The following is a 56,597-nucleotide window of genomic DNA, read 5'->3' on the forward strand; positions in this document are numbered from 1 at the left end:
GGCCGGCTGCGGGCCGGTGTCGGAGCGGCCGACCCGGCTCGGGATGGGGTTGTGCGGCGCCGGCGGCGCGGCGGGCGGCGGCACCGGGCGGGGCGGCGGGGCGGCGCGCTTGGTCTCCGGCTCGGGGGCCGGCTTGGCGGGACGCCCCTCGTCGAAGCCCGCGGCGATCACGGTGACCCGCACCTCGTCGCCGAGCGCGTCGTCGATGACCGCGCCGAAGATGATGTTGGCGTCCGGGGCGGCCGCGTTCGAGACGAGCTGCGCCGCCTCGTTGATCTCGAACAGGCCGAGGTCGGAGCCGCCGGAGATGGACAGCAGCACGCCGTGCGCGCCGTCGATGCTGGCCTCCAGCAGCGGGCTGGAGATCGCCATCTCGGCGGCGGCGACGCTGCGGTCGTCGCCGCGGGCCGAGCCGATGCCCATCAGCGCCGAGCCGGCGCCGGACATCACGGACTTGACGTCGGCGAAGTCCAGGTTGATCAGGCCCGGCGTGGTGATCAGGTCGGTGATGCCCTGGACACCGGACAGCAGCACCTGGTCGGCGGCCTTGAACGCGTCCAGCACGCTGACCTGCCGGTCGGAGATCGACAGCAGCCGGTCGTTCGGGATCACGATGAGGGTGTCGACCTCGTCGCGCAGCGTCTCGATGCCGGCCTCGGCCTGCATCGCGCGGCGCTTGCCCTCGAAGCTGAACGGGCGGGTGACCACGCCGATCGTCAGGGCGCCGAGGGAGCGGGCGATGTTGGCGACCACGGGCGCGCCGCCGGTGCCGGTGCCGCCGCCCTCTCCGGCGGTGACGAACACCATGTCGGCGCCCTTGAGGACCTCCTCGATCTCCTCCCGGTGGTCCTCGGCGGCCTTGCGGCCGACGTCGGGGTTCGCGCCGGCGCCGAGGCCCCGGGTGAGCTCGCGGCCCACGTCCAGCTTCACGTCGGCGTCACTCATCAGCAGCGCCTGGGCGTCCGTGTTGATAGCGATGAACTCGACGCCCTTGAGTCCCTCCTCGATCATCCGGTTGACGGCGTTGACGCCGCCGCCGCCGATACCGACGACCTTGATGACCGCGAGGTAGTTCTGCGGTGCTGCCACGACGAGGGGCCTTTCCGCTCGCTCTATCCGACCCGCCGGTCCGGTCTGCCGACCGTCCGCCGCGGAGTTTCCTGACCTGTGCGCTTTTCCGGCGCGGGCCGCGGGCGGAACCGACCGTCGATCCGCTCCACCTTCAACCCTCACCCTCAACTTGAGGCTTACACTTATGTCAACCTGAGGACTGATACGGACAGTAGGGCGGCCTTACCGCCAGGGTCAACTAACCTCCCCCGAACTCCACCGGCGTGTCGCACTGGGCACGGGTTTGCCCTGGTTGGCGACGGACGTGTCCGCCGCCTGCCGCTCAGTGCACCGCCGCCCGCCCTCCGGTCCGTCCCAGGCCGGCCGAACTCCGGCCGACCGTTCCAGCGTGCCCCATCGGACGCCCGGAATCGCCCCGACACACGCACCGGACCCGAACGGCTTGACATTCGGCCCCACCGCCCGGCCGGTCACCGCGTGATCAGGACCTCCGGCGAGCTGACGTCGATGCTGTGCAGGGACCGTCCGGACGCCGTGCGCGCCACCGAGTCCAGCAGCCGGATCTTCTCCGCCGCGCGCTCCGGCGGCCCCCACGTCACCGTCAGGCCGCCCTTCATGTGCAGCACCACCGACCCGGGATCGGCCGCCTCCACCTCCACGACCCGGCCGCGCAGCCGGTCCGGCAGGCCGGTCAGCACCGTGAGGGCCGCGAGCGTCGCCGGGTCGGACGGCCCGGGCGAGGAGACCGTCAGCGCCGGCAGCCCCGCCGGGCGCGACGCCCCCTCCGCCACGGTCACTCCGTGCCGGTCGAGCCGCTCGTAGCGGCCGCCGCGCTCCAGCACCGCCACCGGGACCCGCTCGTGCACGACGATCCGGACCGTCGCCGGCCAGTCCCGTCTGACCTCGGCGGACTCGACCTCGCGGAGCCGCTCCACCCGCGCCCTGACCGCGCCGGCGTCCAGCCGCGCCATCGGGACGCCGAGCCGGATCCCGGCGGCGGCGACGATCCGGTCGCGCGGCGCGAGCGCGGTGCCGCTCACCTCCACGTGCCGCACCACCAGCAGCTTCGAGCCGAGCAGCACCCAGCCGACCGCGCCCAGCGCGGCGGCGACGAGCAGCGCGACGAAGATCACTTTCCAGCGGCCCCGGCGGGCCCGCTCGGCGCCGCGCGGCCCGGCCGCCGGCTCCCCGGCCTCGCTCTCCGGTTGGTCCGTCCGCGCCTCGGTCATGACCCCAGCTTGGCAGTGATCGCCCCGCGCGCCGCCGAACGCGCGCGCGGCGGCGTGTCCCCCCGATCCCCTCGGGACGCTCAGCGGGACGCGAGCCGCTCCAGGATCAGCGGGCCGAGCGCGGTCACGTCGCCGGCGCCCAGCGTGATCACCACGTCGCCGGGACGGGCGAGCGAGGCGGCCAGGCCGGGGACCTCGGCGCGGACGGGCGCGTAGGCGGTCTCGGTCCCGGCGGGGACGGCGTCGGCGACGAGCGCGCCGGTCACGCCGGGTTCCGGGTCCTCGCGGGCGCCGTAGACGTCCAGCACGACCGCGACGTCGGCGAGGCCGAGCGCGGCGCCGAACTCGGCGGCGAAGAACCGGGTGCGGCTGTACAGGTGCGGCTGGAACACCGCGACGATCCGGCCCGGCTCCCGCTTCTCCCCCAGGTAGCCGCGGGTGGCCTCCAGGTCGGCGGTCAGCTCGGTCGGGTGGTGGGCGTAGCTGTCGAACACCTCGACGCCGCCCGCCTCGCCCTTGCGCTCCAGCCGCCGCATCGCGCCGCCGAACGCGGCGAGCCCCTCGCGCACCTGCGCGCCGCCGACGCCGAGCGCCTGCGCGACCGCGACGACCGCGGCGGCGTTGAGCGCGTTGTGCCGGCCCGGGACGGCGAGCGCCACCTCGCCGGCGCCCTCGATCGTGAACCGGGAGCCGAGGCCGCGCGGGGTGAACCCGGTGACCCGCAGGTCGGCGCCCTCCGCCTCGCCGTACGTCCGGACGGTCAGCCCCCGCGCCCGCGCGCGCTCGGCCAGCTCCATCGCGACGGGGTCGTCGGCGCCGGCGACGAGCGTCCCGCCCGGCTCGATCCGGTCGACGAACCGGGCGAAGTTCTCCTTCACCATCTCGAAGCCGCCGTAGTTGTCGAGGTGGTCGGCCTCGACGTTGGTGACGACCGCGATGTGCGGGGCGTACATGAGGAACGAGCCGTCGCTCTCGTCGGCCTCCGCGACGAACACGTCCCCGGTGCCCTCGTCGGCGCCGAGCCCCGTGGTGACCAGCTGCCCGCCGATGCAGTACGACGGGTCGGCGCCCGCGTGCTGCAGCGCGACCGTCAGCATCGACGTCGTGGTGGTCTTGCCGTGCGTGCCGGCGACGGCGACGGCGCGCCGGCCCGCCATCAGCGAGGCGAGCGCCGCCGAGCGGTGCAGTACCCGCAGCCCGCGCTCGCGGGCGGCGACCAGCTCGGGGTTGGACTCGCGGATCGCGGTGGACACCACGACGGTGTCGGCGTCGCCGAGGTGCGCGGCGTCGTGCCCGACGAACACCTTCGCGCCGAGGTCGCCGAGCTGGCCGAGCAGCTCGGAGTCGCGCGCGTCGCTGCCGGACACGGCGATCCCGCGGCGCAGCATGATCCGGGCGATGCCGGACATGCCGGCGCCGCCGATGGCGATGAAGTGGACCCGGCCGAGCTCCCCGGCCGGGACCACCTCGCTCGGATCGATCAGGCTCATCGGGCGGCGCCCGCCGCGCGGACGACGTCGTACACCATCCGGGCCAGCGCGACGTCGGCGTCCCGGCGGCCCATCCGCCCGGCCGCCTCGGACATGTGCGCGACGCGGCCCGGGTCGGCCAGCACCGGCAGCAGGTTGCGGGCGATCCAGTCGGGCGACAGCTCGGCGTTGTCGACCAGCATGCCGCCGCCCGCCGCGACGATCGGCTCGGCGTTCAGCCGCTGCTCGCCGTTGCCGATCGGGAGCGGCACGTACACCGCCGGCAGCGCGACCGCGGCGAGCTCCGCGCAGGTCATCGCGCCGGCGCGGCACATCGCCATGTCGGCGGCGGCGTAGGCGAGGTCCATCCGGTCGCAGTACGGGATGGTGACGTACTGCGGGCCGCCCTGCGCCGGCTCGGGCTCCTCGGTGTTCTTCGGCCCGACGATGTGCAGCACCTGGATGCCGGCCTGCCGGAAGTACGGCGCGGCGGCCACCGCGGCCTGGTTGAGGGAGCGGGCGCCCTGCGACCCGCCGAAGATCAGCAGCGTGGGCAGGTCGGGCAGCAGGCCGAAGTAGGAGCGGGCCTTGTCGCCCATCGCCAGCCGGTCCAGCGCGGCGATCTCGCGGCGCAGCGGGATGCCGACGAAGGTGGCGTTCGGGAGCGGCGAGTCCTGGTGGGACACCGCGACGTGGTCGGTGAAGCGGGCGCCGAGCTTGTTGGCCAGGCCCGGCTTCGGGTTGGCCTCGTGCACGATGATCGGCACCTTGCGCTTGCGCGCGGCGAGGTAGCCGGGGGTCGCGACGTAGCCGCCGAACCCGACCAGGATGTCGGCCTGCGCCTGGTCCAGCACGTTCGCCGCCGCGTTGATCGCGCCGCGCAGCCGTCCCGGGACCGACAGCAGCTGCGGGGTCAGCGTGCGCGGCAGCGGGACCGGCGGGATCAGCGCGAGCTCGTAGCCGCGCTGCGGGACCAGCCGGGTCTCCAGGCCGCGTTCGGTGCCGAGGCAGACGATCCCCGTGTTGGGGTCGTTGCGGCGCAGCGCGTCGGCGAGAGCCAGGGCGGGCTCGATGTGTCCGGCGGTGCCGCCGCCGGCCAGGACAACCCTCATGCTCGTTGACAACTCCTCAGCGTGTTCGACGTGTCGGGTGCCGTCCGCTCGCGTGCCGTCCGCCCCGCACTCGGCGCGTGCGGGCGGCGGACGCCGGGTCGCCGGCACCCCGGCGGGGGGATTTCAGCGCCGTGCCAGTCCCAGCCAGCTTAGAGCCCTCACGACCGGTCCGGGGCCGCGTGCGGACAGTGCCTGCCGCGCGCCGGGCTCGCGTTTGGCGAACGCCATCAGCATCCCGAGCGCGATCAGCGTCGGGATGAGCGCGGAGCCGCCGTAGGACACCAGCGGCAGCGGGATGCCGGTGATCGGCAGCACCCCGATCACCGCGCCGATGTTGACGATGGCCTGGACGACCAGCCAGGCGGTCGCGCCGGCGGCGGCCAGCCGGGTGAACGGGTCCTTCACCCGGCGGGCGATGCGCAGCCCCGCGTAGGCCAGCAGCCCGAACAGTCCGAGCACGACGAGGGTGCCGACCAGCCCGAACTCCTCGCCGACGATCGCGAAGATGAAGTCGGTCTCGGCGTGCGGCAGGTAGTCCCACTTGGCGCGCCCCTCCCCGAGGCCGGTGCCGAACAGCCCTCCGGAGGCGACCGCGAACAGTCCCTGGATGCCCTGGTAGTTGCTGGTCAACCGGTTCCCGGCGGGGTCGAGGAAGCCGGTGAGCCGCTGCATCCGGTACGGCTCGACGATGATCAGGATCGACACCAGCAGGCAGACGAGGCCGGCGATGCCGACGAACAGCCGGCCCGGCGCGCCGACCACCCACAGCAGCGCGAGGAAGATCGTCAGCAGCACGAGGGTGGTGCCGAGGTCGTTGCCGAGCATGACGAGCAGCACCAGCACGCCGGCGCCGGGCAGCAGCGGCACCAGCAGCGGCCGCCACTCGGTGAGCCGGCCGAGCCGCTCCTTGCGGGCGAGCAGGTCGGCGCCCCACAGCACCAGCGCGAGCTTGGCGGGCTCGGACGGCTGGATCTGGACGGGCCCGAGGTCGATCCAGCGGGTGGCGCCGCCCGCGCTGCGGCCGAGGCCGGGGACCAGCACCATCGCCAGCGCGACGATCGACAGCAGCAGCAGCGGGTAGGCCAGCGCGCGGAACGTCCGCACCGGCAGCCGGGACGCCAGCCACATCAGCGGCAGGCCGATCACCATCCACACGGCCTGCTTCTGGAACAGCGTGTAGGCGGACCCGGTCTCCTGGAGCTGCTTGACCGACGACGCCGACAGCACCATGGTCAGGCCGAGCGCCAGCAGCATCACCGAGCAGCTCAGCACCATGTAGTAAGAGGTGAGGGGGCGGTCGAGCAGCCCGACCGCGGCGACCACCTGCTCGCGCGGCCCCGCCCGGCGCCTGCGCTCCTCTTCGGCCGGTACGGCGGTGGTCATGACGCCCGCGGGTCTCCGGCGGCGAGGCGGCCGACCGCGGCGATGAAGGCGTCGCCGCGGGCCGGGTAGTTGGCGAACATGTCGAAGGAGGCCCCGACGGGGGCGAGCAGCACGGTGTCGCCGGGACGGGCGAGCCCGGCTGCTGCGGTGACGACGCGGTCCATGGCCCCAGTGTCGGTGTCGGCGACGTCGACGACCGGGACATCGGCGGCGTGTCGCGCGAGTGCCTCGGCGATCCGGTGCCGGTCGCGGCCCATGAGCACGGCGCCGCGCAGCCGCCCGGCGCAGGAGCGCACCAGGTCGTCGACGTCCAGGCCCTTGAGCAGCCCGCCGGCGATCCACACGATGGACTCGTAGGCGGCCAGGGACGCCGCTGCGGCGTGCGGCTGGGTCGCCTTGGAGTCGTTGACGTAGGCGACGCCGGCGACGTCGGCGACGTGCTGGATGCGATGCGGGTCGGGCACGAACGAGCGCAGCCCCTCCCGGACGGCCTCGGGCGGCACGCCGAAGGCCCGCGCCAGGCCCGCCGCCGCGAGCGCGTTGGCGACATTGTGCGGGGCGAACGGGCGGACGTCCGCCAGCGCGGCGAGTTCGGCGGCCTCGCTCGCCGGGTCGGCGGTGAAGGCCCGGTCGACCAGCAGCTCCTCGACGACGCCGAGCTCGCCGGGGCGCGGGACGCGCAGCGTGAACCCGGCCCGCCGCCGGGCGCCCCCGGCGCGTTCGGCCAGGGCCGTCGAGGTGTCGTCGTCGGCGTTGTAGACCGCGACGGTGCCCGGCGCGAAGATCTTCGCCTTGGCGGCGACGTAGGCGTCCATGGAGCCGTGCCAGTCGAGGTGGTCGGGCGCGATGTTCAGCACGGCCGCCGCCAGCGGGGCGAGCGAGCTCGACCAGTGCAGCTGGTAGCTCGAAAGCTCCACCGCCAGCACGTCGTACTCCTCGGCGACGGCTTCCACGATGGGCGTGCCGACGTTGCCGACGGCGAGCGCCTTGTGCCCGGCGGCCGTGAGCATGCACGCCAGCATCCGGACGACGGTCGTCTTGCCGTCGGTGCCGGTGACGGCCAGCCACGGTGCGGCGTCCTCCGGACGCAGCCGCCAGGCCAGCTCCACCTCGCCGATGATCTCGACCCCGGCCGCCGCGGCGGCGGCGAGCAGCGGCGCGTCCGGCCGCCAGCCCGGCGAGGTGACGACGAGGCCGGTGCCCTCCGGGAGGGTCTCGCCGTCGCCGAGCCGGACCGCGACGCCGCGCTCCTCCAGCTCGGCGGCCCGCGCGCGCTGCTCGTCGCCGTCGCGGGCGTCGACGGCCGTGACGCGGGCGCCGCGCGCGGCGAGCACGCGCGCGGCGGCCCGGCCGGACACGCCGAGCCCGGCGACGCAGACCGGCAGGCCGTCCCAGGGACTCGTCGTCACTTCTTCGGCATCCATTCCAGGTAGAAGATCCCGATCCCGATCCCGACGAACAGCGCCGACATCAGCCAGAACCGCACGACGATGGTGGTCTCCGCCCAGCCGGACAGCTCGAAGTGGTGCTGCAGCGGCGCCATCTTGAACACCCGTTTCTTGGTCATCTTGAACCCGCCGACCTGGATGATCACCGACAGGGTGATCATCACGATCAGGCCGCACAGGATGGCCAGCAGGAACTGGGTGCGGGTGAGGATCGCGAGGCCGACCAGCACACCGCCGAGGGCCAGCGAGCCGGTGTCGCCCATGAAGATCTTCGCGGGCGGGGCGTTCCACCACAGGAAGCCGAACACGCCGCCGAGCACGGCCGCGGCCACCACCGCGAGGTCCAGGGGGTCGCGGACGTTGTAGCAGTTGGGGGCGAGGGCGGCGGCGCAGGAGTTGCGCAGCTGCCAGTTGCCGATGACCACGTAGGCGGCCAGCACCATGCCGGCGGGGCCCGCCGCCAGGCCGTCCAGGCCGTCGGTGAGGTTCACGCCGTTGGACATCGCCGCGATCAGCAGCAGCGCCCAGACGACGAACAGGTAGGGGCCGATCGAGGGGCCGAAGTCGCGCAGGAAGGACAGGTGGGGGTCGGCGGGGGTGATGTCGTAGCCGTTGGGGAAGTTCAGCGAGGCGACCGCGAAGACCACCCCGACGAGGATGATGCCGATCATCTTGGCGCCGCTGCGCAGGCCGAGGCTGCGCTGCTTGAACACCTTGATGAAGTCGTCGACGAAGCCGACGAACCCGAGACCGGTCATCAGGAACAGCACCAGCACGCCGGAGATCGTGGGGGCCTCTCCGGTGACCAGGTGCGCGACCGCGTAGCCGAACAGCGACCCGACGATGAAGACGGTGCCGCCCATGGTGGGGGTGCCGCGCTTGGTGAGGTGGGCCTCGGGGCCCTCGTCCCGGATCATCTGGCCGTAGCCGAGCCGGTTGACGATCCGGATCCACACGGGGGTGCCGACCATGACGAACACCAGCGCGAACCCGGCCGCGATGAGGATGTTGGTCATCGACCGGCCTCCGCGCCGGGCCCGCCGGGCCCGTCCGGGCGGCCGTCCGGCGCCAGCAGCGCCTCGGCGACCCGTTCCAGCCCGGCGACCCGGGAGCCCTTCACCAGCACGACGTCCCGCGGCGCGAGCCGCTCGCTGAGCGCGGCCACCGCCGCGCCGACGTCATCCACCTGCACGCACTCTCCCGTCCATGACGCCACCTGCGCGGCACCTTCGGCCATCGCCGCCGCGTTCGCGCCGACGACGACGAGGCCGTCCAGCCCGCTGCGCGCGGCGTGCCGCCCGATCCTGGCATGTTCCGCGGCGGACGAACCTCCTAGTTCGGCCATTTCGCCCAGCACCGCGTACGCGCGCCGGCCGCGGGCCATGTGCGCGAGCACGTCGATCGCGGCCCGCGTCGAGTCCGGATTGGCGTTGTAGGCGTCGTTCACCACCGTCACCCCGTCGGCCCGCTCGGCGACCTCCATCCGCCACCGGCTGGCCGGCTCCGCCTCCGACAGCCCCGCGGCGATCTCCGCCACCGGCAGGCCCGCCGCGCGCGCCGCCGCCGCCGCGGCCAGCGCGTTCGCCACCGCGTGCGACCCGTACAGCCGCAGCGCCACCGGCGCCGAGCCCTCCGGCGTCACCAGCGTGAACCGGCCCCGGCCCCGCTCGTCGAGCGTCTCGTCCACCGCGCGGACCGCCGCGCCCTCCGACCGGCCGAACGTCACGACCTCGCCCGCCGTGCGCGACGCCATGGCGCTCACCAGCGGGTCGTCGGCGTTGAGCACGGCGGTGCCGCCGGGACGCAGCGCCTCCACCATCTCGCCCTTCGCCCGCGCGATCGCCTCCCGGCCGCCGAACTCGCCCATGTGCGCGGTGCCGACGTTCAGCACCACGCCCACGTCGGGAGGCGCGATCCGGGTCAGGTAGGCGATGTGGCCGATGCCGCGCGCGCCCATCTCCAGCACCAGGAACCGGGTCCCGGCGTCGGCGCGCAGCACCGTCAGCGGCAGCCCGATCTCGTTGTTGAACGAGCCCGGCGGCCACACCGCCGGCCCCGCCCGCCCGACGATCTGCGCGATCAGGTCCTTGGTGGAGGTCTTGCCCGCCGATCCGGTGACCGCGACGACGGTCGTGTCCGGCAGCCGGGCCAGCACCCCGCCGGCGAGCCGGCCGAGCGCCTCCCGCACGTCGTCGACCAGCACGGCCGGGCCGCCCACCGGACGCTGCGCCAGCACCGCCGCGGCCCCGGCCGCCAGCGCCGCGGCGGCGAAGTCGTGCCCGTCCGCGCGCTCGCCCTTGAACGCCGCGAACAGCGCCCCGGGCTCCACCGCGCGGGAGTCGATGACCACGGGACCGCCGGCCACGGCGTCCGGGGGCGCCCCGTCGAGGGTGCCCCCCGTGATCTCCGCGATCACCGACAGCGGAAGTGGGATCACGCCTTCGTCCCGTCCCCTCTACTTCGCTTCCCGAGGCGCGGCACGGCGCAGCGCCTCCCGGACGACCTCGCGGTCGTCGAACGGCTGCACCTCGCCGGCCGCGTACTGGCCCTGCTCGTGTCCCTTGCCCGCGACGACGAGGACATCGCCGCGGCGGGCCCGGCCGACGGCCAGCGCGATGGCGGCGGCGCGGTCGGGCTCCACGACGATGTGCGCCCGGTGCCGCTGCGGCACCTTGAGCCCGCCCTCGACCATAGCGGCGAGGATCGCGAGCGGATCTTCGGACCTCGGGTTGTCGTTGGTGAAATACGCCATGTCGGCCAGCCGCGCCGCCGCCTCGCCCATCAGCGGCCGCTTGCCGCGGTCGCGGTCGCCGCCGCAGCCGAGCACCACCGCGAGCGTCCCCTCGGTGACCGGGCGCAGCGCCGTCAGCACCGCCTCGACCGCGCCGGGCTTGTGCGAGTAGTCGACGAGCGCGACGAAGTCCTGGCCCTCGTCGACCCGCTCCAGCCTGCCGGGCACGCCCGCCAGCGACGCGACGCCGTGCACCGCCGCGTCCAGCCGCAGCCCCGCCTCGACCAGCGCGACGATCGCGGCGAGCGCGTTCGCGACGTTGAACGGCCCGGCCAGCCGCACCGAGGCGTCGGCCTCCACGCCGCCCGGCCCGACGACGCGGAACACGCTGCCGTCCGCGCCGACCCGCACGTCCTCGGCCCGCCAGTCCGCCGCCGGGTCGCCGGACGCCGAGAACGTCGTCATCGGGATCCGGGCGAGCCCCAGCAGCTCGCGGCCGTAGTGGTCGTCGAGGTTCACCACCCCGACCCGCGCGTACTCCGGCGTGAACAGCCGCGCCTTCGCCAGGAAGTAGTCCTGCATCGTCGGGTGGTAGTCCAGGTGGTCCTGCGACAGGTTCGTGAAGACGGCGACGTCGTAGTGCGCGCCCCCGACCCGGCCCTGCACCAGCGCGTGGCTGGACACCTCCATCGCCGCGGCGCCGACGCCGCGCTCGCGCATCATCGCCAGCAGCGCGTGCAGATCCGTCGCCTCCGGCGTGGTCAGCGCGCTCGGCACCCGCTCGTCGGCGACCCGGATCTCCACACCGCCGACCAGCCCGGTCGTGATGCCCGCGGCCCGCAGCCCCGCCTCGACCAGGAACGCCGTGGTGCTCTTGCCGCTGGTGCCGGTGATGCCGATGAGCGTGATGTCGCGCCCCGGCTCCCCGTACACCCAGGCGGCCGCCTCGCCGAGCCGCGCCCGCACGTCGGCGACCACCAGGACGGGCAGGCCCGTCGCCGCGGCGCGGCCCCGGCCCGCCGCGTCGGTGAGGATCGCGACCGCGCCCGCCGCGGCGGCCTGCGCGCAGAACTCGGCGCCGTGCGTGCGGGTGCCGGGCAGCGCCGCGTACACGTCGCCGGGCCGCACCGCGCGCGAGTCGTGCGTGATCCCGGTGACCTGCGCGCCGCCCCGGTCGTCCCGGTCGCCCCGTCCGATGCCGAGAGTCGCCGCGAGCCCGTCCAGCGGACGGGCCTGTGCAGTGGTCGGACGCATGGCGGTTCTTTCGGTGCCGTTGGGACGGGAACGCTGGTGAACGGATGGTGGACTCACGGCGAGTGAGGGTACTCGCTGCGGTCAGTCTCGGGCGTAGATCTTGATGATCGGCGATTCGCTCCCCGTCGGCGGGATCTTCTCGGACTGCAGCGCGAAGCTCATCACGTCGCGGAACACGGGCGCGGCGACGTCGCCACCATAGTGGCTGCCCCGCTTCGGGTCCTGCAGGACGACCTGCACGACCAGCCGCGGGTCGTCGGCGGGGGCGAACCCGGCGAACGAGGCGGTGTACCCCTTGTAGCAGCCGCAGCCCGCGTCGAAGCGCTGCGCCGTGCCGGTCTTGCCCGCCACCCGGTAGCCCTTGATCTGCGCCTTCGGCGCGGTGCCCGCGGCGGTGGTGACGCCCTCCAGCATGTCGCTGATCTGCTTGGCGGTGCCCTGGCTGATCACGCGGCGCTGCTGCGGGGCGGGCGCCGGGGTGAACTTGTCGTCGGCGCCGACCGTCCCCGCGACCAGGTTCGGCGCGACGCGCACGCCGCCGTTGGCGATGGTCGCGTAGACGCTCGCCATCTGCACCGCGTTGACCGACACCGTCTGCCCGAACGCGATCGGGTACCGGTCGGTGCCCGACCACTTCGACGGCGGGTTGAGCAGCCCCGCCGTCTCCCCCGGCAGCGGCAGGCCGGTCTTCTGGCCGAACCCGAAGTCGCGCAGCGTCTGGTAGAGCTGCTCCTCGCTGATGGTCTGGCTGGCCTCGATGGTGCCGACGTTGCTGGACTTCGCCAGCACCCCGGCGAAGGTCAGATGCTCCACGCCGTGCGGCTCGGAGTCGTGGAACACCACGTCGTACTTGCGGATCTTGTCCGGGACGGTGAAGGGGGTCTGCGGGGTGACCCCGCCGTGCTCCATGACGGCCGCGGCGGTGACGACCTTGCCGGTGCTGCCCGGCTCGTAGGCGTCCTGGACCAGCGGGCTGCCCCACACGTCGCGGTCGTCCTCGGTGACGTGGTTGGGGTCGTAGCCGGGCGCCGACGCCATCGCCAGCAGCCGCCCGGTCCGCGGATCCATGACGATGACGGTGCCGCTGCGCGCGCCGCTCGCCTTGACCTGCTTCTCGATCTCCTCCTGGGCCTTGAACTGCAGGTCCTGCTGGAGGGTGAGGCGGACGCCGCGGCCGGGGACCGGCGGCTGCTTCTGGTCCTCGCCCATGGGGATGTGCTGGCCCTCGAGGCTGATCTCCACGCGCTGCCAGCCGTCCTTCCCGGACAGCACGCCGTTCTGCGTGCTCTCGAGGCCGGCGGCCCCCTGTCCCGCACCGTTCACGAAACCTATGACGCTCGCGCCCAGCGAACCGTTGGGATACTCCCGGCGATATTCCGGCAAAGTCCCGATGCCCGGGAAGTCCCACGACGTGATGAGCCGGGCCTGGTCGGGGGTGACGCCGTGCGCCAGCGTGACGAACTGGGTGCCCTTCTTGCTGATCGCCTTCAGCACCGCCTCCGGACTCAGCCCGAGGGTCGGGGCGAGCGCGTTGACGATCGCCTGCCGCTTGTCCGGCTTGATGAGGTACGGGTCGGCGGTGATCGCGCGGGCCTCCACCGTCACGGCGAGCCAGTTGCCCTGCGCGTCGGTGATCGCGCCGCGGACGGCGGGCAGCCTCAGCTTCCGCAGCCGCTGGTCCATCGCCTGCTCGCTGTACTTGCCCGACTCGATGGTCTGGAGCTGGACCAGCCGGCCCGCGAACAGCGACAGCACGAACGCCACGACCAGCAGCCCGGCGTTCAGCCGCTTCATCGGGTCGCGGCGGTGGAAGGGGACGCGCGGGCGGCGCGGGGGCCGCGGCGGGCGGCCTCCGGAGCCGCCGCCGGGGCGCGGGCCTCGGGGGCCGTCGCGGCGCGGCCCGCCCGTGCGGGCCGGCCCGCCCGGCCGCGCGGTGGGCGCGGTCGTGCGGAACGCGGCCGTCCGGCTCTTCGCGGACGCCCCGCCCTTGCCGGAGGCGCTCCTGCCCGCCGTGCTCTTGGCCGCCGCGCTCTTGGCCGCCGTGCTCTTGGCCGCCGCGCTCTTGGCCGCCGCTTTCTTGGCGGCCGTGCTCTTGCCGGACGGCTTCTTCTCCGTGTCCTTCTTACCGGTGCCCTTGCGCGGCTGCGGGACGGTGCCGCCGCGGGCCGGGCGGCGGGCGGCGGGACCGCCCTTCTTGCCGGGCCGGCCCGCCGCGTCCGCGCGTCCCGCCTGCGGACGCGGCGGGTTGCCCGTCTGGCGCCCGGACGCGCGCGCCGCGCCCGGGCCGTTCGTGTCGTCCCGCCCCGCCGAGCCCCGAGCACCGCGTTTCCGGCCGGGCGGCGGCCCTCCGGACCCGCGTCCCGGTCCCTTCGTCACCGCGTCCCCCGCCCCTCGGCGCTCGTACCGTCATGGCCGCCCGGCATCACGGCCGGCCGCTCCCGGTCCCCCGCGCGGCCGTGTTCCCGTGCCCGGAGCCGTTGCCCCGCGCCGCCCCGTTGCCCTGCGTGGAGCCATTGCCCTGCGCGGAGCCGCCGGAGCCGTTCGCGCCGGACGGCGCCGGGACGCCGTCGCCGGGGACCACGGTGCCGGGCACGCCGACAACGGCCGCCGCGCCGGCGGACGCGGTGGCCGACTGCGGGACGGGCCGCAGTCCCCCCGCGTTCGTCTTGCCCGTGCCGGGGAAGTAGAACCGCGGGTACTTGTTCTGCACCATGCCCTGCGCCTCGGCCTTGCGCGCCAGGTTCTGCGGCGAGTTCTCCTCCTCGTTCTGCGCCTGCAGCTCCTGGCCCCGCTGGTCGAGCTCCTTGTTCTGCTGCTCGAGCTTGCTGAGCGTGAAGGCGTCCTTCGCCAGGACGGTGTTGAGCAGCAGCAGGCTCACCAGGGCGCCGCCGAGCAGCGCGATGACGAGCAGGACGAACGGCGCGCGCGGCGGGACGGCGGCCGAGCGCCGGGCCGGCCGGGACCCGCTCCGCGCCCGGACGGCGGCGGCCGGCGCGTCCCCGCCCGGCGCCTTCGCCGGCGGCGCCTTCGCCGGCGATGCCTTCTTCGCCGGGGCCCGCTTCGGCGCGGCGGGCTCGGGCGGGGCGCCCCTGCGCGGCCGGGCCTTGGCCGGAGCGGCCGCGCCCTTCGCACCCTTCGCCGGGCGGCGCGGCGGCGCGGCGCGGCCCGCGGCGGCGTCGGCGTCGGCCGGGCGGTCCGGGTCGGGCCTCTTCTTCTTCGCGGGCGCGGTGGCCGGCGGGCGTCGGCTCGTCGTCGTCATGTCGCCTCCCGGACCCGCTCGGCGGCGCGCATCCGCACCGATCCGGCCCGTGGGTTGGTCGTGGTCTCCTCGTCGGACGGCAGCTCTGCCCCGCGCGTCAGGAGCCGGAACCTCGGCTCGTGCTCGGGCAGCGGGACGGGCAGCTCCGGCGGGGTGGTGTCGGCCGCCTCGGCGGCGAGGACCCGCTTGGTGATGCGGTCCTCCAGCGAGTGGTAGCTGAGGACGGCGACCCGGCCGCCGACCGGGAGCGCGTCCAGGGCGGCGGGCAGCGCCCGCCGCCAGATGTCCAGCTCGCCGTTCACCTCGATGCGCAGCGCCTGGAACGTCCGTTTGGCCGGGTTGCCGCCGGTGCGGCGGGTCGCGGCCGGGATGGAGGTGCGGACCAGGTCGGCGAGCCGCCTGGTGGACTCGAGCGGGGCCCGCTCGCGCTCGCGGACGATCGCGGAGGCGATGCGCTGGGCGAACCGCTCCTCGCCGTACTCGCGCAGGATGCGGGCGAGCTCGGCGGGCGGGTAGCCGTTGACGACCTCCGCCGCGGTGAGCGTCTGGGTGCGGTCCATCCGCATGTCGAGGGGGGCGTCGTAGGAGTAGGCGAAGCCGCGGCCGGCCTCGTCGAGCTGCGGGGAGGAGACGCCGAGGTCGAACAGCACGGCGTCCACGGACGGGACGCCGAGCCGCGCGAGGACGCCGGGGATCTCGTCGTAGACGGCGTGCTCGAACGTCACGCGGTCGCCGAAGGGGGCCAGCCGGCGCGCGGAGCGCTCCAGCGCGGTGGTGTCGCGGTCGAGGGCGATGAGCCGCAGGTCCGGGTGGGCCCGGAGCATCGCCTCGGCGTGGCCGCCCATGCCGAGCGTGGCGTCGAGGTGGACGGGCGTGCGCCCGGCGGCGCGGGCGGCGTCCACGGCGGGGGCGAGGAGTTCCAGAACGCGACCGAGCATGACCGGTACGTGACCGGCCCCGGCCGCGTGGTCTCCCACGTCCATGCTCCACCCCCCTGGTACTGCCACCTCGCTCGCGGACTGTGTGGCATCGCCGGTCCGGACCTTGCCCGCCCCCGGCGGCGGCCTCGCCCGGCCAGGTCCCCATCCGCTGCCCTGAGGGAAGATCACCGCGTTACCGCGGGGGGTCGCCGTCTGGCACCGGGGAAGCTGCGCCAGCTGGCTCGGAGAGCGGCTGGAGACCTGGCCGAACGTGGGCCATTGCCGGTCAACGGACCGACGGGTCGTCTAGAGGATCCCTGGCAACACCTCCTCCGAGACGTCGGAGAACGCCTGTTCCTCCTGTTCGAGGTAGGACTCCCAGGCCCGGGTGTCCCAGATCTCCAGGCGTGTGTTGGCGCCGATGACCGTGCAGTCGCGGGTGAGGCCCGCGTACGTGCGCAGCGGCGGCGGGATCGTGACGCGTCCCTGCTTGTCGGGGACCTCGTCGGAGGCGCTGGCGAAGAAGACCCGGCTGTACGCGCGGACCGCCTTCTCGGTGACCGGTGCGGCGCGCAGAGCCTCGGTGATGCGCTGGAACTCCGCCATGGGGAAGACGTACAGGCAGCGTTCCTGGCCCTTCGTGATCACCAATCCCCCCGACAGCTCCTCGCGGTACTTCGCCGGCAGGAACAGTCGTCCCTTGTCGTCGAGGCGCGGTGAATGGGTGCCGAGGAACACCGGCCCCACCTCCCGCGCCGCATGAGGCGCTACTGCTCCCCACGGCGCCCCACTCTACTCCACTCTTCCCCACCGTCAACAAGGAAAACACCTTCCGCGCACGAAGATCGCCGAGAAAACCGCAGGTCAGACGGGGTGGCGCGGAGTGGGGGGCGGCGGGCGCCCCGCCGTGCGCAGCACTCGCGCGGTCCCCTCCGGAGCGGTCCGCCGGCCCGTCCCGCGGGGGCCCGCGAGGGGCTCGCGGGAGGGCCCCGAGCGGCCGGTGGGGCGAAGTGGTGGGCCCGGTGGGGCTGTGGTGGTGATCCCTGTGGAGCACAATGGGCTCGCGTTCCACATGAACATCGCGGCGGGCCCTCCGACGACGTACTGTCGGTTGGGCGGGCGCACAGAGCGCCGCACCGGTCGCGAGGAGACGGGCCCCCGGTCCCGGGGGGCGGGCTCCGTCAGGGGCCTTCGAGCACACCACGCGGCCGGACGGCTGAGGAGGGTTTGGTGGCAGTAGGCACGCACGGCGAGTCGTTCATGGAGACCGACCCCCCGGCATCGCGCCCCGCCCGCCCCGGCAGCGCGGGCGGCGGCCGAGCGGAGGGCCCGGCGGGACGCGAGGACTCCGGCCGCGACCTGGCGGGGCTCGCGCGGATCGCCGACCGGATCCGGGGCGCCGTCGAGTCGGTGATCGAGGGCAAGCCGAAAGCGGTGCGGCTCGCGCTGACCGTCCTGCTCGCCGAGGGGCATCTGCTGATCGAGGACGTGCCGGGCGTCGGCAAGACGATGCTGGCCAAGGCCCTCGCGCGGTCCGTCGACTGCTCGGTGCGGCGGGTGCAGTTCACGCCGGACCTGCTGCCGAGCGACATCACCGGGGTCAGCGCCTACAACCAGGAGCTGCGCGAGTTCGAGTTCAAGCCGGGCCCGGTGTTCGCCAACATCGTGGTCGGCGACGAGATCAACCGGGCGTCGCCGAAGACGCAGTCGGCGCTGCTGGAGTGCATGGAGGAGCGCCAGGTCACGGTCGACGGCACCACCTACGCGCTGGAGCCCCCGTTCATGGTGATCTCCACGCAGAACCCGGTCGAGATGGAGGGCACCTACCCGCTGCCGGAGGCGCAGCGCGACCGGTTCACCGCGCGGATCTCTATGGGGTACCCCAGCCCTGCGGCGGAGCTGGAGATGCTGGACGCGCACGGCGGGTCGTCGCCGCTGGACCGGCTCACCCCGGTCGCGCACGCCTCCGACGTCCGCGAGCTGATCGAGGTGGTGCGGCGCCAGCACGTCGCGGCGTCGGTGCGGCAGTACGCGATCGACCTGGTCACCGCGACCCGCAAGCACCCCGAGCTGCGGCTCGGCGCCTCCCCCCGCGCCACCCTGCACCTGGTCCGCGCGGCGCGGGCGTACGCGGCGCTGGACGAGCGCGACTACGTGCTCCCCGACGACGTGCAGGAGCTGGCCGTCCCGGTCCTGGCGCACCGGCTGCTGCCCACCGCGGAGGCGCAGGTGGAGCGGCGGCGTCCCGAGCAGGTGGTCGCCGAGCTGGTGCGCCGCCTGCCGGTGCCCGCACCCGGGAAGTGACCGGTTGAGGCGGGCGCTGGCCGGGCTGACCACGCGCGGGCGGTCCTTCGTGGCCGCCGGCGCGACGGCCATCGTGTGCGCGTTCGTGCTCGGCGAGCGGGACCTGCTGCGCGCCGGGATCCTGGTGCTGGTGCTGCCGCTGCTGTCCACGCTGGCGGTGTCGCGGACCCGCTACCGGCTGGCGTGCGCGCGGCGGCTGGATCCGGCGCGGCTGCCCGTCGGCCACGAGACGCGCGTCGACCTGCGGCTGGAGAACGTGTCGCGGCTGCCGAGCGGCCTGCTGCTGGTGGAGGACCGGGTGCCGTACGCGCTCGGCGGGCGGGCGCGGTTCGTGCTGGACCGGATCGAGTCGCAGGGCTCGCGGGAGCTCGGCTACCGGATCCGCTCCGACGTGCGCGGCCGGTTCCGGGTGGGGCCGCTGACGGTCCGGCTGGCCGACCCGTTCGGGATGGTGGAGCTGGTCCGCTCGTTCAGCATGTCCGACACCCTCACGGTGACCCCGGCGATCGTGCCGCTGCCGGCGACGCGGCTGAGCGGCGCGTGGGGAGGCGGCGGCGAGAGCCTGGCCCGGGCGGTGTCGGCGGCGGGCGAGGACGACGTCGCGCCGCGCGAGTACCGGCACGGCGACGACCTGCGGCGCGTGCACTGGCGGTCGACGGCGCGGCACGGCGAGCTGATGGTGCGGCGCGAGGAGCAGCACTTCCAGAGCAGCGGGACGCTGTTCCTGGACACCCGGCGCCGCGCGCACTGGGGCGACGGGCCGGGCGGGTCGTTCGAGCAGGCGGTGTCGGTCGCCGCGTCGATCGGGGTGCATCTCGGCCGGACGGGGATGAACCTGCGGTTCGTCACCGACGGCGGCGAGGCGCTGTCGGCGGCGGCGTCGTTCGACGGGGCGTTCGAGGGGCTGCTGCTGGAGGCGCTGGCGGTGGCGCGGCGGTCGAAGGCCGCGTCGCTGACGCCCGGCCTCGCGGCGCTGGGCGGCGCGCCCGGGCAGGGCGGGGAGGGCGACGGGCTGGTGTGCGCGGTGTTCGGCGCGCTGACGGCCGAGGAGGCGCACCGGGTCGCGGCGGCGCGCCGCGGCGCGGGCTCCCGGCTGGCGGTGCTGCTCGACGCGTCCCCCGGCGGCCGGGACGGCGGGGCGGAGAACGGCCACCGGGCGCGGGCCGCCCGGCCGCGGATCCCGGGGGCGCGCGGCGGCACGGGCGGGCGGGCCCCGGGGCCGCGGTCCGGGGACGCGGACGACATGCCGCTCGCGCCGGAGGACGCCGCCGGGCTGCTGCGCGCGGGCGGGTGGCGGGTGCTGGTCGTCCGGTCCGCGGCCGAGCTGGCCGGGGCGTGGGCGGGGGCGGCGCGGGCGGGCGCGGGGCCGGACGCCGGGCACGGGACGAAGCGAGCCTCCGACGAGGCGGCGGACGCCACCGGAGGTGCGGCATGAGGATCCGGATGACGATCGTGGCCGCGGTGGCGACGCTGGCCTGCTCGGTCGGCCTGTACCCGCTGTTCGCCGGCGGCCGGTGGTTCTGGACGGGCACCGCCGCGGTGCTGGCGGCGGCCTGCGGCGGGCTGGTCTCGCGCCGGCTGCGGCTGCCGGCCGTGCTGGATCCGCTGTTCGGGCTGGCGGCGCTGCTGCTGTACCTGACCGCGGCGTACGCGGCGGGCGAGGCGTGGCTCGGGTTCGTCCCCTCGCCCGGCTCGCTCTCGCACCTCGTCGATCTGGCCGGGGACGGCTGGAGCGCGGCGAACCGGTACGCGGCGCCGGTGCCGCTGGTGTCCGGGATCGGGTTCCTGGCCGCGGCCGGGATCGGCGTGGTCGCGGTGCTGGTCGACCTGCTGGCGGTGCGGCTGCGGCGGGCGGCGCCGGCCGGGCTGCCGCTGCTGGCGATGTACAGCGTGCCCGCCGCGGTCCGCCAGGACGGCGTCGGGTGGCCGGCGTTCGCCATCGGGGCGGTCGCCTTCCTCGCCCTGCTGATGGCCGACGCGCGCGAGCAGGTCGGCGGCTGGGGCCGGGCGGTCACCGTCCACCGGCACGGTGAGGAGCTGCCGCTGGCCGGGGCGGAGCCGCCGAGCGGCCAGCGCGTGCGCGCCGACGGCGGCCGGCGCGCGGCGAGCGGGCGGCGGATCGCGCTCGGATCGGTGGCGATCGCGGTGCTGCTGCCGCTGGCGGTCCCGATCCACCCGCGCGGCGTGTTCGGGATGGGCGGCGGGGGCCGCGGCCGGGGCGACCAGACGGTCACCACGCCGGACCCGCTGGTCAGCCTGAAGCGGGAGCTGACCCGGCTGGACGACTCGGTCGTCCTCACCTACCGCACCGACGACCCGGACGGCCCGGACTACCTGCGCCTGTACGCCCTCGACCGGTTCGACGGCGACCGGTGGACCTACAGCCGGCTGAGCAGCAGCGCCGCGGACCGGCTGTCGGGCCGGACGCTGCCGCCGCCGCCCGGGCTGAGCATCGCCCCGGTGCACGAGGTGACGACGCGCGTGAAGGTGAGCGGCGAGGTCCGCGACATGACCTTCCTGCCGGTGCCGTACGCGCCGACCCGGGTGTCGATCAAGGGCGACTGGCGGGTGCACCGGCAGTCGCTGATGATCTACTCGCTGAGCGACTCGGCCGGCGGCCGCTCCTACACCGTCACGAGCCTGCGCGCCGACCCGACGGCGGCCGACCTGTCCGCCGCCGTCGGGTACCCGGCGGACGTCGTCTCCCACTACACCGCCGTCCCGAAGAACATCCCGCCGCAGATCAGGGCGCTCGCGCAGAACGTGACGGCGGGCGCGGCGACGGCGCGGGCGCAGGCGGTGAAGCTGCAGCGCTGGTTCACCCTGACCGGCGGGTTCACCTACGACCTGTCGACGCCGGCGCCGCAGCGCGGCAACGACCTCGTCGACTTCCTGCTGCGCAGCAAGCGCGGGTACTGCGAGCAGTTCGCGGCGTCGATGGCTTTGATGGCGCGGATCCTCGGCATCCCGTCGCGGGTCGCGATGGGCTACACGTCCGGCACGCAGACGCAGCCGGGGACGTGGGTGGTGCGGTCGCGGGACGCGCACGCGTGGCCGGAGCTGTACTTCGAGGGGTCGGGCTGGGTGCGGTTCGAGCCGACGCCGTCCGGCGCGGCCGGGCAGGGCACCGCGGTGACGCCCGCCTACAGCCGGCCGGCGGACGGCGGCGGGCGGCAGGGCGACGACGCGCTGCCGACGCCGGCGGCGACCTCGGGGCCGGACCGGTCGTCGGCGTCGCCGCAGGCGGCGCCGCACCGCAACGACACCGGCGCGCAGAACGGCCTCACTCCGGAGGACTCCGGGGACGGCGGATGGTCGGCGGCGCCGTGGATCGCGGGCGGGGTGCTGGTGCTGCTGCTCCTCGCGGTCCCGATGGTGCTGCGGGCGCTGACCCGGCGGCGCCGCTGGGCGGTGCTGTCGACACCGCCCCAAGGGCGCGGCGGGAGTTCCCCACCGGACGTCCGCGGCGGCGTACCGGACGGTGTTCCCGACGGCGGAGGCGCCGCGCACGCGGCGTGGCGGGAGATGCGCGCCGACGCCCTCGACCACGGGCTGGAGTGGCGGCCGAGCGACTCGCCGCGCGCGGCGGCGCGGCGGCTCGGCGAGCTGCTGGAGCTGGACGAGGTGCCCGCGGAGGCGCTCGGCCGCATCGCCCGCGCCGAGGAGCTGGCCCGCTACGCGCGGACCCGGCCCGCCGACCCGCCCGAGCTGCTGCGCGCCGACGTGCGGACCGTCCGCGCGGCGTTCGCGGCGTCGGTGGGGCGCCGGGCCCGCTGGCGCGCCCGGGTCTTCCCGCCGTCGGCGATGGCGCAGGCGCGGTCGGCGCTGCGCGGCACCGGCCTCCGCGCGGCCGACCTGGCCGACCGTCTCAACGACCTGCCGAACCGCGTGCGGCGCCGCTAGGGCCTGGCAGGCCCGCGGCGCCGCTTCGATGAGGCCGGTATCTCAGTGTGGCCGGTATCTCAGTGTGGCCGGTGCGGCCGGTTCACTCGCCTTCGGTGCGGCGGCGCCAGCGTTCCTCCATGCGCTCCATGAAGCCGGCCTTCGCGGGACGGGCCTGGCGGCCGCGCCGCGCGGGCTCGTTCCCGATGCCGGTCATCCGCTTCCAGCTCGTGAGCGCCCACACGCAGCAGACCACCATGAGCAGGAAGCCGGCCACGCTGACCGCGATGGTCGCGGTCCCGGCGTTGATGACGAGCCCGGCCATCAGCGCGCAGACACCGACGACGAACCCGAGCGCGGCCTTGATGATCCGGCGCTTGTAGTGCACCTGAGGGTTGGTCGACCGGACGGCGTGCGCGAACTTCGGATCCTCGGCGTACAGCTGCTGCTCGATCTGCTCGAGCATGCGCTGTTCGTGCTCAGAGAGCGGCACGGCGCCTCCCAACGACAGCCCCGCGGCGGGGTATCCGATGCGGGACGGGAACGTCAACGGTGATATGCCCAGAATACGAGCACTCACCAGCGTACGAAAGCGAACGGCGGGTCCAGGGCCCCATACCGGTCAGCTCACCGCCTTCTCTCATCGTCTCCCGTCCCTGCCGTCGCGTGCGTCACCATCGTGCGCGCGCTCGACCAGGGCGGCGGGCCGGACGGCACCGCGGCCGAACCGGTTCGCCACCTGGTCGATCGCGCGCTCGGCCTCGCGCCAGCCGCGTTCCGGCTCGTCGAAGGCGAGCTGACGGGGGGCCTCGCCGGCGGGGCACAGGTTCTCCACCCGCACCCCGACCAGACGGAGTCGTACCCGTTCCAGGCCCGCCCCTTCATACAGCTCGCACGCTGTGACATAGATCACACGTGCGAGATCGGTGGGTTCGCGCAGGGTACGCGCCCGCGTGATCGTCTTGAAGCTCGCCATCCGGAGTTTGACGCTCACCGTGCGTCCCGCGTTCCCCGACTCCCGCAGCCGCGCGCCGACCTTCTCGGCCAGCCGCAGCAGCTCCCGCCGGATCACCTCCGGGTCGTCGACGTCGGTGTCGAACGTCTCCTCCGCCCCGATGCTCTTGTCCGGGGTGTGCGGGACGACCTCGCGCGGGTCGCGGCCCCACGCCAGCTCGTGCAGATGCGCGCCCATCGCGTTGCCCAGCTCGCGCTGGAGCGTCGTCAGGGGGATTTGCGCGAGCTGCCCGACCGTGCGCAGCCCGAGCCGGGCCAGCGTCTGCTCCGTCCGCTCCCCCACGCCCCACAGGGCCGCGACGGGCAGCGGGTGCAGGAAGTCGACGACGCCGTCGGCGGGGACGACGAGCAGGCCGTCCGGCTTGCAGCGGGTCGAGGCGAGCTTGGCGACGAACTTGGTGCTCGCGACGCCGACCGAGCAGGTGATGCCCTGCTGCGCGCGGACCTGCTCGCGGATCATCCGGGCGATCTCGGCGGGGCGGCCGAGGCGCCGGCCCGCGCCCGCCACGTCGAGGAACGCCTCGTCCAGCGACAGGCCCTCCACCAGCGGCGTGATCGACCGGAAGAGCTCGAAGACGGCCGCCGACACCCGCCCGTACTTGCCGTGGCTGACCGGCAGCACCACCGCCTGCGGGCACAGCCGCCGCGCCCGCGACATCGGCATCGCCGAGTGCACGCCGAACCTCCGGGCCTCGTAGGACGCCGCGGACACCACCCCGCGCGGCCCCGCGCCGCCCACCACGACCGGGCGTCCGCGCAGCTCCGGCCGCTCCAGCAGCTCGACGCTGACGAAGAACGCGTCCATGTCGACGTGCAGGATCGAGCAGCCGGTGTCGTCGGCGGGCGGCCCCGGCTGCGGCCCGGGCCGGTGCAGCTGCTGCTTGCGGCTCACGGTTCTACCCGGCCGGCTTGTCGGCGACCAGGTGCAGCTGGGTGGCCAGGTCGCGCAGCACCGGGTGCACCGCCGCGACGGACTCCAGCGCGATCAGCGCCTCCGCCGAGCCGGCGTCGCCGTCCAGCATCCCGCTCGGCACCAGGTCCGCGAAGATCCGCACGCCGTGCAGTTCGGCGACCCGCAGGCCCGCGCCGCGCACCAGCGCCGTCAGCGTCTCGCGGGTGAACCGGCGGGGCATCCGGTCGCCCTCGCCCCACCGCCCGGACACGTCCGTCAGCACCCGCCGCGCGTCGTCGAAGTGGCCGGACACGGCGCGGTGCAGCGCCGCGGCGACCTGCCCGGCCGCCAGCACGCTCACCGACCCGCCCGGGCGGACGGCGGCGGTCAGCGCGGCCATCGCCGCGGCGGGGTCGTCGACGTACTCCAGCACGCTGTGGCACAGCACCAGGTCGGCGGCGCCGCCGCCCAGCAGGTCGGGCAGGTCGACCGCGTCGCCCTGGACGGCCCGCACCCGCACCCCCGACTCGGCGGCGCGGCGCTCCAGCGCGGCCAGCGCGTCGGGGTTGGCGTCCACGACCGTGACGCGGTGGCCGAGTTCGGCGAGCGGCACCGCGAACCCGCCGGTGCCGCCGCCCACGTCCACGACGTCGCTCCGGCCGGCCTCGGGGGCGATGCGGTCCAGGACCGCGCGCAGCGCCTCCCACAGGACCGCGCTTCGCACGCGGCTGCTCCCGCGCGCCCGCTTCTGTTGCCGGCCGGCCACGGCCGCTCCGCTAACGTCGTTCATCCTCGCCCACCCTAGCCGCCCGCCGCCCGCGGCCGGGCGCCAGGCGAGGATTCGCCCGTCGGAGCGAGAGCGCCGGTCAGAGCGAGAGGGACGGCTTGAGCTGCTGCAGCCGTGCCAGCAGCCCGTTGACGAACCGGGGCGACTCGTCGGTGGACAGCTCGGTGGCGAGGCCGACCGCCTCGCTCACCGCCACGCCGTCCGGTACGTCGTCCACCCACAGCAGCTCGTAGGCGCCCATCCGCAGGATGTTGCGGTCGACGACCGGCATCCGCTCCAGCGTCCACCCGGTCGCGTAGGTGGCGATCAGCTCGTCGATGCGCTCCCGGTGCTCCTGCACGCCCTCGATCAGCCGGACCGCGTGCGGGTACTCCGACAGCTCGTCCTGGTTGGGGCGGCCCCGCGCCGCCAGCACCGCCGTCGGCTGCTCCTCGCGCAGCTCCGCCGCGAAGAGGACGTCGAGGGCGAGCTTGCGCGCCTTCGTGCGTGCCGCCATCTCAGCCGCGGCCGAGGTACTCGCCGGAGCGGGTGTCGACCTTGACCTTCTCGCCGGTGGTGATGAACAGCGGCACCTGGATCTGCGCGCCGGTCTCCAGCGTGGCGGGCTTGCTGCCGCCGGTGGAGCGGTCGCCCTGCAGGCCCGGCTCGGTCTCGGTGATCTCCAGCACCACGGCGGCGGGCAGCTCGACGTAGAGCGGGTTCTCGTCGTTGAACGCGACCACGGCGTTCTGCTCGGGCAGCAGGTAGTTCGCGGCGTCGCCGACGGTGGCCGCGGGGATGTGCGGCTGGTCGTAGGTCTCGGTGTCCATGAAGACGAAGTCCTCGCCCTCGCGGTAGAGGTACTGCATCTCGCGCTTGTCCACGCTCGCCACGTCGACCTTGGTGCCGGCGTTGAAGGTCTTGTCGACGACCTTGCCCGACAGCACGTTCTTGAGCTTGGTGCGGACGAACGCGCCGCCCTTGCCGGGCTTGACGTGCTGGAACTCCTGGACGGTCCACAGCTGGCCGTCGAGGTTCAGCGTCATGCCGTTCTTGAGGTCGTTCGTCGTCGCCACTGCGTCATTCTCCCGGTCGCGGGCCCGCTCGCTGACCGGACGTCAGAGGACGAGCAGGTCCTTCGTCGTTGTGGTGAGGAGCTCCGGGCCGCCCGGGCGGACGACCAAGGTGTCCTCGATCCGGACTCCGCCCCGGCCCGCCAGGTACACCCCCGGCTCGGCGGTGATCGGAACTCGATCCATCAGCTTACCGGTCCCGTCGTACCCCATGAGCGGTGCCTCGTGGATCTCCAGGCCGACGCCGTGCCCGAGGCCGTGGGTGAAGGCGTCCCCGTGGCCGGCGGCCTTGATGAGGTCGCGGGCGGCGGCGTCGACGTCCCTGGTCTCGGCGCCGGGGCGGGCGGCGGCGACCGAGGCGAGCTGCGCGCGCAGGACGAGGTCGTACAGGTCGCGCTGCCAGGCGGCGGGTTCGCCGATCGCGACGGTGCGGGTCATGTCGGCGTGGTAGCCGCCGTGGCGGGCGCCGAAGTCGAGGGTGACGAGGTCGCCGCGCCGCAGCTCGCGGGCGCCGGGGTGGTGGTGCGGGACGGCGCCGTTCGGCCCGGACGCGACGATCGAGTCGAACGCGGGGCCCTCGGCGCCGAAGTCGACCATGGCCCGCTCGAGGGCGATCGCGACGGCCCGCTCGGTGACGCCCGCGCGGATGCCGGGCAGGACGGTCTCGAAGGCGCGGTCGGTGATGGCGCACGCCTCGCGCAGCAGCCCGATCTCCTCCTCGTCCTTGACGCGGCGCAGGTCCTCGACGAGGCGGCCGAGCGGCCGCAGCGCGATGTCGGCGGCCTCGGCGAGGCCGGCGTGCCGCTCGACGGTGAGGTCGTGCGCCTCGAACCCGAGGACGCGATGGCCGGACGCGGCGGCGCGGGTGGTGAGCGCCTCGGCGGTCCGCCGCTCGACCAGGGTCTCCAGGTCGGGGCAGACCGCGGCGGCCATGCCGGCGTAGCGTCCGTCGGTGGCGAGCACGGCGGGGCCGTCCGCGGGGACGAGCAGCGCGGCGTTGGAGCTGTCGAGGCCGGTGAGGTAGCGGACGTTGACGAGCCGGGTGACGAGGAGGGCGCCCGCGTCCCGCTCGGCGACGAGCGCGGCCAGCCGGCGGCGCCGCTCGGCGTGCGCGTCCGCGCGCGTCTCCCCGCGCCCGTTCCAGTGCGTCTTCTCCCTGCTCGCCTCTCCCATGGTCAGGACTCTAGAACACCCCGGTTCCCGGCGGCGCGGCCCGTCTCGACGCGGTCACAGAACATGAGAATCGCTCGACTTCTGTATCGAGGGGGCTTAGCGTGCCTCCGCGAGTGATCGGTTTCATCCCGCCCCGTCCCCCCGCACCGGACGTCCCTGGAGGGATTCCCCTTGACCCGAGTCAGCCGCCGCAGATTGCTCGGAACGGGCGCGCTCACCGCCGCCGGAGCCGTCGTCTCCGCGGCCGCGGCGCCCGCCGCCGCGAAGTCCGCCACCCGCCCGGCCACCGCCCCGGCCGCGCCCATGGCCGAGAACGCCGCCGCCGACGTCGTGATCGTCGGCGCCGGGCTGTCCGGCCTCGCCGCCGCCCGCGACCTGGTCGCCGCCGGCCGGTCCGTGCTCGTCCTGGAGGCCCGCGAGCGGCCCGGCGGCCGCGTGTACGGCATGCCGCTCGGCGACGGCACCACCAGCGAGGGCGGCGCCGAGTTCATCGGCCCGACCCAGGACCGCATCGCGGCGCTCGCCAAGGACATGGGCGTTGCGACCTACCCCACCTACAACACCGGCAAGAACGTCTACTACCGCAACGGCCGGCGGTCCCTGTACGCCACGGACGGCATCCTCGGAGCGGTCCCGCCCGACTGGGGCGTGGTCGACCTCGAGGTGGCGCTGCTCAAGCTCGGCGGCATGGCCAAGGACGTCCCGGTCGGGCAGCCGTGGAAGGCCGCCAAGGCCGAGGAGTGGGACGCGCAGACCTTCTACACCTGGTCGCGGTCCAACTCGCTGAGCAGCGGCGCGCGGTTCCTGATGGACGAGTTCGTCAGCTCTACGCTGTCGGTGCGCTCGCAGGACGTGTCGCTGCTGTACGTCCTGAACTACATCGCCTCGGCGGGCAACGAGAGCAACCCCGGCACGGTCGACCGGCTCATCGACACCAAGGGCGGCGCGCAGGAGTCCCGGTTCGTCGGCGGGTCGCAGGAGGTGCCGGTGCGGCTGGCCGCCGAGCTCGGCGACATCATCCGCTACAACACCGCGGTCCGGGCGATCTCGGCCGACGGCGGCGGCGTCACCGTGACGGCCGACGGCCTCACGGTGTCGGCCAAGCGGGTCGTCGTCGCGATGTCCCCCGCGATCGCCGGGAAGATCGACTTCTCGCCGGCGCTGCCCGCGAGCCGCGCGCAGCTGATGCAGCGCTACCCGATGGGCTCGATCTGCAAGTTCGTCGCCGTCTACGACACCCCGTTCTGGCGCGCGGACGAGCTGACCGGGCAGGCCGTCTCCGACAGCGGCGCGATCGACGCGACGTTCGACAACAGCCCGCCGGACGGGTCGCGCGGCATCATGATGGGCTTCATGAACCAGGCCAACATCCGCAAGCTGGACGGGGCCTCGGCGGACGAGGTGCGGACGGCGGGCCTGGCGGCGTTCGCGAACTTTTTCGGCGACAAGGCCAAGAGCCCTGTGCGGACGGCGTTCCAGCGCTGGGACAACGAGATCTGGAGCGGCGGCGGCCCGGTCGGGATCGCGCCGCCCGGCGTCCTGACCGGCTTCGGCGAGGCGCTGCGGGCGCCGTGCGGGCCGATCCACTGGGCGGGCACCGAGACGTCCGACTACTGGACCGGCTACATGGACGGCGCGGTCCGCTCCGGCGAGCGCGTCGCCAAGGAGGTCGAAGCCGCCCTCTGACCCCGCCCAACGTCGAGTTGTGGGGGGGGGGGGGGGGGGGGGGGGGGGGGGGCGCCCCCGCCCCCCCCCCCCCCCCCGGGGTTTGGGGGGGGGTGTGGGCGGTGGGCCCCCCCCACCCCCCCCCCACGCCACACCTCAACGGGGGTCAGAGGTCGGCGGCCATTTGCTTGACCTTCTCGATCAGGGCGACGCGGCCCTTGTGGTCGCCGGCGATCGGCTGCACGTTGAGCGTGGTGATGCCGGACTCCTTCATCGCGGCGAGCCGCTCGCGGACGTGGCCCTCCGCGCCGATCAGCGACATCTTCTCCAGCAGCTCCTGCGGGACCTTCGCGGCGGCCTCGTCCTTCTTGCCGTCGAGGTAGAGGTCCTGGATCTCCTCGGCCTCCTTCTCGAAGCCGTACCGGCGGGCGAGGTCGTTGTAGAAGTTCTTGCCCTTGGCGCCCATGCCGCCGATGTAGAGCGCCGCCGTCGGGCGGCCGAACTCCAGGTAGCCCTGCACGTCGTCGCCGATGGCGAGGGCCGCCTGGCAGACCACGTCCAGCTGGCCGAGCGCGGGGTCGCGCCTGGCCTTGCCGGCGGCGAGCGAGGCGCCCCACACGTCCGCGGCCTTCTCCGGCATGTAGAAGATCGGCTCCCAGCCGTTGGCGATCTCGGCGGTCAGCTCAACGTTCTTCGGGCCGATCGCGGCGACCATGACCGGGATGTCGGCGCGGACCGGGTGGTTGATCAGCTTCAGCGCCTTGCCGAGGCCGGTGCCCTGGTCGGCGGGCAGCGGCAGCGTGTAGTGCTTGCCGTCGTGCTGGACGCGCTCGCGCCGCCACACCTTGCGGCAGATGTCGATGATCTCGCGGGTGCGGCCGAGGGGCGCGGTGTAGGGGACGCCGTGGAAGCCCTCGATGACCTGCGGGCCGGACGCGCCGATGCCGAGCGTGAACCGGCCGTCGGAGACGTAGTCCAGGCCGGCGGCGGTCTGCGCGATCGCGGTGGGCGTGCGCGAGTAGATGTTCAGGATGCCGGAGCCGATCTCCAGCCGCTCGGTCTTGGCCGCGATGTACCCCATCTGGCTGACCGCGTCGAAGCTGTAGGCCTCCGGGACGTAGACGATGTCCAGGCCGGCCTTCTCGAAGTCGGCCAGCTCCCCGACGGTGTCCTTGAAACCGCTGCCCGCGTAGTTGAGCCCCATCCCGATGCGCATCCGGCGTCCCTTCCCGTAAAAAAACCGAATCATATTCCAGTCGAACGTAACCTACTCCGCGCCGCCCGCGGGGGCGAGGGTCCTACCCGAGCGCCGGGCCGCGCAGCGCCTCCAGCGCGGGCCGGTACAGGTCCGCGCGGATCTTCCCGACCACCCGGCCGTCCTTGCCGGCCAGCGACCCCGCCAGCTCCACCGCCGCGGGCAGCACGCCCGCCTCGTCCGCCGTCCGCTGCACGATCCCGGCGGCCATCGCCTGCTCGGCGGCGTACCGGCGGCCCGTGATCATCGCCTCGTGCGCGGTGCGCTTGGGCAGCCGCGCGGCGATCAGCGCGTTCATCCCCGGCGTGAACGTCATGCCGAGGTCGGCCTCGGGCAGGCAGAAGTAGCCGCGGTCGGTGCGCATGACGGCGAAGTCGTGGGCGAGGGCCAGCATGCCGCCGCCCGCGAACGCGTGCCCGTTGATCGCGGCGACGGTCGGCATCGGCAGCTCCAGCAGCCGCGCGTAGACGGCGTGGATGCGGCTCAGGTACGCCTCGAGCCGGTCGCCGTGGGCGCCGAGCCACTCGAGGTCGAGGCCGTTGGAGTAGAACTTGCCGGTCCCGGTGGTGACCAGTGCGCCGGGCCCGTCGTTCTTCTCGACGGTGTCGAGCGCGCCCTCGACGGCACTGAGGAAATCGGGGCTGAACCGGTTCTCGCCGTCGTCGAAGCGCAGGACGTACACGTCGCCGTCGCGCTGCAGGTCGATCACGCTGGTCTCCTTCGTCGGTGCCTGAGCAGACCCTACTGGGCGGTATCCGGCGGGCGGCTCCCCCCGGGTCGCGGTGCCGCACGCGACGAGCCCGCCGTCCCGGTCCACGCTCCGGCCCTCCTAGGTATGACGTCCGTCATAAACACGGTTGGCTATGACGAACGTCATGGTCAATGCGAGAAGCTTATGATGAATGTCATAATCGACGCATGGGCACCGACAGCCGGGAACGCATGGTGCGCAGCGCCGCCTACCTCTTCCGCGAGCGCGGCTACAGCGGCACCGGGTTCCGCGACGTCATCGCGCACAGCGGCGCGCCGCGCGGGTCGATCTACCACCACTTCCCCGACGGCAAGGCGCAGCTCGCCGAGGAGGCCGTCCGCTACGCCGGCGAGTTCCTCAACGCCGGCATCCTCGCCGCCACCGAGGGCGGCGACGCCGCGTCCGCCGTGGACGCCTTCGTCGGCTGGTGGCGGCAGGTGCTGATCAAAAGCGAGTTCCGGGCCGGCTGCCCGATCGTCGCCGTCACCGTGGAGAGCCACGACGACGCCCCGCAGCTGGCGTCCGCCGCCGCGGCCGCGTTCGACCGCTGGCAGGACACCCTCGCCACCGGACTCGGCAACGCCGGCGTCCCCGACGACCGCGCCGCCCGCCTCGCCCGCCTGATCGTCGCCGCGGTCGAGGGCGCCACGATCCTGTGCCGCGCCCACCGCGACGTCGCCCCCCTCGACGACGTCGTCGCCGAACTGAAGGAGATGACGAAGAGCGCCGTCCTGGACGACTAGCGCGGATCGGCGCGGGGCTCGGACGCCGGCCGCGAGGCGTCCCCGCCCGTGGCGCGCAGCCGTGCCAGCACCACCCCGTACATCCGGTCCGCCGGGCACAGGCCCCACTGCTTGGAGTCCTCCGAGCGGGGGTGGTCGCCGCGCAGCACCAGCATGCCCGGCGGGACGCGGCCGGGCCCGTCCCCCGGCACCCAGGACGGCACCGGATCGCCCGCCGCCGCGACGACCCGCTTGACGTACCACCCGGCGGACGGGTCGGACGGGCCGTCCCACCCCGTGCGCCGGTCGGGCCGCTGGACGACCACGATCCGGCCCGCCCTGGCCCGGCGGCGGTGGCGCAGCACCAGCAGGACGTCGCCGTGGTCCAGGGCCGGGGTCATGCTGCCGCCCCGGACGGTGACGGTGGACAGCAGCACCCGCGCCGCGACCGCCGCCCCGATCACCCCGGCGGCGGCGACGGCCCAGCCCGTGGCCCGACTCATCCGGCGGCCGCCGTGCTCGGCGCCGGGTCGTCCTGGTAGCCCTCGGCCTGCCGGGCGAAGAGCCCGGCGTAGACCCCGCCCGGGGACGCGATGAGGGAGGCGTGGTCGCCGCTCTCCAGGACCCGGCCGTCCTGCACCACCACGATCCGGTCGGCGCGGCGGACGGCGCCGAGCCGGTGCGAGACCAGGACGCTCGTCGAGCCGGCGCGCAGTTCCCGCAGCCGGTCGTGCACCGCCGCCTCGGCCTCGGCGTCGAGCCCGGAGCTGGGCTCGTCCAGGATCATCAGGTCGCGGCCCCGGCGCATCAGGCCGCGGGCCAGCGCCAGGCGCTGCCACTGCCCGCCGGACAGGTGGACGCCGTTCGCCCGGGCGGCCTCCTCGCCGCCGTCCTCCTCGTCGCCGGCGTGGAACAGCCGGCTCAGCATCGTCGCGTAGCCGGCGGGCAGCCGCTCGACGGTCTCGTGGACGCCGGCGCGTTCGGCGGCGGCGCGGATCCGGTCCCGGTCGCCGATCGCGTCCAGGTCGCCGAGCCCGATGTTCTCGGCGGCGGTGAGGTCGTAGTCCATGTAGTCCTGGAACACCGCGCCGATCCGCCGCCGCAGCTCGTCGACCGGGACGTCGCGGACGTCCACCCCGTCCCAGAGGATCGCGCCGCGCTGCGGGTCGTAGAACCGGCAGAGCAGCTTGACGAGCGTGCTCTTGCCCGCGCCGTTGAGCCCGACGATCGCGAGGCTCGTGCCGTGCGGGATGGTCAGGTCCAGCCCGCGCAGCACCCAGGGGCCGTCGTCGCTGTAGCGGAACCAGACGTCGCGCAGTTCGATGGCGTGGGCCAGCGGGGCGAGCTCGCGGGGGCGCGCGGGCGAGGCGAGGTCGTCTCCGGTGCCGACCACCGTCAGGTAGTGGTGGAAGACCAGCGCGGACTGGTGTCCCGTGGCGACGCCCTGCACCAGGGCGCCGAGCCCGGACTGGAGCCCGGCCAGGGCGCCGATGAAGACCGACACGTCGCCGACGCTGATCGTCTTGTGGGCCGCGGCGTGCACGGCCCACAGCAGGCCCGCCGCCGCCAGCAGTGCCCCCAGGGCGGCGAGGAGCACCTGGACGCGCACCACGCCCCGCTCCAGGCGGTCCTCGGCGTCGTTGGCGGCGCGCAGTTCGGTGAGCATCCGGCCGTGCAGGAAGCCGCCCAGCCCGAACAGGCGGACCTCCTTCGCCGCCTGCAGGTCGGTCAGCAGCATCTGGTAGAAGAGCTTGCGCCGCAGGCCGGGGCTGATCCGCCACATCAGCCCGGCCCGCCGGCGGCCGAGCGCGAGGTGGGCGACCATCGCCGGGACGGCGGCGGCGAGCGCGGCGCCCGCCATGACCGGGTTGATCGCGATCAGGGTGCCGAGGAACCCGGTGACGCCGAGGCTCCCGCGCAAGGTGGTCAGGCCCATCTGGACGAGCTGGTCCGGGGCGTTCTCGGCGGACTGCTGGGCCAGCCGCAGCCGGTCGTGGAAGCGCGGCTCCTCCAGGCGCGCCAGCCCGTTCATCCGGTTGACCGCGCCGAAGAGCCGGTCCTGCGACAGCAGGCCGACGGCCCGCCGGGCGCGCCCCTGCGCGTAGGCGGAGACGGCCGAGGACGAGGCCATCGCGATGCCGAGGGCACCGATGCCGGCCGCGAACCACAGCAGCGCCCCGGTCCGGGGACGCGCGGCGGTGAGCTCGTCGAGCGCGGCCTTGGTCAGCCAGGCGGTGGCCACCGGCGCCGTCCCGTCGACGATCGCCATGCCGAGCTGGAGGAACAGCATGCCGGGACAGGCCCGCCAGGCGAGCGCGTAGGCCGCCTTCATCCCGCGGACGACGGAGACCCGGGGCTCCGCCACACCCCCGCTCACGGCGCCGAGGGCTGCGGGGCCGCCTCGCCCAGCCCCTGCAGCCCGACGCTCGCGGCCGTGGCGACGCCGTCCGGGCCGTAGCGGGCGAACCCCGGGTAGAAGCGGACGCCGAAGGCGGTGCCGACGGGCGCGTCCAGGGGCTCGGGCACCACGTGGTCCGCGATGCCGGCGAGGCGGGCGGCGAGGTCGCTGCCCTCGGCGTCGACCCCGACCACCGTGGCCAGGACGGCGCCGCCGGCGTCCCGCACCCGGCGGGCGTGCTCGGCGAACTCCGGCACGCTGTCGTCGCAGCCCGGGCAGTCCAGCGACAGGAAGGCCAGCAGCGCCGGGCGGCCGGCCAGGTCGTCCCTGGTGACCGTGGCGCCGGCGCCGGTGGCCGCGGCGAACGCGGGCATCCGGTCCCCCGGCGCGATGCCCAGGTACGGGCCCCCGCCGGACGGCCCGTGGTCGTGACCGGCCGGCGCGCCCCCGACGCGAGCGCGCCGGCGGCGCAGCACGGCCGCGGTGAGCGCCGCGTTCAGCGCGGTGAGCGCCGCGACCAGGACGAGCCCTGCGATGAGGTAACCCACGGATGTCCTTTCCGGCTCCGGCGCCTCAGCGGCCGGGGCCCCCGGCGGCGACCGGGGACCGGAAGAGCGCGGCGATGTCGTCGACGAAGACGGTCAAGGTGGTGAGCAGGCCCGCCGAGAACACGGCCAGCGCGATGCCCGGGATGCGGCCGGGGACGCCGCCGCCCTGCGACAGCGCGACGGCCGCGCCCAGGCACGCCGCCGCGAGCAGCACCGCGTTGCGGGCGATGTGCCAGCCGCCCATGGGCGCGCCGCCGGAGCCGAAGCAGGCGCAGGCGACCCGCTTCCCGCGGACCACGACGGCGACCGGGACGGCCGTCAGCCCGCAGCACAGCAGCGCCGCGGCGACGAAGCCGGCGGTGACGGTGGCGGGCACGGCGAGCAGCAGCGCGACGAGCAGCTCGGCGGCCGGGACGAGCACGGCCAGCGGGCGCCGCAGCCGCGCCGGGACGAAGCCGAACTCGCCGAGGGAGGCGGCGAAGGCGCCCGGCGAGCGCAGCTTCGCCACCGCCGCCAGGGCCATCACCGCCACCAGGGTGAGGCGGCAGGCGAACGATGCGTACAGCACGAATGCTCCTGAGGAGGTGCGCGAGCGCGCGGCCCCGCCCCGAGCGGAGGCGGTCCGCGTCCGGGGAACGCCCGGACCGTGCGGCCGCCCCGGGCTGGGGCGTCCGCACGGCCGTCAGGCGGATGTCACGCGTTCCGGCGGGGCATCAGCAGTAGTTGTTGCTGTAGCTGTACCAGGCGCCGCAGTGCGTCGTGCAGTTACCGCTGGTCGAGCAGGTGCGGCCGAAGCAGACACCGTTGATGTACTTGTACTCCATCCACGAGTCCGGCGGGCAGCCGGCGTCCGCGGTGGCCGTGGGAAGCAGCACCTCGATGGCGCGGGTGACGCGCCGGGTCACGCTCTGGAGCATGGTTCCTCCTTGGGGTGGGGGGTGGACTGTTTCCGCGCACGGGCGACCGCCACCGCGTCAGGATCGGACGCGGCGGGACGGGCCCGTGGGGCATAGGGGGTCTCGGCGTGGGGCTAGGGGGCGACGAGCTCGGTCCGCAGGGCGGCGACGCCCACGCCCGCCGAGGTGACCATTCCGTTGGAGTCGTACCAGGCGTAGGTCGGGTAATGCTTGGCGCCGTACCGCCGCGACAGCTCGGCGTCCGCGCCCTCGGCGATCACGATGTCCACCGCGTCGCCGAGCATCGCGGCCAGCTCGCCGCCGGCGGAGCCGTCCCCGTGCACGATCGCCAGCGAGGTGCCGCCGGCGGCACGCAGCCGTTCGGCGTGCTCGGCGAAGACCGGGACGGCCGCGACGCAGGCGCCGCAGGTCGTCGAGAAGAATCCGACCAGGGTCTCCTTCCCGAGCAGCGTCCGCTCCGTCACGGCGGTGCCGTCGAGGGCGCGGGCGGAGAAGGCCGGGATCCGGTCGATGATCCGGACGTCGGAGAAGGTCCCGGCGGCGGGCGGGCCGCCGGCGGCCTCCAGCGCCCGCCACCGGCGGAGCACGGCCAGCAGGATGACCAGGTTCACCACGCCGACGGCGCCGGCGAGGACGAGCGCGCCTACAGCTGCAATCACGACAATGCGTCCTCTCCCAGAACCGTCGGGACCGGGTGGGCCGCGGCCACGCCCCCATGATCACCGACCGGTGATCATGGGGCAATTGGCGGATCTTGTCAGGAATCCCCGGCCGATTCGGCGAGGAGTTCGGCGACCGCCTGCAAGGCGAGCACGTAGGACATCATCCCGAAGCCGGCGATGGTGCCGGTGGCGACGCCCGCGACGACGGAGGTGTGCCGGAACTCCTCGCGGGTCGCCGGGTTGCTGATGTGCACCTCCACGAGCGGCGCCGTCCGCTGGGCGAGGGCGTCGCGCAGCCCGTAGGAGTAGTGGGTGAACGCCGCCGGGTTGAGCACGATCGGCAGCCGCTCGTCCGCGGCCTCGTGCACCCAGCGGATCAGCTCGGCCTCGTCGTCGGTCTGCCGGACCTCGACGCTCAGGTCGAGGCGGCGGCCGGTGTCGCGGCACAGCGCGGCGAGGTCGTCGAGCGTCGCCGCGCCGTACACCTCGGGCTCGCGGCTGCCGAGCCGGCCGAGGTTCGGCCCGTTCAGCACCAGCACACGCGTCATGTCGTTCTTCCTTCCCGGGGGGCGACCCCCGGACCCCCGCAACTGCTCTCCCGATGATCCTCGCTCCGCTGCGGTCATCGGGAGACCTCCCGGTAGGCGGCGGCGAGCAGCTCCTCGTCGGGGCCCTCGAGGCGGCCGGGTTCGGCGAGGCCGTCCAGGACGACGAACCGGAGGGTCGCGCCGCGCGACTTCTTGTCGATCGCCATGGTCTCGCGCAGCCCGGCCCAGTCGGCGGCGTAGGAGACGGGCAGGCCGACGGACGCGAGGACGTCGCGGTGCCGCTCGACGACGCCGGCGGGCAGCCGGCCGGCGAGGCGGGCGAGCTCGGCGGCGTACACCATGCCGACGGCGACGGCGTGCCCGTGCCGGAACTTGTAGTCCTCGGCCTTCTCGATGGCGTGCGCGAGGGTGTGCCCGTAGTTGAGGATCTCGCGCAGGCCGCTCTCCTTCAGGTCGGCGGAGACGACGTCCGCCTTCACCCGGACCGCGCGCTCGACCAGCTCGCGGGTGTGCGGGCCGGTGGGCGACGCGGCGCCCTCGGGGTCGGCCTCGACGAGGTCGAGGATCGCCGGGTCGGCGATGAACCCGGCCTTGATGATCTCGGCGAGGCCGCTGATGTAGTCCTCGCGCGGCATCGTGACGAGGGTGGCGAGGTCGCACAGCACCCCGGCGGGCGGGTGGAACGCGCCAACGAGGTTCTTGCCCTCGGGGACGTTGATGCCGGTCTTGCCGCCGACGGCCGCGTCCACCATGCCGAGCAGCGTCGTCGGGACGAGCACCGCCCGCACGCCGCGCAGCCACGACGCCGCCGCGAACCCGGCGAGGTCGGTGGTGGCGCCGCCGCCGACGCCCACGACGACGTCGGTGCGGGTCATCCCGGCCCGCGCGAACGCCGACCACAGCCCGGCGAGGACGCCGGCCTCCTTGGCGGCCTCGCCGTCCGGGACGGGCAGCGCGCGCACCGCGTACCCGGCGTCCTCCAGGGCGCCGCACACCGGGCGGGCGATCTCCGGGAGGCCCTCGGCGTGCACCACGGCGACCGTGCGGGCGCGGTCGCCGACCATCGCGGGCAGCTCGGCGAGGACGCCGGTGCCGATGACGACGTCGTAGGGGTCGGCGCCGCCGACGTGGACCCGCGCCGAGGTCACACCGCCTCCAGCGCCTTGACGATCTCCGCGACGATGTCGGCGGGCTCGCGCCCGTCGGTGTCGACGTGCAGGGTGCCGAGCCGCTCGTAGATCGGGAGCCGCTCCTCCAGCAGCTTGCGCATCTGGCTGCGCGGGTTCAGCACGAGCAGCGGCCGCGCCGACGCGAGCCCGACCCGCTTGATCGCCTCCGACAGGCCGACCCTGAGGTAGACGACGGTGTGCCCGGCGAGCAGCTCCTGCGTCTCGGCGGCGAGGACGGCGCCGCCGCCGAGCGCCACCACGCCCTCGTGCTCGGCCAGCGCGGCGGCGACGGCGGCGCGCTCCAGCTCGCGGAACCGGTCCTCGCCGTCGTCGATGAAGATCTCGCCGATCGGCTTGCCGGCGGCCGCCTCGGCGTCGGCGTCGGTGTCGCGCAGCGGCACGCCGAGCCGCTCGGCGAGAGCGGTGCCGATCGTCGTCTTGCCCGATCCGGGCGGCCCGATCAGGACGGCCTTCGGTCGCGTCATAGTCCGCGGGTCCACTTCACTCGTCGGCGTCACTTGATGGTGAGCGAGGACAGGTATCCCCGCAGGTTGCGGGCGGTCTCCTCGGCGGAGTCGCCGCCGAACTTCTCCAGCGCCGCGTCCGCGAGCACGAGCGCGGCCATCGCCTCGGCGACGACGCCGGCGGCGGGCACCGCGGTGACGTCGCTGCGCTGGTTGATGGCCTTCGCGGGCTCGCCGGTCTTCACGTCGATGGTGTCGAGCCGGCGCGGGACGGTGGAGATCGGCTTCATCGCGGCGCGCACCCGCAGCACCTCGCCGGTGGTCATGCCGCCCTCGACGCCGCCGGCCCGGTTGGTGCGGCGGCGGACGCCCTCGGGGGTGTTGTCGATCTCGTCGTGCGCGCGGGAGCCGGGGCGGCGCGCGGTGGTGAACCCGTCGCCGACCTCGACGCCCTTGATCGCCTGGATGCCCATGAGGGCGCCGGCGAGCCGGGAGTCGAGCCGCCGGTCCCAGTGGACGTGGCTGCCGAGGCCCGGCGGGAGCCCGTAGGCGAGCACCTCCACGACGCCGCCGAGGGTGTCGCCGGCCTTCTTCATCTCGTCGATGTGCGCGACCATCGCGGCGGACGCGGCGCCGTCGAAGCAGCGCACCGGGCTCTCGTCGACGGCGGCGAGGTCGTCCGGCCCGGGCAGGACGCCGTCGGGGGCTTGGACCTCGCCGAGCGCGATCACGTGGCTGAGCACGTCCACGCCGACGGCCTGCTTGAGGAACGCCTTGGCGACGGTGCCGAGCGCGACCCGCGCGGCGGTCTCGCGCGCGCTCGCCCGCTCCAGGACGGGCCGGGCGTCGTCGAAGCCGTACTTCTGGATGCCGACGAGGTCGGCGTGGCCGGGCCGCGGCTGCGACAGCGGCGCGTTCCGGGCCTGGGCGGCGAGGACGTCGGCGTCGACGGGGTCGGCCGCCATGACCGTCTCCCACTTGGGCCACTCGGTGTTGCCGACCTGGATCGCGACCGGGCCGCCGAGCGTCGTCCCGTGCCGGACGCCGCCGAGGATCGTCACCTGGTCCTGCTCGAACTTCATCCGGGCGCCCCGCCCGTGGCCGAGCCGCCGGCGGCGCAGGTCCTCGGCGATGTCCGCCGAGGTCACGCGCACGCCGGCCGGCAGCCCCTCCACGATCGCGGTCAGGGCCGGGCCATGGGACTCCCCCGCGGTCAACCAGCGCAGCATGCCGACGATCCTATTGACTCCGCGCACCCGCGCGTGACCGCGTCCACCATCTGAGAGGCGCGCAGGCCGCCGGCGGGGCGGGGAGGACCGTCAGGCGGACGCGGCGGGCCCGCGGCCCGGCGGCGGGGCGCCGTCCTTCCACGACTCGTACCGGACGAGGTCGCCGAGCGGCTTGCGCAGGGCGCGGAGCCGCTCGCGGTCGGCGGGGCGCAGCGCGTCGGGGTGGGCGCGGCCGACGGTGATGACGCCGACGACGGCGATCTCGGGCGGGATGCCGAGGAACGCGGCGAGCTCGTCCTTGGCGCGGACGGTCGCGAACCCGGTGGCGAGGCCCTCGTTGATCGCAGTGAGCTGGATCAGCGTGAGGAGCGCGCCGGAGTCCACCCACCAGTAGGGGGCGGGCCACTGCATCTCCTGGCCGTCGACGAGCTTGTCGGCCTTGGTGTAGCGGGCGTGGTAGTCGTCCTCGCAGATGCCGAGCACCATCAGGACGGGCGCGACCGAGAGCCAGGGCGGTTCGCCGCGGCCGGTGTAGTAGGACTCCTCGGCCAGCTCGGCGACGCGCGCGCGGGCGGCGGGGTCGGTGACGACGAGGAGCCGGTGGCCCTGGCTGAAGCCCGCGCTCGGCGCCCTGCGGACGGCGGCGGCGATCCGGCCGACCGTCTCGGGCGGGACGGGGTCGGGCAGGTAGCGGCGCACCATCCGGCGGTTGGCGAGGACGTCGGCGAAGTCCACCTGTTCTCCTTCGGGGGTGACGCTGGTCAGATGCCCTGGCCGAGGCCGCCGTCGACGACGAGGGTGGTCCCGGTGACGAACCCGGCCTGCTCGCCGGCCAGGAAGGCGGCGACGGCGCCGAAGTCGGACGGGCTGCCGAGCCGGCCGAGGGGGATGGACGCGGCGACCTCGTCGAGGTCCGGCATCGCCGCGACGGCGGGCGTGCGGTGGTAGCCGGGGGCGAGGACGTTGACGGTGATGCCGGCGGCCCCGAGCTCGCGGACGAGCGTCCGGGCGAACCCGGCGAGCGCGGGCCGGACGGTGCTGGACAGGCCGTAGCGCGGCGTCGGCTGCCGCATCGTCTCCGAGGCGATCATCAGGACGCGGCCGTGGCCCGCCGCCCGCATGTGCGGCAGCGCCGCCTGCACGAGCGCGATGTGGCTGAGCACGCACAGCTCGACGGCCGCCCGGAACTCCTCCAGGCCGCGGCCGAGGACGGGGCCGGCGGGCGGGCCGCCCGCATTGGTGACCAGGACGTGCGGGCCGCCCAGGCCGCCGGCCGTGGCGTCCACCCAGGCGGTGGACGCGGCGTGGTCGAGGACGTCGAGCGGCGTCGGGACGACGCGTCCCGGCCCGGCCTTGTCGATCTCGGCGGCGGCGCGGTCGAGGCGTTCGGGGTCGCGCCCGCAGATCGCGACGTCGGCGCCGGCGGCGGCCAGCTCGCGGGCGGTGGCGAGGCCGAGGCCGCTGGTCGCGGCGGCGACCATGGCGACGCGTCCGGTGAGGCCGAGGTCCATCAGGCGGCTCCCTCCTTCTGCGGCGGCTTCCCGCTCGGCAGGGGCGTCCCGGCGGGCGGGCGCGCCGGGGACGCGACGAGCGGGTAGCGGTAGCGGGCCAGCAGCGGCAGGGCGAGCGCGGTGGCGATCAGCCGGGCCGGCGCCGGCTGGGAGCGGGTCCACGCGTCGTCCTCGCGGACGCGGACGGGGCCGCGCCGCAGCCGGTCCGGGTTGCCGGTGACGGTGTGGTTGACGCCGAGGTCCGCGCGGCCGTCCGCGTCCACGGGCGGGTCGCCGTCCAGCCCGGCGTGGGCCATGACGCGCGCCAGGGATCCGCGCGGATCGGCGGTGAAGTCCTCGTACCGCAGCCGGAGAGAACGGCCGGGGAAGGCGTGGACGATCCGTTCGGAGGCGAGGTTGAAGCCCGTCCAGTACGCGGTGCTGCGGGCGGCGCCCATCGCGGGGATGTACTCCTTGGCGCGCCGCCACGACTCGGCGGTGGCGCGCGGGTCCCGGACGACGTGCAGGACGCGGGCGTCCACGCCCGGCGCGCCGCACAGCGCGGCGGCCTCGGCGGGGAACTTGCCGGTGTCGACGATCAGCCGGGCCCCCGTCTCCTCGGCGATCGCGGCGTACAGCGCGGCGAGCGCGGCGACGGCGGGATGCGCGGCGCGGACCCCGCGCGCCTCGGCGAGCCGGCGGCCGGTGTGCCGGGTGCGCAGCGCGGCCCGCTGGAGGCGGACGGCGCGCTCGGCGTGCCAGGCCGGGTCGTCCCCGGCGACGCGGGCGACGACGCCCTTCCACAGCGGGCAGGACGCGACGTCGGCGCCGCAGCCGCACACGGTGTTGGTGCCGCGGCCGAGGATCCCGTTCGTCCACAGGTAGCGGAGTTCGCCGACGTGGACGGCGCCGCCGCACTCCCCCAGCAGGTTGCCGAGCAGGGTCGTCCCGCTGCGGCACCAGCCGGTCACGTACAGGACGCGGACCATCAGAAGCGTCCCGCCCCGACCACCTTCCGCACCGCCGTCACGAGGTGGTCGCGGTCGCGTTCGGTGAGGTTGGCCGACAGCGGGATGTCGACGGACTCGTCGAGCCGCGCGGCGGTGAGGGGGAACTCGGCGCGCGCGCGAGCGGGGTCGGGGAACAGGAACCGCCAGTTCCAGAAGGCGCGGACGTTGGTGTCGCCAGGGTCTCCGAGCGCGCGCGCGTCGATGCCCTCGGCGCGCAGCGCGGCGGCGGTCCAGGCGGTGGCCCCGGCGCCGGCGCCGGGCAGCCGGAACACCAGCGCCTCGCCGAGATAGGCGTGGTCGGCGACGGGACGGCGCAGCGCTATGCCGGGGACGTCCGCGAGCCGCGCGGCGACGTCGTCGTAGTTGCGGTGGTGCGCGGCGAGCCGTTCGGGCAGCCGCCGCAGCAGCGCGGACGCCAGCGCCGCGCGGATCTCGTCCATCCGCAGCCCGAAGATGGGGTACGCGAGGTCGTCGACGGCCGGGGGCGGGCCGTCGAAGTGCCGCGCCATCCGCCCCTCGTAGGCGCCGGAGTAGACGATCGCGCGGGCGTGCACGGCGGGGTCGCGGGCGAGCAGGAACCCGCCCTCGCCGGTGTTCAGCGACTTGTCGGACTGGGTGCTGAACGCCCCGGCGTCGCCGAACGTGCCGAGCGGGCGCCCGCGCAGCCGGGCGCCGAGGGCCGGCACCGCGTCCTCGACGACGGGGATCGCGTGCTCGCGGGCCACGGCGCAGACCGCGTCCATGTCGGAGGCGAACCCGCGCATGTGCACCACGACGATCGCGCGGACCTCGGGGGTGAGCCGGCGCCGCAGGTCCGCGACGTCCAGGTGCAGGTCGTCGTCGCACTCGACGAGCAGCGGGCGGTGCCCGGCCAGCAGGATCGCGCTCGGCGTCGCGGCGAAGGTGAAGGCGGGGCAGGCGACGAGCGAGCCGGGCGGCAGGTCCAGCGCGAGCAGCGCGAGGGTGATGGCGGCGGTGCCGCTGGCGCAGGTCAGCGCGTGCGGGGCGGCGAAGAACGCGCACAGCTCCCGTTCCAGGCGGCCGGTCCGCGTCTCGGCGTGGGGGCGCTGGTCGTAGCGGAAGTAGAGGCGGGCCCGGACGGCGTCGAGCGCGGCCTCCAGGTCCTCCTCCTCGATGAAGACGTCGCCCTTGTCGTAGGTGGGCCAGGGGTCGGTGCGCACGGGTTCCGCGCCGTCGATCGCGAGCGGTCCCGGCTGAACGTCCACGGTCATGGGGCAGTCTCCTCTGGGGGGAACGGGAGGCCGGCGGAGGGGGCGGGCGGCGCCGGCGCGAGCACCGGCGGCACCTCGGCGGGCCGGGCGCGGCGCAGCAGCGCGTACCCGGCGCCGGACAGGCCGGCGAGCAGCCCGGGGGCGGGCTCCGGCAGGGCGGTGCGCCAGGCGTCGCGGCGCGGAGCGGGCGCGCTCCCGTCCAGGGCGGCCAGCGCCTCGTGGACGGCGGCCGTGCCGTGGCAGAGCGAGTCGTCCGGCGGGGCGGCGTCCCGCCGGACGGCGTCCCGCAGGACGGAGGCGGCGGTCGCGAGGGATCGTCCCAGCGGGGCCGCGTCCTCGGGGTACCGGGCGGCCAGTTCCAGCCGCGCGAGCGCGACGCCCGCCGCGCCCTGGCACCAGCCGGGGTCGCGGCCCGGCGCGCGCTCCCCGGCGGCGAGGCTCCGCGCGCGGGACGCGAACCGGGGGTCGGGGCACAGCTCGTCCAGCCGGGCCAGCGCGACTGCCGCGCCGGACGCGCCGTACCCGAACCCGGGACCGGTCAGGTCGTGGGCGAGCAGCCGCTCGCCGGCGGCGCGGGCGACGCCCGCGATCTGCTCGCCGGGCAGGACGGCGTGCAGCGCGAGGGCGCTGAGGACCAGGCCGGCCTCGCCTTCGAGGACGTCGCCGGACGGGAGGCCGGGCCGCGGCGGTCCGGGCGGCGGCAGCAGCGCGTCGCGGGCCGCCTCGGCGAGGTCGCGGCGGCCGTGCACGGCGGCGGCGTGCGCCAGGTGGTAGACGGGGCCGAGCGGCGGGACCGCACCCCGGACCGCGGACGCGGCGGCGAGCCGCGCGGCGACCTCGTCGGCGACGCGCTCCGCGAGGCGGCCGGCCCACGGTTCACCGGTCACGGCCGAAAGGTAGGTCAGGAAAAGCCCGATGCCGGGGAGCCCGCCGTACAGGTCGAGCCCGGCGGGCGCGACGCGGCGGGTCCGCGCGTCGACGACCTCGATCCCGAGCCAGCCGATCCGGTCGCCGGAGCGGACGGCCGCCGCGTCCAGCCGCCGCGCGATGCCGAGCGCGTCGCGCAGCAGGTCCCCGGACGGGCGCGGCCCGCGCGGGGTGCCGGGGCGGGCGCCGGCGGCGGGCGGGAGCGCGGCGAGGCTCGCGTCGATGATCCCGATCTGGACGGCGAGGTCGTCCTCGTCCAGCGCGGCGAGCCGGGCGGCGGTCTCCTCCAGCGGCGGGACGGGCAGCACGTCCGCGAGCCGCGTCCCGTCCTCCAGCCGGACGTCCCGGTGGCCGGGGCGGACCTCGAAGACGGGCACCTCTCCGCGCCACAGCGCCGCCTTCTCCGCCGCGACGAGGGCGTCGCGGTGCGGGACGCCGGGCCAGCCGGCGTCGAGGCGGGCGGGGCCCCGCTCCCGCAGGGCGGCGTCGCGCACCTCGCCGGGCCGCCAGCTCTCCAGCAGCAGCCGCACGTAGAGGAACGTCGACAGCTGGATCAGCCGGACCGGGACGTCCGCGCACCCGTGCAGCGGTCCGCCCGGAGCGAGGAGCCCGGTCCCGGCGGAGGCGAGGCGGCGGTAGGCGGCGGTGTACCCGGCGACGAGCGCGTCCCGGTGCGGGCGCGGGTCGACGGTGCCGCCGCCGGGAAGGCGGAGGCGCCCGGCGGGCGGCGGGACGGTCCGGTAGCCGAGCCGGACCCGCATCCGTCGGTGCCGGGGTCGTCGGTGAGCGGCGTCGGGATGAGCGAGCGGCGGTCGGGGGCGGTGCCGAGCGGGCTGATGTCGACGCCGAAGGGCCGCTCGGTGTCCACGTCCGGCATGACGAACGGGCCGGGCAGCAGCCCGGTGCGCAGCACGGACGCGTCCAGCCGCGCGGCGGCGGGGTCGCCGAGCCGGGCGCGGCGGGCGGCGGGCTGGGTGCCGGAGGTGTGGAACAGCGCCTCGAGGTCGATGACGACGGGGTCCGCGCCGGCTGCGATGACGTTGTCGGCGTGCAGGTCGTAGCCGTGCACGGCGTGGGTCAGCGCGAGCAGGGCGCCCATCCGCCAGAAGAACGCGGGCAGGCCGGCGGGCGCGCACGGCGCGGGCTCGATGTACTCGCTCCAGCCGCGGTCGCCGCGGTCCAGCAGGCGGGGGCGGCGCAGCGGGTGCGGGACGCCGGCGTCGTTGAACCAGCCGAGGAGCCGGTCGAAGCACAGGTCGACGGCCAGGGATCGGGGCTTGTGGACGAGGGCGGCGCGCTCGAACCGGACGATCGCGACGGTGCGGCCGCCGCGGTGCGTCTCCGCCTGGCCGAACTCGACGCCGGTCAGCGCGCCGAGGCCCGCGGCGCCGCCGAACGCGGCGGTGACGGCGGGCAGGTCGGCGGCCAGCTCGCGGGCGAACGCCAGCCGCGCCGACACCCAGTCGTCCAGGATCTCGACGACCTGCCGCGCGAGGACCGGGTACGCCGCCCAGATCCGCAGCGCCCGCGCGGGGTCGGCGAGACCGCGCACGAACGCCGCGTACCGGTCCCGCGGCGTGGCGCCGTCCAGGCCGCGGGCGGACGCCGCCGCGAGCTCCTCGGCGAGGGCGGGCTGGACGGCCATGGTGAGCCAGGTGAGCGGCGGCGCGGCGGCGAGCAGGTCCGGCAGGCCGGGCGGGACGTCCGGGCCGAGGTCGGACAGCAGGCATTCGCGCAGCGTGCGGCGCGCGTCGTCGATGAGCGGCCGGGCCGCCTCCAGCAGCCCGAGGTCCTCGGCGGACCGGGCGCGGGGCGGGGTCTCCCAGGCGGTGCGGAACCGGCGGTGCCACTCGGGCTCGGTGCCGCGCGGCTCGCCGGGACGGGCGGCGCGCCGCCAGGGGACGGCGGCGAGCGCCGGGGCCGGGGCGCTCACCGGCGGTCGCCCAGCGTCCCGGCCGGCGGCTTCCCTCCGCCGGCCGGGACGTTCGCGGGCTCCGCCGCGGCGCCGGCCTCGGTCGAGGGCGGGGCCGGGGGCGGTTCCGCGGCGAGCGCGGCGGCGCGCAGCGGGCAGCCGGGGGCCGGCCGGGCGGCCGGCCTGCTGCCGGTCCCGGCGGCCGCGTCGAGGACCGGATCGGTGAATGCGGCGGCCCGCCCACCACCTTTCCCGGGGTGCCGCATGTATTCACCGTCCTGAGCTGGAGAAGCCAATCCGCAGAGTCGTTGTATCACGACGAATTTCTGCCGACAAGATCGTCTGACCTCTTTTCATTTCGCCGGACTTTGCTTACTCTTCAGGCTGGCACGGCGCAAGATCGCGTCGTGCGGCATCGGCGCCGCGCGGCCCGACCGCCCCGAGATCCGGGGCCGGTGCGCGGCGCGCGTGAGGGGAGCTCCCGTGCTGGACTACCTCATCGACGACCCCGCCCTGCGCGAGCGCGGGCCGGGCGAGGAGCTGGCGGTCGCGGTGGCCCGGGCGGCCGGCGGCGACGCCGCCGTCCGCGTCCGCAGGCCGCTGACCACTCTCTTCCCGCTGGCCTCGACGCGGCCCCGGCCGACCGTCCGGGAGCAGACCAAGGGCGGTACCGTCACCGGCGGGCCGCTGCGGTACGTGCGCGAGCTGCCCGCCGAGGGCGGCGGCGCGAGCGGGACCGCCTACCGGGCGACGCCCGAGGCGGCGTTCCGCGCCGCGGCCGCCAAGGCCGAGCTGACGGAGATCTCCGTGGCCGTGCCGGTGCCCGGCGAGCTGTGCCGCGATCCCGCGCTGCTGGCGCGGTTCGTCGAGCACCGCGTGATCGTCCGGCTGTGCACGGTGGAGAACGAGGTGCTGCTGCACGGCAGCGGCGACGGCGCGATCACCGGGCTGCTGAACCTGGAGGGCCTGCGCCGCCTGGACGCCCCGGCCGGGGACGCGATGGAGTCGCTGATGGCGGCGTGCGCCGAGGTGGAGGAGACCGGCGGGTCGTGCGACGGCCTGGTCATGCACCCCGCGCTGTACTGGCGGCTCGTCGGCGCGGGCGCGCTGCCCGCGCTGGACGCGGCCGGCCTGCGCATCACCCGGACCCGCATGATCGCGCGGGACCGGGTGCTGCTCGGCGACTTCCGCGCGGGCGTGACGCTGCTGGACGGCGAGGAGTCGGCGCTCGCGCTGCGCGGGCACGGCGACACCGCGACGATCACCGCGTCGATGCCGCTCGGGCTGGCGGTGCACCTCCCCCAGCACTTCGTCCTGCTGAGCCTGTGACCGGCGCGCCCGCACGGGCGGCCCGGCGCCCGCCCCCGATCCGCGGGGCCCGCGAACGCGCGGCCCCGGGCCGTCCAGAAGGGAAGGTGACCGGCATGCGCACGCTTCCGTGGTGAGCTTCCAGGTCCCGTCCGATCCGGCCGAGGGGAGGTGACCGACATGCGCACGCCTCCGTGGTGACGACCGCCCGCACGCGAGCTTCCGGCAAGTGCGGGGAGGTGAGACCATGCGCACGCTTCCGTGGTGACAATTCATCCGCTGAAAATGGCATGACGGTATCGCGATAATGGCCCGCCCGTGGGCCGGTCGAATGACCGTCGCGGTCTCCGGTGATTTCCGGTCCGACCGTTCAGGCCATTGTTCAGTGTCGCGCCCCGCCTTCGGCGGAAACGGCGCGGCGGCGCCCGCGGCCGCTTTCCGGGCCGCGGGCGCCGCGCGTGCCGGCGGCGCCCGCGAGCGCGGCGGCGAGCATCCCGGCGGCCAGCCCGGCCCACGCGGCGTCGAACCCGCGGGCGGACGGCTCGTGCAGCACGGCGGCCAGCCCGCCGATCCCGGCCGCGGCGCCCGCCGACCGCGCCAGCATGATCAGCGCGCTGCCGCTGCCGTACCGGGCGGGCGGGACGGCCTCCATCGCGATCGTCTCGACCGCGACCGCCGTCGCCGCCATCCCGGCCGTGCCGACGACGAGCGCGGGCAGCACGACCGCCGGGTAGGCGCGGCCGGCGCCCGCGGCCCCGGCGGCGAGCGGCCAGCACCAGCCCGCCGCGCCGACGAGCCCGCCCGCGACCGCGACGGACCGCGCGCCCGCCCGCCGCACGAGCGGCCCGGCGCACCAGGACACCGCGGCAGAGGTCAGCGGGCCCGGAGTGAGCGCGAGCGCGGCGGTGAGCGCCGAGTAGCCCCATCGCTCGGTGAGGAACAGGGCGACGCAGAGCGCGACCGCGAACTGAGTGACGCTCATCAGCGCCATGGCCGCGTTCCCCGCCGCCGTCGACGCGGCGCGCAGCAGCGCGAAGTCGGCGGCCGGGCGCGGGTGGCGCGCCGACCTGCGGACGCCGGCCCAGGTCAGCGCGGTGCCGCCGGCGGCGGCGCCGAGGACCGCGGGGTCCGTCCAGCCCCATTCGGGGCCCTGGACGAGCCCGAGCACCAGCGCGGCGACGCCGCCCGCGAGCAGCGCGACCCCGGCGAGGTCGGGCAGGCCCCGTCCCGTCCGGGCGCCGGGCGGGATGCCGGCGGCGCCGCAGGCCAGCGCGAGCGCGCCGAGCGGCAGGTTGATCAGGAAGATCCAGCGCCAGCCGCCGAGCGCCATCAGCGCCGAGCCGAGCGCGGGCCCGCTCGCGCCGGCGATCCCGGACACCGCGCCGAGCAGCCCGAAGGCGTGCCCGGCGCGGCCGGGGAACTCGCTGAGCCCGACGGAGATGGCGAGCGCGACGACCGCGCCGCCGCCGGCGGCCTGCAGCAGCCGGGCGAGCACCAGCCCGAGCGGGCCCGGCGCGAGCGCGCAGGCGGCCGAGCCGGCGGTGAACACCGCGAGCCCGGTGAGGAAGATCCGCTTGGGCCCGAGCCGGTCGGCCATGCCGCCGGCGGGCAGCAGCACGGCGGCGAACACCACGGTGTAGCCGGTGATCGTCCAGGACAGCCCGGCGAGGGTGCTGCCCGGGAAGGCGCGCAGCAGCCGCGGGATCGCGACGCTGACGATGTTGTAGTCGATCACCGCCATGACGTTGGCGAGGATCACCGAGGTCAGCGCCAGCGCCCGGCGCCGGGACGGCGTCACGGCGCGGCGGCGGCGCTCGCCCGGCGGGCGAGTTCCTCCTCGATCTCGCGCTTGCGAACCTTTCCGGTCGGCGTCTTCGGCAGCTCGGCGACGACCTCCAGCCGGTCCGGCTCGTACCCGGGGGTCATCCCCGCCTCGCGGACGAGGCGGTGCAGGTCCTCCAGCGCGGGCGGCTCGCCGTCCGGCACGACGACGGCGACGACCGTCTCGCCGAGCAGCGGCTCCGGCTCGCCGACGACCGCGATCTCGGCGACCCGCGGGTGGGCGCGCAGCACCTCCTCGACGGCGACGGCGGGCACGTGCAGCCCACCCTTGTTGATCATGTCCTTGGTGCGGCCGATGATCTTGATGCCGCCGCGGCCGTCCGGGCGGGCCAGGTCGCCGGTGACGAACCAGCCGTCGTGCAGCGTCGCGGCGAAGGCGTCGTCGGCGCCCTCGTAGCCGAGGCACATGTTCGCGCCGCGCACCTCCAGCCGGCCCGGGCCGTCGACCGGCGCGCCGTCGTCGCCGACCAGCCGGACCTCCATCCAGTCGACCGGGCGCCCGTCGCTGCGCGCGGCCCAGTCCGGCGGGTCGCCCGCGCGGCCGATGGTGACGCCGCCGTTCTCGGTCATCCCCCACAGCGGCCGGACGGGGAACCCGAACGCCTCGCGGAACCGCGCGGGCAGGCCGGGCGGGATCGGCGTGGAGCCGGTGACCATGTGCCGCAGCGCGAGCGGGCGCGGGTTCGCGCGCTGCTCGGCGACCAGCTCGTCCAGGATCCGCGGGGTGAAGTACGCGGTCGTGATCCCGTACTCGGCGGCGAGGTCGAGGAAGTCGCCGGGCTTGAACGCGTCCGCCCACACGGCCGTCGCGCCCGCGACGAGCGGCGCGAGCATCCCGTACAGCCAGCCGCCCTGCCCGCCGACGATGCACGGGGTGGACAGCACGTCGTCCGGGCCGAGGCCGAGCGGCACGGTGTACGAGCGCGCCATCGCGTACAGGGTGTTGAAGGAGTGCCGGACGCCCTTGGGGCGGCCCGTCGTCCCCGAGGTGTACATGATCTGGAAGACGTCGTCGCCGCCGGGGCGGTGCTCGGGCGGCGCGGCGCCGGTGGCGAGCAGCCCGTCCTCGAACCCGATCGCGCCCTCGGGGACCTTCCCGCCGACGACGATCTGGTGCTTCATCGCGGGCAGCCGGTCGCGCATCCCGGCGATGGTCGCGGCGATCTCGAGACCGCGCACCTCGTCCAGCGACACCACCGCGACCGCGCCCGACTCGCGCAGGATCCACTCGGTGTCGGCGGCGCCGGTCGCGATGTAGTACGGCACCACCGCCGCGCCCGCGCCGGCCGCAGCCGAGCGCGAGGACGGTCGCCTGCCACTGGTTGACCAGCTGCATCGCGACGCGGTCGCCGGGGCGGACGCCGAGCGCGGCGAGGCCGGCGGCGCAGCGCTCCACCCGCTCGTGCAGCCGCGCCCAGCTCAGCACGGTGTCGGGGCCGTCCGCGGTCTCCCAGAAGTGGCCGACCACCGCGGGCCGGTCCGGCGCGGCGGCGGCCCGCGCGGCGAGGTCGTCCAGGAACGTCCCGTCCCGCCACCAGCCGCGTGCGCGGTAGTCCCGTCCATCGTGGAGGTTTGTCACCTTTGACCCCTTCCATGCCAAGTGAATTGATCTTGGCCGAGGGGCGCGGGCGGCGACAACGGTGACTGTTGACGAAGAAGGGACGGCCGGACGGGCGGACCGGTGGAGCCGGCGAGGTGGCGGGGCCCGCGGCGCGTCCTCGGCGAACCGGACGTCGGGGCGCGCAGGTCGATGCCGAGCACGGCGAGGCTGCCGAGGTACAGCTCCTGCGCGTCGCCCGGTTCCGGCTTGAGGACCACCTGGAACTGGGTGTGGGTCTGCAGCCGGTTCGGGTTGCCGCCGTAGCGGGAGTCGTCCGGGCGGACGCTCGGCTCGACGTAGGCGACGCGCCACGGCTCGGGCCCGAGGACGCGCAGCGCGGTGTTCGGGCTGAGCGTGCGTAGCGCTAAGCGTAGATGCGTCAGCGCCCGAGACCTCGCTGGATCGCCGTCCGCACCGGCGACGATTCGGGGAGCGGCCCCGACGGCGGCAGCGGCGGCTGCGCCATGAACTTGACCTCGGTGCCGCGGTGCGGCTGGGCGGCGTGTACGAGGAACGGGTGGCACAGGTACACGTCGCCGGCCCGCCCGGTCGCGAGGGCGACGGGGCGGTGCTCGGTCGCCGGGACGGCCATGCGCGCGAGGCGCATGAAGGAGACGCCCGCGTCGCCCGCCGGCTCCAAGAGCGGCGGGACGTCCAGGTGGGAGCCGGCACGGACGCGGGTGGGGGCGTCGTCCTCGCCCACGTCCGAGAACAGGAACAGCATCAGCAGCGCCCGGCCCTTGGAGGCCAGGTTCACCCGGTACCTCATGAAGTCGCCGGGGTCGTCGCCGGGGAAGCTCGCGTCGATGTGCCAGCCGTCGTCGCCGGGCGCCTCGTCGCTCGGGAAGCGGATCGGGAACGTGCCGAGAGCGCCCGGCTCCTCCCACGCGCCCTTCCCCACGACCGCGTCGTAGGCGGTGTGCAGACGCGGGGTGTTCGCCGCCGCCCGGAACGGCGGCTGCGCGTACCCGCCGAGCCGGACCACCGGCTTCGTCCAGGTCGAGCGGTCATGGGGATCGCAGCCGGTGTCGCGCCAGAGGATCTCGCGGCACTCGGCGGCCAGGTCCCGGGGGAAAGCCTCCGGCACCCGGACGAACCCGTCCGCGACGAAGGCGTCCACGTCGATGTCGTGCATCGGCCCAGGATGCCGACGGCTACCCGCCGGGCGCGAACCGTTTTCCGGGCGGTCAGCCCCGCCGGACGACGCTGAGCTCGACCCCGCCGACGATCCGGCCGCGCAGCACCTCGGCGAGCCGGTCCGACACCCGCCGCACCGTGACGCGCTCGTCGTGCCCCGGCACCACCGCGAACCGGACGGCGAGCTCCGCCGACGTCCCCTCGGCGAGCCGGACCCCGGTCACGGCCTGCTCGGAGCCGAACGCCGCCTCGACGGCGGCGAGCACGTCCGGGTCCTCGTGCGGCGGCGGGACCGGCCGGCCCTCGGCGAGCAGGTGCAGCCGCAGCCCCTCCACCGCGAACGGGACCGGGCCCGCCACGTCCACCACCAGCGCGTCCGCGCCCTCGTCGAGGACGGCGCGGCAGGCGTCGCCGGCGCGGACCGCGACGGGGCGGGCGTCGGCGCGCCACGCCTTCATCGTGTCCACGCAGGTGAAGCCGAGCACGCCGCGGCGGCCGTCGTCGCCGATCAGCGTCGGCAGCGCCATGTCGCTCGACTTCTCCCGGCCCAACCCGCCGGGCTCGGCGTCCTCCACCTCGGTGAGGACGGCGACGATCGGCACGAGCAGCCGCGCGTCCTGCAGCCGCCGCAGCACCGCGTGCTGGCCGACGCGCCCGGCCGCGTATCCGGCGAGGGCCTCGCACAGCCGGGGGTCGGCGCCGCCGTCGTCCCCGGGGAACTGGGGTTCGGGAATGGTCAGTCCGGACACGGCAGGAAGGCTATAGCCTCCGGCGACCGCCGCGCGCACGAATCGGATACTCTCTGTATCCGGCATCGCACCGGGCGTGCCGACCGGCGCCTTCCGCTGCGTTTCGGACGCCGGTCAGCCGAGGTCGGCGATGGCCGCGACGGTGCCGCCGCCGGACGGGCCCTGGTGCACCGCCGCGACCGACACGAACACCGCCGGGTCGCCGGTGACGGACGCCGCGACGCCGCCGACGCACGCCTTGATCTGCCGGTGCCAGTGCACGTCGGAGTCGTCCAGCATGATGTTGCGGCGGCCGCGCACCGACCCGGACGGGTCCGCCTCGCACTTGATGAACACGTTGACGAGCCGGTCCCCGAGGTCGGACGTGCGGGGCCTTTCGGGCAGGTCCAGTCCGGTGGACCTGATCGCGTCCCAGACGCCGTCGGCGTCGAGTGCGTCCTTCATCACACCGTGCCCGGCGCGGTACCGGCCGCCGATGCCGCGCACGTTCCCGACGACGACGATCTGCGCCCGGTCGAGCTCGACGCCGGACGAGCACGACGCCACCGACGAGAACAGCGTCAGGTCCTTGTGGATCTGCTCCGCCGACGGCGGCTCGATCTCGCCGAGCGCGACGGCGATACCGAGCGCGGTCGTCGAGTTGGAGATGTCCATCGACTTCAGGGTGTCCTCGGTGACGACCACGTGCCCGCGCGACCTGGCGTCGTTGATGGTGTCGAGGGTGAGCAGCGGCGTCTTGGTCTGCACGTAGTGGACGTCGGCGGGGTCGTCGATCCCGGCGGTCTTCATCGCGTCGCGGACCCCGGCGGCGACCGTCTCCACCATGGCCGGGCGGCCGATGTCCTCGGGCCGGATCACCTCGCTCATCGCGACGCCGACCGACAGGCGCGGCTCGTCGGTGCGCGGCGCGTTCGCCGGGTCGACGGTCGCGAACACGGTCGCGTGCGGGCTCAGGACCCCGTCGGTGCCGCCCGACCACACCAGCGGGACGCGCGCGACCTCCTCCGCCGGGCGGGTGCCCTTCGCGACCAGCACCTCCCGGAACGCGCGGTCGGCCAGCAGCCGCGTGTAGTCGTTCACGCCGCCGTTGCCCTCGGTCTTGCCGACGACCGCGAGGACCCGGTCGGCCTCCAGCACGCCGTCGTCGATCAGCCGGGCCAGCCCGGACGCGTCGGTCACGCTCTCGATGGGGATCTTGCGGACTTCGATGGGATCGGGCACGTCATCGCTCCTCGGCCGGCTCTGCTGATCGGTTCGTACCCCGGCACGGCCCGAACGCTAACCGCGCGGCGGGCGGCGCTCACGGGCGAAACCAGCCCAAGGGGCACCGCCCGTTCGGCAACCTCCGCCAGGCCGGCCCGACGGGGCGGCCGTGTTCCTGGGCGGTCCCGGAAGATCAGGCGAGCCGGGCGAGGCGGTCCACGGCCTCGTCGATGACCTCGTCCTTCTTGCAGAACGCGAACCGGACGAAGTGGGCGCCGGCCTCCGCGTGGTCGTAGAACACCTGCGTCGGGATCGCGACGACGCCCGCCTTGGCGGGCAGGGCGCGGGCCAGTTCGAGCCCGTCGGAGAAGCCCAGCGGCCGGATGTCGGCCTGCACGAAATAGGTGCCCTGCGGCCGGTACGCGGCGAATCCGGCGGCCTCCAGGCCCGTGATGAGCCGGTCGCGCTTGGCCTGCAGCGACGCGCGCAGGTCCCGCACCCACGGGAGCTCGTTGCGCAGCGCGTACGCGGCGGCCCGCTGGTAGGGGGCGCTGACCGCGTAGGTGAGGAACTGCTTGACGGTCTGGACGGCTCGAACGTACCGGGCCGGCGCGGTCACCCAGCCGGTCTTCCAGCCGGTCACCGAGAACGTCTTGCCCGCCGACGACACCGACACGGTCCGCTCGCGCATCCCGTCGAGCGCGGCGAGCGGGATGTGCTCGGCGCCGTCGAACGTCAGGTACTCGTACACCTCGTCGGTGATCGCGACCAGGTCGTGCTCGCGGCAGACGCCCGCGACGGCCTCCAGCTCGGCGCGGGTGAACACCGTCCCGGCCGGGTTGTGCGGCGAGTTCACCAGGATCGCCTTCGTGCGGGGGCCGACGGCGGCGCGCAGCTCGTCGGGGTCGAACGTGAAGCGGCCCTCGGCCGGGCGCAGCATGACGGGCCTGCGCACCGCCCCGGCCAGCGCGATCACGGCGGCGTAGGAGTCGTAGTACGGCTCGAAGACGATGACCTCGTCGCCCGGCCCGGCGAGCGCCAGCACGGACGCGGCGATGCCCTCCGTCGCGCCGACGGTCACGTACACCTCGGACATCGGGTCGTATTCCAGTCCGTAACGCTCGAGCCGCTGCGCCGCGACGGCCTCGCGCAGCTCGGGCAGCCCGGGGCCGGGAGGGTACTGGTTGCCGCCCGTCCGGATCGCCTCGACCGCCGCGTCCAGCATCGCCTCCGGGCCGGAGGCGTCCGGGAAGCCCTGGCCGAGATTGATGGACCCGGTGGCCGTGGCCAGCGCGGACATCTCCGCGAAGATCGTCTCGCCGAATTCCCGCATCCGCGGCACCAGAGGCTCAGTCACGGCACCAGCCTACGGGGCGCCTCAGATCCAGCCCATCTCCTGGGCGGCGCGGACGGCGGCGAAGCGGGACGGCTCGCCGAGCTTGCTCATCGCCGTGGAGAGGTAGTTGCGGACGGTGCCCTCCGACAGGTGCAGCAGCGTCGCGATGCGGGCGGTCTCGGTGCCGGCGCCGGTGAGCCGGAGGATCTCGCGCTCGCGCTCGGTCAGCGGGTTGTCGCCGGCGGCCATCGCGGTCGCGGCGAGCTCGGCGTCCAGGTAGCGGCCGCCGCCGTGGACCTTGCGGATCGCGGTGGCCAGCTCCTGCGTCGGCGCGTCCTTGGCGACGAAGCCGCGCACCCCGGCGGCCATCGCGCGGCGCGGGTAGCCGGGGCGGCCGAAGCTGGTGAGGATGCACACCGCGCAGCGGGCGCCCGCGGCGGCGAGGTCCTCGGCGACGGTGAGGCCGTCCGCGCCGGGCATGTCGATGTCGAGGACGGCGACGTCGGGATCGTGCGCGGCGACGGCGGCGGCGACCTCGTCGCCCCGGCCGGTTTCGGCGACGACCTCCAGGTCGGGTTCCAGCCCGAGCAGCGCGGCGACGGCGCCGCGGATGAGGTGCTCGTCGTCGGCGCCGAAGTCGTCCATGCTCCCAGTCTCGCGGGGCGCGCAGGGCGGCGGTAGAAGGACGTGTCACCTGTTCGGGCGGCGGCTGTCAGCCGTTCCGCATGACAGGTGTCATGCGGGTGCCGGTGCGGGCGCGGGCGCGGGTCAGCCGGCGATGGAGATCACGTGGCCGATGGACGCCAGGTCGCCGGTGAGGTCGAGCAGGGCCCTGGCGACGTCGTCGCGGGTGATGTTGTACCCGCCGGTCACGCTGCGGTCGACGGCCTTGCGGTAGCGCCCGCGGCCCTCCTTGTTCGTGAGCCGCGGCGGGCGGACGATCGTCCAGTCGAGCCCGGAGTCGCGGACCTGGGCCTCGGCGACCCGCATGTCCGCGATGCCGTGCCGCAGGATCCGGCTGAGGACCAGCGGTTTGACGACGTACCGGGTGAGCGGGTCGTCGCCCGGCTCGGTCGAGATCGCGCCCATGCTGACCATGAGGAACCGCCCGGCGCCGGTCGCGCGCATAGCGGCGATGATGCTGCGCGAGCTGTCGCCGCAGACGGTGGTGGGACCGGCGCCGCGCGCGCCCATCGCGCTGACGACGGCGTCGGCGCCCTTCACCGCCGGCTCGATCGCTGCGGGGTCCATGACGTCGGCGCGCACGACGGCGGCGCGCTCGCGCAGGCCGGCGGGCAGCCGGCCGGGGTCGCGGACGACCGCGGTGACCTCGTGGCCCTCGTCCAGCGCCAGGCGGACGAGCCGGGTGCCGATGCCGCCGGTCGCGCCGAAGACGGTGAGCTTCATCGTGATCCCCCCAGGGGTGAGTAAATTTTCACTAACCCCTATCCTGAGGTTAGTATCCACTCACTGTCAAGGGGACGGGCCGATGAGCGCGCGCGAACGGATCCTGGACGCGGCGGCCGACGTCATGCGGGAACGC

At 75.2% G+C, this 56,597-nt stretch carries 53 protein-coding genes and 2 pseudogenes (2 of these 55 only partly in view); 7 read left to right on the top strand and 48 right to left on the bottom strand.

Going from position 1 to position 56,597, the window contains the following annotated elements; genetic code table 11:
• From ftsZ to mraZ, 13 genes are all read right to left on the bottom strand, one after another.
• Positions 1–1,089 carry the 5' portion of a cell division protein FtsZ gene (gene ftsZ, locus F8568_RS28880; protein WP_151596849.1) on the bottom strand. The gene continues 399 nt to the left of window position 1, outside the view, so 1,089 of the gene's 1,488 nt are visible here — the first part of the coding sequence; its start codon is at positions 1,087–1,089; its stop codon lies off the left edge, out of view.
• Between the two features lie 452 nt (positions 1,090–1,541).
• Complete coding sequence (locus F8568_RS28885) at positions 1,542–2,300, bottom strand: cell division protein FtsQ/DivIB (RefSeq protein WP_151596850.1); 759 nt, start codon at positions 2,298–2,300, stop codon at positions 1,542–1,544.
• 80 nt (positions 2,301–2,380) lie between these two features.
• Positions 2,381–3,790: a UDP-N-acetylmuramate--L-alanine ligase gene (gene murC, locus F8568_RS28890; RefSeq protein WP_151596851.1), complete on the bottom strand. Its 1,410-nt coding sequence runs from the start codon at positions 3,788–3,790 to the stop codon at positions 2,381–2,383.
• A complete protein-coding gene (murG, locus tag F8568_RS28895) occupies positions 3,787–4,881 on the bottom strand; it encodes an undecaprenyldiphospho-muramoylpentapeptide beta-N-acetylglucosaminyltransferase (protein WP_151546879.1) in 1,095 nt (364 codons plus the stop codon). Before murG ends, murC begins: the two co-directional genes overlap by 4 nt.
• A gap of 123 nt (positions 4,882–5,004) precedes the next feature.
• The gene (gene ftsW / locus F8568_RS28900) at positions 5,005–6,264 is read right to left on the bottom strand and encodes a putative lipid II flippase FtsW (protein ID WP_151596852.1); all 1,260 of its coding nucleotides are present in this window, start codon (positions 6,262–6,264) and stop codon (positions 5,005–5,007) included.
• Positions 6,261–7,688 (bottom strand): UDP-N-acetylmuramoyl-L-alanine--D-glutamate ligase, encoded by a 1,428-nt coding sequence (gene murD / locus F8568_RS28905; protein WP_151596853.1) that lies wholly within the window; start codon positions 7,686–7,688, stop codon positions 6,261–6,263. The genes ftsW and murD overlap by 4 nt, the downstream gene beginning before the upstream one ends.
• On the bottom strand, positions 7,670–8,728 hold the full coding sequence (mraY, locus tag F8568_RS28910) for a phospho-N-acetylmuramoyl-pentapeptide-transferase (RefSeq protein WP_151596854.1): 1,059 nt from the start codon (positions 8,726–8,728) through the stop codon (positions 7,670–7,672). The genes murD and mraY overlap by 19 nt, the downstream gene beginning before the upstream one ends.
• Positions 8,725–10,149: a UDP-N-acetylmuramoyl-tripeptide--D-alanyl-D-alanine ligase gene (locus tag F8568_RS28915; RefSeq protein WP_151596855.1), complete on the bottom strand. Its 1,425-nt coding sequence runs from the start codon at positions 10,147–10,149 to the stop codon at positions 8,725–8,727. The genes mraY and F8568_RS28915 overlap by 4 nt, the downstream gene beginning before the upstream one ends.
• 18 nt (positions 10,150–10,167) lie before the next feature.
• Complete coding sequence (locus tag F8568_RS28920; protein WP_151596856.1) at positions 10,168–11,697, bottom strand: UDP-N-acetylmuramoyl-L-alanyl-D-glutamate--2,6-diaminopimelate ligase; 1,530 nt, start codon at positions 11,695–11,697, stop codon at positions 10,168–10,170.
• 81 nt (positions 11,698–11,778) lie between these two features.
• Positions 11,779–13,491 (bottom strand): peptidoglycan D,D-transpeptidase FtsI family protein, encoded by a 1,713-nt coding sequence (locus F8568_RS28925; protein ID WP_202125479.1) that lies wholly within the window; start codon positions 13,489–13,491, stop codon positions 11,779–11,781.
• Positions 13,492–14,119: 628 nt separating this feature from the next.
• Complete coding sequence (locus F8568_RS28930) at positions 14,120–14,956, bottom strand: hypothetical protein (RefSeq protein ID WP_202125461.1); 837 nt, start codon at positions 14,954–14,956, stop codon at positions 14,120–14,122.
• A complete protein-coding gene (gene rsmH, locus F8568_RS28935) occupies positions 14,953–15,939 on the bottom strand; it encodes a 16S rRNA (cytosine(1402)-N(4))-methyltransferase RsmH (RefSeq protein WP_151596858.1) in 987 nt (328 codons plus the stop codon). The genes F8568_RS28930 and rsmH overlap by 4 nt, the downstream gene beginning before the upstream one ends.
• 243 nt (positions 15,940–16,182) lie before the next feature.
• Positions 16,183–16,614, bottom strand: a complete 432-nt coding sequence (gene mraZ, locus F8568_RS28940; protein WP_151596859.1) for a division/cell wall cluster transcriptional repressor MraZ — start codon at positions 16,612–16,614, stop codon at positions 16,183–16,185.
• A 492-nt stretch (positions 16,615–17,106) separates the two neighbouring features.
• On the opposite strand from mraZ, the gene F8568_RS28945 reads away from it, so the two are divergent.
• The 3 genes from F8568_RS28945 to F8568_RS28955 are packed head-to-tail and all read left to right on the top strand — an operon-like array spanning position 17,107 to position 22,083.
• A complete protein-coding gene (locus F8568_RS28945; protein WP_328601063.1) occupies positions 17,107–18,180 on the top strand; it encodes an AAA family ATPase in 1,074 nt (357 codons plus the stop codon).
• Positions 18,181–18,184: 4 nt separating this feature from the next.
• Positions 18,185–19,615 (top strand): DUF58 domain-containing protein, encoded by a 1,431-nt coding sequence (locus F8568_RS28950; RefSeq protein ID WP_151596860.1) that lies wholly within the window; start codon positions 18,185–18,187, stop codon positions 19,613–19,615.
• An 8-nt stretch (positions 19,616–19,623) separates the two neighbouring features.
• The gene (locus F8568_RS28955; protein WP_151596861.1) at positions 19,624–22,083 is read left to right on the top strand and encodes a DUF3488 and transglutaminase-like domain-containing protein; all 2,460 of its coding nucleotides are present in this window, start codon (positions 19,624–19,626) and stop codon (positions 22,081–22,083) included.
• Between the two features lie 82 nt (positions 22,084–22,165).
• Here F8568_RS28955 and F8568_RS28960 read toward each other — a convergent pair whose 3' ends face one another.
• The 6 genes from F8568_RS28960 to F8568_RS28985 all read right to left on the bottom strand — a co-directional run bounded on the left by F8568_RS28960 (position 22,166) and on the right by F8568_RS28985 (position 26,980).
• Complete coding sequence (locus F8568_RS28960; RefSeq protein ID WP_151544963.1) at positions 22,166–22,555, bottom strand: DUF3040 domain-containing protein; 390 nt, start codon at positions 22,553–22,555, stop codon at positions 22,166–22,168.
• A gap of 147 nt (positions 22,556–22,702) precedes the next feature.
• Positions 22,703–23,968, bottom strand: a complete 1,266-nt coding sequence (locus tag F8568_RS28965; RefSeq protein WP_151596862.1) for a DNA polymerase IV — start codon at positions 23,966–23,968, stop codon at positions 22,703–22,705.
• 4 nt (positions 23,969–23,972) lie between these two features.
• Entirely contained in the window at positions 23,973–24,758 is a 786-nt protein-coding gene (locus F8568_RS28970; RefSeq protein WP_151596863.1) for a methyltransferase domain-containing protein, read from the bottom strand.
• Positions 24,759–24,834: 76 nt separating this feature from the next.
• The gene (nusB, locus tag F8568_RS28975) at positions 24,835–25,251 is read right to left on the bottom strand and encodes a transcription antitermination factor NusB (RefSeq protein WP_151596864.1); all 417 of its coding nucleotides are present in this window, start codon (positions 25,249–25,251) and stop codon (positions 24,835–24,837) included.
• Position 25,252: 1 nt separating this feature from the next.
• Positions 25,253–25,810 carry an elongation factor P gene (gene efp / locus F8568_RS28980; protein WP_151596865.1) on the bottom strand — a complete coding sequence of 186 codons (558 nt, stop codon included), beginning with the start codon at positions 25,808–25,810 and terminating at the stop codon, positions 25,253–25,255.
• A 42-nt stretch (positions 25,811–25,852) separates the two neighbouring features.
• Entirely contained in the window at positions 25,853–26,980 is a 1,128-nt protein-coding gene (locus F8568_RS28985; protein WP_151596866.1) for a M24 family metallopeptidase, read from the bottom strand.
• Positions 26,981–27,151: 171 nt separating this feature from the next.
• Between F8568_RS28985 and F8568_RS28990 the strand changes: the two genes are divergently transcribed.
• On the top strand, positions 27,152–28,666 hold the full coding sequence (locus tag F8568_RS28990; RefSeq protein ID WP_202125462.1) for a flavin monoamine oxidase family protein: 1,515 nt from the start codon (positions 27,152–27,154) through the stop codon (positions 28,664–28,666).
• Positions 28,667–28,811: 145 nt separating this feature from the next.
• Here the strand turns inward: F8568_RS28990 and F8568_RS28995 are convergent, their stop codons facing one another.
• Positions 28,812–29,861 (bottom strand): LLM class F420-dependent oxidoreductase, encoded by a 1,050-nt coding sequence (locus F8568_RS28995; protein WP_151596868.1) that lies wholly within the window; start codon positions 29,859–29,861, stop codon positions 28,812–28,814.
• Positions 29,862–29,943: 82 nt separating this feature from the next.
• Complete coding sequence (locus F8568_RS29000) at positions 29,944–30,609, bottom strand: enoyl-CoA hydratase-related protein (RefSeq protein WP_151596869.1); 666 nt, start codon at positions 30,607–30,609, stop codon at positions 29,944–29,946.
• A 209-nt stretch (positions 30,610–30,818) separates the two neighbouring features.
• Between F8568_RS29000 and F8568_RS29005 the strand changes: the two genes are divergently transcribed.
• Entirely contained in the window at positions 30,819–31,394 is a 576-nt protein-coding gene (locus F8568_RS29005; protein WP_151596870.1) for a TetR/AcrR family transcriptional regulator, read from the top strand.
• On the opposite strand, the gene F8568_RS29010 is transcribed toward F8568_RS29005, so the two are convergent.
• The 17 genes and pseudogenes from F8568_RS29010 to F8568_RS29085 all read right to left on the bottom strand — a co-directional run bounded on the left by F8568_RS29010 (position 31,391) and on the right by F8568_RS29085 (position 46,145).
• Positions 31,391–31,876: a S26 family signal peptidase gene (locus F8568_RS29010; RefSeq protein WP_151596871.1), complete on the bottom strand. Its 486-nt coding sequence runs from the start codon at positions 31,874–31,876 to the stop codon at positions 31,391–31,393. The genes F8568_RS29005 and F8568_RS29010 overlap by 4 nt on opposite strands.
• Positions 31,873–33,738: an ABC transporter ATP-binding protein gene (locus F8568_RS29015; RefSeq protein WP_328601064.1), complete on the bottom strand. Its 1,866-nt coding sequence runs from the start codon at positions 33,736–33,738 to the stop codon at positions 31,873–31,875. Before F8568_RS29015 ends, F8568_RS29010 begins: the two co-directional genes overlap by 4 nt.
• An 8-nt stretch (positions 33,739–33,746) precedes the next feature.
• Positions 33,747–34,319, bottom strand: a complete 573-nt coding sequence (locus F8568_RS29020) for a peroxiredoxin family protein (protein WP_151596872.1) — start codon at positions 34,317–34,319, stop codon at positions 33,747–33,749.
• Positions 34,320–34,344: 25 nt separating this feature from the next.
• Positions 34,345–34,887: a MauE/DoxX family redox-associated membrane protein gene (locus F8568_RS29025; protein ID WP_151596873.1), complete on the bottom strand. Its 543-nt coding sequence runs from the start codon at positions 34,885–34,887 to the stop codon at positions 34,345–34,347.
• A 145-nt stretch (positions 34,888–35,032) separates the two neighbouring features.
• Positions 35,033–35,236: a hypothetical protein gene (locus F8568_RS29030; protein WP_151596874.1), complete on the bottom strand. Its 204-nt coding sequence runs from the start codon at positions 35,234–35,236 to the stop codon at positions 35,033–35,035.
• A 113-nt stretch (positions 35,237–35,349) separates the two neighbouring features.
• The gene (locus F8568_RS48700) at positions 35,350–35,895 is read right to left on the bottom strand and encodes a TlpA family protein disulfide reductase (protein WP_160573793.1); all 546 of its coding nucleotides are present in this window, start codon (positions 35,893–35,895) and stop codon (positions 35,350–35,352) included.
• 98 nt (positions 35,896–35,993) lie between these two features.
• Complete coding sequence (gene aroQ, locus F8568_RS29040; protein WP_151596876.1) at positions 35,994–36,446, bottom strand: type II 3-dehydroquinate dehydratase; 453 nt, start codon at positions 36,444–36,446, stop codon at positions 35,994–35,996.
• Positions 36,447–36,520: 74 nt separating this feature from the next.
• Positions 36,521–37,594, bottom strand: a complete 1,074-nt coding sequence (gene aroB / locus F8568_RS29045; protein ID WP_151596877.1) for a 3-dehydroquinate synthase — start codon at positions 37,592–37,594, stop codon at positions 36,521–36,523.
• Positions 37,591–38,100, bottom strand: coding sequence for a shikimate kinase (locus F8568_RS29050; protein WP_151596878.1), 510 nt, complete (start codon positions 38,098–38,100; stop codon positions 37,591–37,593). The genes aroB and F8568_RS29050 overlap by 4 nt, the downstream gene beginning before the upstream one ends.
• Before the next feature lie 29 nt (positions 38,101–38,129).
• The gene (aroC, locus tag F8568_RS29055; protein ID WP_151596879.1) at positions 38,130–39,308 is read right to left on the bottom strand and encodes a chorismate synthase; all 1,179 of its coding nucleotides are present in this window, start codon (positions 39,306–39,308) and stop codon (positions 38,130–38,132) included.
• A 90-nt stretch (positions 39,309–39,398) separates the two neighbouring features.
• Positions 39,399–40,043 carry a nitroreductase family protein gene (locus F8568_RS29060; protein ID WP_151596880.1) on the bottom strand — a complete coding sequence of 215 codons (645 nt, stop codon included), beginning with the start codon at positions 40,041–40,043 and terminating at the stop codon, positions 39,399–39,401.
• Positions 40,044–40,069: 26 nt separating this feature from the next.
• The gene (locus F8568_RS29065; RefSeq protein ID WP_151596881.1) at positions 40,070–40,819 is read right to left on the bottom strand and encodes an SDR family NAD(P)-dependent oxidoreductase; all 750 of its coding nucleotides are present in this window, start codon (positions 40,817–40,819) and stop codon (positions 40,070–40,072) included.
• Complete coding sequence (locus F8568_RS29070) at positions 40,819–41,787, bottom strand: sulfotransferase family protein (protein WP_151596882.1); 969 nt, start codon at positions 41,785–41,787, stop codon at positions 40,819–40,821. The genes F8568_RS29065 and F8568_RS29070 overlap by 1 nt, the downstream gene beginning before the upstream one ends.
• The gene (locus tag F8568_RS29075) at positions 41,787–43,040 is read right to left on the bottom strand and encodes a DegT/DnrJ/EryC1/StrS family aminotransferase (protein ID WP_151596883.1); all 1,254 of its coding nucleotides are present in this window, start codon (positions 43,038–43,040) and stop codon (positions 41,787–41,789) included. The genes F8568_RS29070 and F8568_RS29075 overlap by 1 nt, the downstream gene beginning before the upstream one ends.
• The gene (locus F8568_RS29080; RefSeq protein ID WP_407924493.1) at positions 43,037–44,344 is read right to left on the bottom strand and encodes a lanthionine synthetase LanC family protein; all 1,308 of its coding nucleotides are present in this window, start codon (positions 44,342–44,344) and stop codon (positions 43,037–43,039) included. Before F8568_RS29080 ends, F8568_RS29075 begins: the two co-directional genes overlap by 4 nt.
• Before the next feature lie 42 nt (positions 44,345–44,386).
• Positions 44,387–45,612, bottom strand: a pseudogene (locus tag F8568_RS48705) (DUF4135 domain-containing protein); the annotation flags it as partial.
• Positions 45,613–45,896: 284 nt separating this feature from the next.
• The gene (locus F8568_RS29085) at positions 45,897–46,145 is read right to left on the bottom strand and encodes a hypothetical protein (RefSeq protein WP_151596885.1); all 249 of its coding nucleotides are present in this window, start codon (positions 46,143–46,145) and stop codon (positions 45,897–45,899) included.
• Positions 46,146–46,362: 217 nt separating this feature from the next.
• Between F8568_RS29085 and F8568_RS29090 the strand changes: the two genes are divergently transcribed.
• Positions 46,363–47,208, top strand: coding sequence for a family 3 encapsulin nanocompartment shell protein (locus F8568_RS29090; RefSeq protein WP_202125463.1), 846 nt, complete (start codon positions 46,363–46,365; stop codon positions 47,206–47,208).
• A 361-nt stretch (positions 47,209–47,569) separates the two neighbouring features.
• Here F8568_RS29090 and F8568_RS29095 read toward each other — a convergent pair whose 3' ends face one another.
• The 10 genes and pseudogenes from F8568_RS29095 to F8568_RS29140 form a co-directional block, all read right to left on the bottom strand.
• Entirely contained in the window at positions 47,570–48,985 is a 1,416-nt protein-coding gene (locus F8568_RS29095) for an MFS transporter (RefSeq protein ID WP_328601065.1), read from the bottom strand.
• A complete protein-coding gene (locus F8568_RS51155) occupies positions 48,982–50,295 on the bottom strand; it encodes an AMP-binding protein (protein WP_160573795.1) in 1,314 nt (437 codons plus the stop codon). The genes F8568_RS29095 and F8568_RS51155 overlap by 4 nt, the downstream gene beginning before the upstream one ends.
• A gap of 22 nt (positions 50,296–50,317) precedes the next feature.
• Positions 50,318–50,608: pseudogene (locus F8568_RS51160) on the bottom strand (AMP-binding protein); the annotation flags it as partial.
• The gene (locus F8568_RS48715) at positions 50,605–51,054 is read right to left on the bottom strand and encodes a glycine--tRNA ligase subunit alpha (RefSeq protein ID WP_328601071.1); all 450 of its coding nucleotides are present in this window, start codon (positions 51,052–51,054) and stop codon (positions 50,605–50,607) included. The gene F8568_RS48715 and the pseudogene F8568_RS51160, both read right to left, overlap by 4 nt.
• Positions 51,009–51,764 carry a phytanoyl-CoA dioxygenase family protein gene (locus F8568_RS29115; RefSeq protein WP_151596887.1) on the bottom strand — a complete coding sequence of 252 codons (756 nt, stop codon included), beginning with the start codon at positions 51,762–51,764 and terminating at the stop codon, positions 51,009–51,011. The genes F8568_RS48715 and F8568_RS29115 overlap by 46 nt, the downstream gene beginning before the upstream one ends.
• Before the next feature lie 52 nt (positions 51,765–51,816).
• Positions 51,817–52,515, bottom strand: a complete 699-nt coding sequence (locus F8568_RS29120; RefSeq protein WP_151596888.1) for an SseB family protein — start codon at positions 52,513–52,515, stop codon at positions 51,817–51,819.
• Positions 52,516–52,629: 114 nt separating this feature from the next.
• Complete coding sequence (bar, locus tag F8568_RS29125; RefSeq protein ID WP_151596889.1) at positions 52,630–53,736, bottom strand: barbiturase; 1,107 nt, start codon at positions 53,734–53,736, stop codon at positions 52,630–52,632.
• Positions 53,737–53,911: 175 nt separating this feature from the next.
• Positions 53,912–55,075, bottom strand: a complete 1,164-nt coding sequence (locus F8568_RS29130) for a pyridoxal phosphate-dependent aminotransferase (RefSeq protein WP_328601066.1) — start codon at positions 55,073–55,075, stop codon at positions 53,912–53,914.
• 21 nt (positions 55,076–55,096) lie between these two features.
• A complete protein-coding gene (locus tag F8568_RS29135) occupies positions 55,097–55,699 on the bottom strand; it encodes a response regulator transcription factor (RefSeq protein WP_151596890.1) in 603 nt (200 codons plus the stop codon).
• Between the two features lie 123 nt (positions 55,700–55,822).
• Positions 55,823–56,461 carry an NAD(P)-dependent oxidoreductase gene (locus F8568_RS29140; protein WP_151596891.1) on the bottom strand — a complete coding sequence of 213 codons (639 nt, stop codon included), beginning with the start codon at positions 56,459–56,461 and terminating at the stop codon, positions 55,823–55,825.
• Between the two features lie 82 nt (positions 56,462–56,543).
• Here F8568_RS29140 and F8568_RS29145 point away from each other — a divergent pair, with 82 nt between their 5' ends.
• On the top strand, positions 56,544–56,597 hold the beginning of the coding sequence (locus tag F8568_RS29145) for a TetR/AcrR family transcriptional regulator (RefSeq protein ID WP_151596892.1). Its footprint extends 522 nt past the window's final position; the window shows 54 of its 576 coding nt (coding positions 1–54); its start codon is at positions 56,544–56,546; its stop codon lies beyond the right edge, outside the window.

The organism is Actinomadura physcomitrii (genome assembly GCF_008923205.2).
Taxonomy (GTDB): Bacteria; Actinomycetota; Actinomycetes; order Streptosporangiales; family Streptosporangiaceae; genus Spirillospora; species Spirillospora physcomitrii.

Excerpts from the sequence above, each read along its gene's own strand:
- F8568_RS28995 (WP_151596868.1), bottom strand. The coding sequence starts at position 29,861 with ATGCGCATCGGGATGGGGCTCAACTACGCGGGCAGCGGTTTCAAGGAC.
- F8568_RS29075 (WP_151596883.1), bottom strand. The coding sequence starts at position 43,040 with ATGACCGTGGACGTTCAGCCGGGACCGCTCGCGATCGACGGCGCGGAA.
- F8568_RS28930 (WP_202125461.1), bottom strand. The coding sequence starts at position 14,956 with ATGACGACGACGAGCCGACGCCCGCCGGCCACCGCGCCCGCGAAGAAG.
- F8568_RS29070 (WP_151596882.1), bottom strand. The coding sequence starts at position 41,787 with ATGGTCCGCGTCCTGTACGTGACCGGCTGGTGCCGCAGCGGGACGACC.
- F8568_RS29065 (WP_151596881.1), bottom strand. The coding sequence starts at position 40,819 with ATGGACCTCGGCCTCACCGGACGCGTCGCCATGGTCGCCGCCGCGACC.
- murG (WP_151546879.1), bottom strand. The coding sequence starts at position 4,881 with ATGAGGGTTGTCCTGGCCGGCGGCGGCACCGCCGGACACATCGAGCCC.
- rsmH (WP_151596858.1), bottom strand. The coding sequence starts at position 15,939 with ATGGACGTGGGAGACCACGCGGCCGGGGCCGGTCACGTACCGGTCATG.
- F8568_RS28885 (WP_151596850.1), bottom strand. The coding sequence starts at position 2,300 with ATGACCGAGGCGCGGACGGACCAACCGGAGAGCGAGGCCGGGGAGCCG.
- F8568_RS29115 (WP_151596887.1), bottom strand. The coding sequence starts at position 51,764 with ATGCACGACATCGACGTGGACGCCTTCGTCGCGGACGGGTTCGTCCGG.
- F8568_RS29050 (WP_151596878.1), bottom strand. The coding sequence starts at position 38,100 with ATGACGCGACCGAAGGCCGTCCTGATCGGGCCGCCCGGATCGGGCAAG.
- murC (WP_151596851.1), bottom strand. The coding sequence starts at position 3,790 with ATGAGCCTGATCGATCCGAGCGAGGTGGTCCCGGCCGGGGAGCTCGGC.
- F8568_RS29085 (WP_151596885.1), bottom strand. The coding sequence starts at position 46,145 with ATGCGGCACCCCGGGAAAGGTGGTGGGCGGGCCGCCGCATTCACCGAT.
- murD (WP_151596853.1), bottom strand. The coding sequence starts at position 7,688 with ATGGATGCCGAAGAAGTGACGACGAGTCCCTGGGACGGCCTGCCGGTC.
- aroC (WP_151596879.1), bottom strand. The coding sequence starts at position 39,308 with ATGCTGCGCTGGTTGACCGCGGGGGAGTCCCATGGCCCGGCCCTGACC.
- nusB (WP_151596864.1), bottom strand. The coding sequence starts at position 25,251 with ATGGCGGCACGCACGAAGGCGCGCAAGCTCGCCCTCGACGTCCTCTTC.
- mraY (WP_151596854.1), bottom strand. The coding sequence starts at position 8,728 with ATGACCAACATCCTCATCGCGGCCGGGTTCGCGCTGGTGTTCGTCATG.
- F8568_RS29005 (WP_151596870.1), top strand. The coding sequence starts at position 30,819 with ATGGGCACCGACAGCCGGGAACGCATGGTGCGCAGCGCCGCCTACCTC.
- F8568_RS29030 (WP_151596874.1), bottom strand. The coding sequence starts at position 35,236 with ATGCTCCAGAGCGTGACCCGGCGCGTCACCCGCGCCATCGAGGTGCTG.
- F8568_RS28955 (WP_151596861.1), top strand. The coding sequence starts at position 19,624 with ATGACGATCGTGGCCGCGGTGGCGACGCTGGCCTGCTCGGTCGGCCTG.
- aroQ (WP_151596876.1), bottom strand. The coding sequence starts at position 36,446 with ATGACGCGTGTGCTGGTGCTGAACGGGCCGAACCTCGGCCGGCTCGGC.
- F8568_RS28985 (WP_151596866.1), bottom strand. The coding sequence starts at position 26,980 with ATGGGAGAGGCGAGCAGGGAGAAGACGCACTGGAACGGGCGCGGGGAG.
- F8568_RS28920 (WP_151596856.1), bottom strand. The coding sequence starts at position 11,697 with ATGCGTCCGACCACTGCACAGGCCCGTCCGCTGGACGGGCTCGCGGCG.
- F8568_RS28970 (WP_151596863.1), bottom strand. The coding sequence starts at position 24,758 with ATGAACGACGTTAGCGGAGCGGCCGTGGCCGGCCGGCAACAGAAGCGG.
- F8568_RS29010 (WP_151596871.1), bottom strand. The coding sequence starts at position 31,876 with ATGAGTCGGGCCACGGGCTGGGCCGTCGCCGCCGCCGGGGTGATCGGG.
- F8568_RS28925 (WP_202125479.1), bottom strand. The coding sequence starts at position 13,491 with ATGAAGCGGCTGAACGCCGGGCTGCTGGTCGTGGCGTTCGTGCTGTCG.
- F8568_RS29140 (WP_151596891.1), bottom strand. The coding sequence starts at position 56,461 with ATGAAGCTCACCGTCTTCGGCGCGACCGGCGGCATCGGCACCCGGCTC.
- ftsW (WP_151596852.1), bottom strand. The coding sequence starts at position 6,264 with ATGACCACCGCCGTACCGGCCGAAGAGGAGCGCAGGCGCCGGGCGGGG.
- F8568_RS29135 (WP_151596890.1), bottom strand. The coding sequence starts at position 55,699 with ATGGACGACTTCGGCGCCGACGACGAGCACCTCATCCGCGGCGCCGTC.